Annotated in this window: 50 protein-coding genes and 1 tRNA gene (1 of these 51 cut by a window edge); 30 read left to right on the plus strand and 21 right to left on the minus strand. The window is 57.0% G+C overall.

Features of this window, described 5'->3' with window-relative positions; genetic code table 11:
* Nucleotides 1-387: hypothetical protein (locus KH208_RS04160; protein ID WP_291434086.1), on the plus strand; the 387-nt coding region annotated here is incomplete at its 5' end.
* A gap of 9 nt (nucleotides 388-396) precedes the next feature.
* Here KH208_RS04160 and KH208_RS04165 read toward each other — a convergent pair.
* Together KH208_RS04165 and KH208_RS04170 are read right to left on the minus strand one after the other, a co-directional pair.
* The gene (locus tag KH208_RS04165) at nucleotides 397-1,428 is read right to left on the minus strand and encodes a site-specific integrase (RefSeq protein WP_291434088.1); all 1,032 of its coding nucleotides are present in this window, start codon (nucleotides 1,426-1,428) and stop codon (nucleotides 397-399) included.
* Nucleotides 1,428-1,640, minus strand: coding sequence for a DNA-binding protein (locus KH208_RS04170; RefSeq protein WP_291434090.1), 213 nt, complete (start codon nucleotides 1,638-1,640; stop codon nucleotides 1,428-1,430). Before KH208_RS04170 ends, KH208_RS04165 begins: the two co-directional genes overlap by 1 nt.
* 364 nt (nucleotides 1,641-2,004) lie before the next feature.
* On the opposite strand from KH208_RS04170, the gene KH208_RS04175 reads away from it, so the two are divergent.
* The 5 genes from KH208_RS04175 (at nucleotide 2,005) to KH208_RS04195 (ending at nucleotide 6,258) form a co-directional block, all read left to right on the plus strand.
* Entirely contained in the window at nucleotides 2,005-2,601 is a 597-nt protein-coding gene (locus KH208_RS04175) for a hypothetical protein (RefSeq protein ID WP_291434092.1), read from the plus strand.
* 1,075 nt (nucleotides 2,602-3,676) lie between these two features.
* Nucleotides 3,677-4,270, plus strand: a complete 594-nt coding sequence (locus tag KH208_RS04180) for a tyrosine-type recombinase/integrase (protein WP_291434094.1) — start codon at nucleotides 3,677-3,679, stop codon at nucleotides 4,268-4,270.
* Nucleotides 4,271-4,320: 50 nt separating this feature from the next.
* Nucleotides 4,321-4,421 (plus strand) — tRNA-OTHER (locus tag KH208_RS04185).
* A 113-nt stretch (nucleotides 4,422-4,534) separates the two neighbouring features.
* Nucleotides 4,535-5,569: a DUF262 domain-containing protein gene (locus KH208_RS04190; RefSeq protein ID WP_291434096.1), complete on the plus strand. Its 1,035-nt coding sequence runs from the start codon at nucleotides 4,535-4,537 to the stop codon at nucleotides 5,567-5,569.
* Complete coding sequence (locus KH208_RS04195) at nucleotides 5,566-6,258, plus strand: HEPN domain-containing protein (protein WP_291434097.1); 693 nt, start codon at nucleotides 5,566-5,568, stop codon at nucleotides 6,256-6,258. Before KH208_RS04190 ends, KH208_RS04195 begins: the two co-directional genes overlap by 4 nt.
* On the opposite strand, the gene KH208_RS04200 is transcribed toward KH208_RS04195, so the two are convergent.
* The 4 genes from KH208_RS04200 to KH208_RS04210 all read right to left on the minus strand — a co-directional run bounded on the left by KH208_RS04200 (nucleotide 6,259) and on the right by KH208_RS04210 (nucleotide 7,690).
* Nucleotides 6,259-6,483 (minus strand): hypothetical protein, encoded by a 225-nt coding sequence (locus KH208_RS04200; protein ID WP_291434099.1) that lies wholly within the window; start codon nucleotides 6,481-6,483, stop codon nucleotides 6,259-6,261. It abuts the gene before it with no gap.
* 129 nt (nucleotides 6,484-6,612) lie between these two features.
* On the minus strand, nucleotides 6,613-6,969 hold the full coding sequence (locus tag KH208_RS04205) for a transposase (RefSeq protein ID WP_291434101.1): 357 nt from the start codon (nucleotides 6,967-6,969) through the stop codon (nucleotides 6,613-6,615).
* A 24-nt stretch (nucleotides 6,970-6,993) separates the two neighbouring features.
* Nucleotides 6,994-7,236, minus strand: a complete 243-nt coding sequence (locus KH208_RS15505; RefSeq protein WP_367114937.1) for a transposase — start codon at nucleotides 7,234-7,236, stop codon at nucleotides 6,994-6,996.
* 184 nt (nucleotides 7,237-7,420) lie between these two features.
* Nucleotides 7,421-7,690 carry a helix-turn-helix transcriptional regulator gene (locus KH208_RS04210; RefSeq protein ID WP_291434103.1) on the minus strand — a complete coding sequence of 90 codons (270 nt, stop codon included), beginning with the start codon at nucleotides 7,688-7,690 and terminating at the stop codon, nucleotides 7,421-7,423.
* 140 nt (nucleotides 7,691-7,830) lie between these two features.
* On the opposite strand from KH208_RS04210, the gene KH208_RS04215 reads away from it, so the two are divergent.
* A complete protein-coding gene (locus KH208_RS04215) occupies nucleotides 7,831-8,238 on the plus strand; it encodes a helix-turn-helix domain-containing protein (RefSeq protein WP_291434105.1) in 408 nt (135 codons plus the stop codon).
* Between the two features lie 294 nt (nucleotides 8,239-8,532).
* Here KH208_RS04215 and KH208_RS04220 read toward each other — a convergent pair whose 3' ends face one another.
* Nucleotides 8,533-8,859, minus strand: coding sequence for a helix-turn-helix transcriptional regulator (locus KH208_RS04220; protein WP_291434108.1), 327 nt, complete (start codon nucleotides 8,857-8,859; stop codon nucleotides 8,533-8,535).
* 249 nt (nucleotides 8,860-9,108) lie between these two features.
* Here KH208_RS04220 and KH208_RS04225 point away from each other — a divergent pair, with 249 nt between their 5' ends.
* A complete protein-coding gene (locus tag KH208_RS04225; protein ID WP_291434110.1) occupies nucleotides 9,109-9,501 on the plus strand; it encodes a helix-turn-helix domain-containing protein in 393 nt (130 codons plus the stop codon).
* 136 nt (nucleotides 9,502-9,637) lie between these two features.
* On the opposite strand, the gene KH208_RS04230 is transcribed toward KH208_RS04225, so the two are convergent.
* From KH208_RS04230 to KH208_RS04245, 4 genes are all read right to left on the minus strand, one after another.
* Nucleotides 9,638-9,955, minus strand: a complete 318-nt coding sequence (locus KH208_RS04230; RefSeq protein WP_008683818.1) for a c-type cytochrome — start codon at nucleotides 9,953-9,955, stop codon at nucleotides 9,638-9,640.
* Between the two features lie 43 nt (nucleotides 9,956-9,998).
* Entirely contained in the window at nucleotides 9,999-11,450 is a 1,452-nt protein-coding gene (locus tag KH208_RS04235; RefSeq protein ID WP_062252189.1) for an amino acid permease, read from the minus strand.
* Nucleotides 11,451-11,673: 223 nt separating this feature from the next.
* Complete coding sequence (locus KH208_RS04240) at nucleotides 11,674-12,261, minus strand: pyruvoyl-dependent arginine decarboxylase (protein WP_062252190.1); 588 nt, start codon at nucleotides 12,259-12,261, stop codon at nucleotides 11,674-11,676.
* Between the two features lie 412 nt (nucleotides 12,262-12,673).
* Entirely contained in the window at nucleotides 12,674-13,417 is a 744-nt protein-coding gene (locus KH208_RS04245; protein WP_291434113.1) for a M23 family metallopeptidase, read from the minus strand.
* Nucleotides 13,418-13,640: 223 nt separating this feature from the next.
* Here KH208_RS04245 and KH208_RS04250 point away from each other — a divergent pair, with 223 nt between their 5' ends.
* The 3 genes from KH208_RS04250 (at nucleotide 13,641) to KH208_RS04260 (ending at nucleotide 17,285) form a co-directional block, all read left to right on the plus strand.
* Nucleotides 13,641-15,731: a methyl-accepting chemotaxis protein gene (locus KH208_RS04250; RefSeq protein WP_291434115.1), complete on the plus strand. Its 2,091-nt coding sequence runs from the start codon at nucleotides 13,641-13,643 to the stop codon at nucleotides 15,729-15,731.
* A gap of 292 nt (nucleotides 15,732-16,023) precedes the next feature.
* The gene (locus KH208_RS04255; RefSeq protein WP_291434117.1) at nucleotides 16,024-16,890 is read left to right on the plus strand and encodes a pirin family protein; all 867 of its coding nucleotides are present in this window, start codon (nucleotides 16,024-16,026) and stop codon (nucleotides 16,888-16,890) included.
* Nucleotides 16,891-17,066: 176 nt separating this feature from the next.
* Complete coding sequence (locus KH208_RS04260; RefSeq protein ID WP_291434119.1) at nucleotides 17,067-17,285, plus strand: hypothetical protein; 219 nt, start codon at nucleotides 17,067-17,069, stop codon at nucleotides 17,283-17,285.
* Nucleotides 17,286-17,359: 74 nt separating this feature from the next.
* On the opposite strand, the gene KH208_RS04265 is transcribed toward KH208_RS04260, so the two are convergent.
* From KH208_RS04265 to KH208_RS04280, 4 genes are all read right to left on the minus strand, one after another.
* On the minus strand, nucleotides 17,360-19,099 hold the full coding sequence (locus tag KH208_RS04265; protein WP_291434122.1) for a methyl-accepting chemotaxis protein: 1,740 nt from the start codon (nucleotides 19,097-19,099) through the stop codon (nucleotides 17,360-17,362).
* A 1,231-nt stretch (nucleotides 19,100-20,330) separates the two neighbouring features.
* Nucleotides 20,331-20,954: a molybdenum cofactor guanylyltransferase gene (locus KH208_RS04270; protein WP_291434124.1), complete on the minus strand. Its 624-nt coding sequence runs from the start codon at nucleotides 20,952-20,954 to the stop codon at nucleotides 20,331-20,333.
* On the minus strand, nucleotides 20,951-21,754 hold the full coding sequence (locus KH208_RS04275; protein ID WP_291434126.1) for a formate dehydrogenase accessory sulfurtransferase FdhD: 804 nt from the start codon (nucleotides 21,752-21,754) through the stop codon (nucleotides 20,951-20,953). The genes KH208_RS04270 and KH208_RS04275 overlap by 4 nt, the downstream gene beginning before the upstream one ends.
* Nucleotides 21,754-22,641: a formate dehydrogenase accessory protein FdhE gene (locus tag KH208_RS04280; protein ID WP_291434128.1), complete on the minus strand. Its 888-nt coding sequence runs from the start codon at nucleotides 22,639-22,641 to the stop codon at nucleotides 21,754-21,756. Before KH208_RS04280 ends, KH208_RS04275 begins: the two co-directional genes overlap by 1 nt.
* Before the next feature lie 447 nt (nucleotides 22,642-23,088).
* Between KH208_RS04280 and fdnG the strand changes: the two genes are divergently transcribed.
* Nucleotides 23,089-26,121, plus strand: coding sequence for a formate dehydrogenase-N subunit alpha (gene fdnG, locus KH208_RS04285; RefSeq protein WP_291434129.1), 3,033 nt, complete (start codon nucleotides 23,089-23,091; stop codon nucleotides 26,119-26,121).
* Nucleotides 26,122-26,123: 2 nt separating this feature from the next.
* A complete protein-coding gene (locus tag KH208_RS04290) occupies nucleotides 26,124-26,864 on the plus strand; it encodes a 4Fe-4S dicluster domain-containing protein (RefSeq protein WP_291434131.1) in 741 nt (246 codons plus the stop codon).
* 67 nt (nucleotides 26,865-26,931) lie between these two features.
* Here the strand turns inward: KH208_RS04290 and KH208_RS04295 are convergent, their stop codons facing one another.
* Both KH208_RS04295 and KH208_RS04300 read right to left on the minus strand, forming a co-directional pair.
* Nucleotides 26,932-29,052 (minus strand): methyl-accepting chemotaxis protein, encoded by a 2,121-nt coding sequence (locus KH208_RS04295; RefSeq protein ID WP_291434133.1) that lies wholly within the window; start codon nucleotides 29,050-29,052, stop codon nucleotides 26,932-26,934.
* A 414-nt stretch (nucleotides 29,053-29,466) separates the two neighbouring features.
* Nucleotides 29,467-30,303 (minus strand): aldo/keto reductase, encoded by an 837-nt coding sequence (locus KH208_RS04300; protein WP_291434135.1) that lies wholly within the window; start codon nucleotides 30,301-30,303, stop codon nucleotides 29,467-29,469.
* A gap of 304 nt (nucleotides 30,304-30,607) precedes the next feature.
* Between KH208_RS04300 and KH208_RS04305 the strand changes: the two genes are divergently transcribed.
* The 4 genes from KH208_RS04305 to KH208_RS04320 are packed head-to-tail and all read left to right on the plus strand — an operon-like array spanning nucleotide 30,608 to nucleotide 34,403.
* Nucleotides 30,608-31,600 (plus strand): zinc ABC transporter substrate-binding protein, encoded by a 993-nt coding sequence (locus KH208_RS04305; protein ID WP_291434138.1) that lies wholly within the window; start codon nucleotides 30,608-30,610, stop codon nucleotides 31,598-31,600.
* Nucleotides 31,575-32,531, plus strand: coding sequence for a metal ABC transporter ATP-binding protein (locus tag KH208_RS04310; protein WP_291434140.1), 957 nt, complete (start codon nucleotides 31,575-31,577; stop codon nucleotides 32,529-32,531). Before KH208_RS04305 ends, KH208_RS04310 begins: the two co-directional genes overlap by 26 nt.
* On the plus strand, nucleotides 32,524-33,387 hold the full coding sequence (locus tag KH208_RS04315) for a metal ABC transporter permease (protein ID WP_291434142.1): 864 nt from the start codon (nucleotides 32,524-32,526) through the stop codon (nucleotides 33,385-33,387). Before KH208_RS04310 ends, KH208_RS04315 begins: the two co-directional genes overlap by 8 nt.
* A gap of 14 nt (nucleotides 33,388-33,401) precedes the next feature.
* Nucleotides 33,402-34,403, plus strand: coding sequence for a DUF1848 domain-containing protein (locus KH208_RS04320; protein WP_291434144.1), 1,002 nt, complete (start codon nucleotides 33,402-33,404; stop codon nucleotides 34,401-34,403).
* A 7-nt stretch (nucleotides 34,404-34,410) separates the two neighbouring features.
* On the opposite strand, the gene KH208_RS04325 is transcribed toward KH208_RS04320, so the two are convergent.
* Nucleotides 34,411-35,766, minus strand: coding sequence for an MATE family efflux transporter (locus KH208_RS04325; RefSeq protein ID WP_291434146.1), 1,356 nt, complete (start codon nucleotides 35,764-35,766; stop codon nucleotides 34,411-34,413).
* 312 nt (nucleotides 35,767-36,078) lie between these two features.
* Here KH208_RS04325 and KH208_RS04330 point away from each other — a divergent pair, with 312 nt between their 5' ends.
* From KH208_RS04330 to KH208_RS04355, 6 genes are all read left to right on the plus strand, one after another.
* The gene (locus tag KH208_RS04330) at nucleotides 36,079-41,934 is read left to right on the plus strand and encodes an MG2 domain-containing protein (RefSeq protein ID WP_291434148.1); all 5,856 of its coding nucleotides are present in this window, start codon (nucleotides 36,079-36,081) and stop codon (nucleotides 41,932-41,934) included.
* Nucleotides 41,927-44,269, plus strand: a complete 2,343-nt coding sequence (pbpC, locus tag KH208_RS04335; RefSeq protein WP_291434150.1) for a penicillin-binding protein 1C — start codon at nucleotides 41,927-41,929, stop codon at nucleotides 44,267-44,269. Before KH208_RS04330 ends, pbpC begins: the two co-directional genes overlap by 8 nt.
* A gap of 245 nt (nucleotides 44,270-44,514) precedes the next feature.
* On the plus strand, nucleotides 44,515-45,486 hold the full coding sequence (locus KH208_RS04340; protein ID WP_291434152.1) for a hypothetical protein: 972 nt from the start codon (nucleotides 44,515-44,517) through the stop codon (nucleotides 45,484-45,486).
* Nucleotides 45,487-45,562: 76 nt separating this feature from the next.
* Entirely contained in the window at nucleotides 45,563-46,645 is a 1,083-nt protein-coding gene (locus KH208_RS04345; RefSeq protein ID WP_291434153.1) for a DctP family TRAP transporter solute-binding subunit, read from the plus strand.
* 227 nt (nucleotides 46,646-46,872) lie between these two features.
* Nucleotides 46,873-47,343, plus strand: a complete 471-nt coding sequence (locus tag KH208_RS04350; protein ID WP_009301521.1) for a TRAP transporter small permease — start codon at nucleotides 46,873-46,875, stop codon at nucleotides 47,341-47,343.
* 11 nt (nucleotides 47,344-47,354) lie between these two features.
* Nucleotides 47,355-48,653, plus strand: a complete 1,299-nt coding sequence (locus KH208_RS04355; protein WP_291434157.1) for a TRAP transporter large permease — start codon at nucleotides 47,355-47,357, stop codon at nucleotides 48,651-48,653.
* A gap of 114 nt (nucleotides 48,654-48,767) precedes the next feature.
* Here the strand turns inward: KH208_RS04355 and KH208_RS04360 are convergent, their stop codons facing one another.
* From KH208_RS04360 to KH208_RS04370, 3 genes are read right to left on the minus strand one after another with little or no spacing between them, the layout of a single operon-like run.
* Nucleotides 48,768-49,316, minus strand: coding sequence for an O-acetyl-ADP-ribose deacetylase (locus KH208_RS04360; RefSeq protein ID WP_291434159.1), 549 nt, complete (start codon nucleotides 49,314-49,316; stop codon nucleotides 48,768-48,770).
* A 30-nt stretch (nucleotides 49,317-49,346) separates the two neighbouring features.
* Complete coding sequence (gene cfa, locus KH208_RS04365) at nucleotides 49,347-50,453, minus strand: cyclopropane fatty acyl phospholipid synthase (RefSeq protein WP_291434161.1); 1,107 nt, start codon at nucleotides 50,451-50,453, stop codon at nucleotides 49,347-49,349.
* Nucleotides 50,413-50,559: a hypothetical protein gene (locus KH208_RS04370; protein ID WP_190276387.1), complete on the minus strand. Its 147-nt coding sequence runs from the start codon at nucleotides 50,557-50,559 to the stop codon at nucleotides 50,413-50,415. Before KH208_RS04370 ends, cfa begins: the two co-directional genes overlap by 41 nt.
* Nucleotides 50,560-50,783: 224 nt before the next feature.
* Between KH208_RS04370 and rfbB the strand changes: the two genes are divergently transcribed.
* The 7 genes from rfbB to pseB all read left to right on the plus strand — a co-directional run.
* Nucleotides 50,784-51,863 carry a dTDP-glucose 4,6-dehydratase gene (rfbB, locus tag KH208_RS04375; RefSeq protein ID WP_291434165.1) on the plus strand — a complete coding sequence of 360 codons (1,080 nt, stop codon included), beginning with the start codon at nucleotides 50,784-50,786 and terminating at the stop codon, nucleotides 51,861-51,863.
* A gap of 12 nt (nucleotides 51,864-51,875) precedes the next feature.
* Entirely contained in the window at nucleotides 51,876-52,751 is an 876-nt protein-coding gene (rfbA, locus tag KH208_RS04380) for a glucose-1-phosphate thymidylyltransferase RfbA (RefSeq protein WP_291434167.1), read from the plus strand.
* Nucleotides 52,752-52,761: 10 nt separating this feature from the next.
* Complete coding sequence (gene rfbC, locus KH208_RS04385; protein WP_291434169.1) at nucleotides 52,762-53,307, plus strand: dTDP-4-dehydrorhamnose 3,5-epimerase; 546 nt, start codon at nucleotides 52,762-52,764, stop codon at nucleotides 53,305-53,307.
* Nucleotides 53,308-53,319: 12 nt separating this feature from the next.
* Entirely contained in the window at nucleotides 53,320-54,459 is a 1,140-nt protein-coding gene (locus KH208_RS04390; protein ID WP_291434171.1) for a glycosyltransferase, read from the plus strand.
* 81 nt (nucleotides 54,460-54,540) lie between these two features.
* Complete coding sequence (locus KH208_RS04395) at nucleotides 54,541-55,479, plus strand: glycosyltransferase family A protein (RefSeq protein WP_291434173.1); 939 nt, start codon at nucleotides 54,541-54,543, stop codon at nucleotides 55,477-55,479.
* 15 nt (nucleotides 55,480-55,494) lie between these two features.
* Nucleotides 55,495-57,078, plus strand: a complete 1,584-nt coding sequence (locus KH208_RS04400; RefSeq protein WP_291434174.1) for a hypothetical protein — start codon at nucleotides 55,495-55,497, stop codon at nucleotides 57,076-57,078.
* Nucleotides 57,079-57,239: 161 nt separating this feature from the next.
* Nucleotides 57,240-57,671 carry part of the coding region annotated (gene pseB / locus KH208_RS04405) for a UDP-N-acetylglucosamine 4,6-dehydratase (inverting) (protein ID WP_291434176.1) on the plus strand (this coding region is incomplete at its 3' end). The annotated region continues 295 nt past the right edge of the window, so 432 of the 727 annotated nt are shown.

Here is a 57,671-nt window from a genome sequence, read left to right on the forward strand (position 1 = left end):
ATATTCGATAGATGGCTTTATGATCTTATTGATTGCTACTCTGCAAATGAAAAACCAGAACTTGATAACAACAACTGGCTTGATAGTGAGCTTGAAATTTATTTTAATAATAGAGTTAAAACGAAAAATTTATTTTTAAGCTACTCAAGGTACATGGAATATGCAAAATCTCATGGTATATATTATAGCAGCCCAAAAGTTTCATCACAGACAATGATGACACAAATGCTTACAAATGGAAAAGATGGATCGTATTCATTTGAAAAAGGTAGAGATTCAAAAGGAACATATATTAATTTCCCATCTGTAGAGAATGCCAAAAAAATATTTGAAGACAAGTTTAGTTGCAAAATCGAATGGTCCCATACAGAATTCTTTATTGATTAATTTCCTGCTTTAAACATCATACAGCAAATGTGGTTTGACGCTCAAGGCCCGTTCCTTTTCTCCTTGCAGTTCGTGGTAATAAGTATCCGCCGTCATTCTGGTGGAGCTATGCCCAAGGAGCTTGGAAACGGCCTTGAGGTCGCCACCGTTTGCAAGCATGGTCGAGGCAAAAAGATGCCGGATGTCATACAGCCTTACCGGGTAGTCAATTCCGGCTTTTTCGAGGGCTGTTTTAAAAGATTTCCGGCATTGCTTTATGCCACGGCCATTTTTTTCGATGACATACGGGGACTGGGCAATTTCACGTTTTATGAGGAGCCTTTCCCTGAAATCAGGTGTCATGGGCACTATCCTGTCGGAGCCTGGCGTCTTGGTCCCCCGTATATGGATAGTGCCCCGATTGAAGTCGATGTCTTGCCAGAGCAAGGAAAACAGCTCGGAGTTGCCGGGCCGGGTTCCAAGTTCCCACTCAACCTCGATAATCCATTTCAGATGGTCGGATGCCACGGCGTAAATCCTGGAGAGGTCTTTGACAGTCAGCCGGACATCACGTCGCGGCTCCCGTTTCTTCTTCCAGTGAGCCATTGGATCATTGGCGGTTAATTCATGGCGAATCCCGAACCGAAAAATCGCATGAAGGCTGTCCATATAGCGGTTTTGCGTGGCGGCGGCTTTGTCAGTGAACCGCGCCGCCACTTTCAGGATGTCCTGAATGCCCAACTGGTCAACAGGGACATGACAAAGGCACGGAAGGAAGTGCTCATTTAATAAAAATTTGAGCGTCCCAATCCATTCGGCGGACTTGTCTTTAACTTTGAGGGAGTCAAGGTAACACTGACCCAGTTCATCCAGATAGACCGTCCGTGAGTTGGCAAGGGCCGCTACTGAATACACATAACCCGCCTTGACTTCCTGTTCCCTGCTCATGGCCTGATTCCGCGCTTCTTCAGTTTTACCGAAATACTCTTTCCTTGGGCTGCTTATGCCTGGAATCCTGTACTGAACATACCAATTACCGGATTTTGTTTGATTGACAGCCATTACTCAACCCTCCTGAAGCCGGAACGCATGTTGTCAGAAGCAGCGACAAAAATTTCCGGGTTTTTCATCCAGGCATCAAGGTCAACAATCCTGAGTCTGTTTTTCTTGGGGCCGTATTTGGGGATTTTGTATTGCTCCATAACCCTGCCGAAATATGCCGCATTGTAGCAGCAATATTTTGCGGCCTCTTTTATATTCAGGTATTCACGCATTTTCAGACCTCGAAAATATAAATATGTATAAGTATGTACACAAAAATCATATGAATGTACATAACTATTTATAAAAACTGGAGAATACAAATGTCAAAAATGAATCTCAAAGAGTATTTGGAGAAAAGAAATGACTATTTTGATGAGAATATAAAAATGACAAATGAAGGAAAAAAATATGGAGATTGAATTTTAAAAAAGGCGCTCATGGAAAATGACCCCAATAAAAAATATGTAATTATATCAGCATGTGATTTTATTTGTGCTGTTGAGGCAACACAAAACAAAACATGAATTAATCAGGCAAGGAATATTGTGGAAAGATTTATCAGAGGATTATAATATTAATACAGCGAGCAACAAAATGAATGAAACAGTGAGTTTCGAAGATGTGCTTATTCTTGCAGGGTGTGACATAATGGCAAAAAGCGGCAATATCAAATGCCCTTTTTGCCAAAAAATGTCTTTTAAAATTTATCCAGATCAGAGGGCAAAATGTCATAATAAATCATGCAATTGGTATGGTGATTCAGCTCAATTTTATTCTGACTATAAAGAAATTAGCAGACTGGAAGCAATTAGAGAATTATCCAGCAAGCTTGATTTGAAAAAATCGATTATACAAACTAAAGAGCAGACATATAATGAGGCAAAAAAATCATTATCTGAAGATTATAAATTTCTTTCATGGTGCAGAATATATTTTGCTTTTTATGGTGATAAAGTTGTGAATCAAAAAGTATATGCTGATAAATGCGGACTTTCAAAGTCTGAATTTAGCAGGATTATAAATGGTATAATGGGGAGTGCGACAACATGGAGAAAAGTCCTTAATATTTTAAGGCAGGAAATTAATATTGATAGATTGAAAAGGGATATAAAAAAGGGATCGCAATATTTTATTGATGATATACCGCCTGAATATATAAAAAAATACAGGATTAAAAATAAAAAAAAGTGATTTTGATTTATAAAGATAATTGAGGTTGTTTTTTCATGAATTGGGAGGTGTTGAGCCTCCCTTTTTTATTAGTGATGATAGTTATGACACTTTTTGGGGTGGGAAAAATTAGAGCCATTAAATATCCCTTTTTTATTAGTGATGATAGTTATGACACTTTTTGGGGTGGGAAAAATTAGAGCCATTAAATATATTATAAGAATATTTTGCTATAAAATCTGTCATTCTATCATCATCATAAAATTTCATTTTCATAATTTTGATTGTGCACAAAATATTTTTATAAATTTTAAATCTCGATTTTCCACTTATTTTAAAATCACTACGGGATTTAACTTCAAATTTTGATAGCAAACTATCCAAATTCTCAGTTGCTATTCTTTTCACTAAAATTTTTTTATTACACAACTTTATACATCCACAAAATCCAAAAACAAATTCATTCATTCTCTTGAATCTTATTTATCGGAAACAAGTTTCCATTCTTTTAATTCCCATAAAATAAAAATTTTCTCCAATCTATTCATTTTGGAAACCAGTTTCCAATAAATAATATTCAACAAATGGAATATACTTTTTCTTCTTAATTTCACAAAATACAAATCCATAAAATTATTTTAAATTAAAATACAAACTGAGAATTTGAAAAGCTTGCTTTTCAAATTTGAAGTTAAATCCCGAAGGGATTTTAAAATCAATACAATTCATAATCCAAAATATCCAATTCTCAAATCATATTAATTATAAACTGCCTAAATCTTAATTTTCACTCTCCCATTTTACATTTGCAGCCGGGGAAATTGATTGAACATTCAATCAAATATGAGTGCATTTTCCCCATTTACGCATGGATTTTCCCAACTTCAAGAGTATTTCTCCCAAATTTGTTCCCGGTTCAAAACATCAATTTTAATATAACTCACCAATTTAATTAAATAAGTTCTTAAAACAACTTAACATCCGACAGTTTGCCTTACCATCTCAACAACTTAAACAGATTCATTCCGGGCTGTGTACTTGCCATGTTAAGCAATATATTGATTTTTCTTATTAATTTAACATTTGAGGTGGTCACATGCCAAACCCCAATCACCCAAAGCCCGGTTCCTCAACCCTCGTTCAGCCCATCCGCCAAATGGCGGATATCCAATCCATTAAAAAACTGTTGGCCTCAAAACCACGTGACCTGCTGCTCTTCACATTGGGCATCAACAACGGCATCAGAACCGGAGATTTGCTCAAGCTCAAAATCTTGGATGTCAAATCCGTCAAACCCGGTCAAACCATCCAAATCCGTGAGTCAAAAACCGGAAAGCTCAACTCCATCTATATTAATAGGGAAGTCTACAAGGCTCTCAGAGGGCATCTGGAGGCTTCGGACCATTTAGATGATGATTACCTTTTCCAGTCCACCAAGGGACACCAGAAGCCTTTGACCATTATGACCGTTAATCGGATGATTAAATCCTGGTGTCGGGCCATCAATCTGCCCGGAAATTACGGGGCGCATTCTCTGAGAAAAACCTTCGGGTATATTCAGAGGACACATTTTGGGGTGGGTTTTGAGCTGATTTGCAAGCGTTTCAATCACTCATCACCTAGTGTCACCATGAGGTATCTGGGCATTGAGGATAAGGAAGTGCTGGAAATTTTGACCCATGAGATTTGAGCGGGATATACGGGGTGTATTAAAATGTATAGCGGCGGAACCGGAATATACGGGATGGAGAGCCGGAGTGTTGGCTGGCTTATGTCCGGTTAATTGATGCCCGATTATGGGGTTCAAGGGGTCGAAGGTTCAAATCCTTTCATCCCGACCAGGTATATGCCGCAAGTCCTTTTTCTGTTTAAGCGATTTCTGCCCCACGATAGCCCCACCTCAAATCCGTTGCACAGTTATATGAGCATGTTGAAACCAATTTTAAGGAATTTTATGAAAACCTTGCAGGCACAGTTAGATGGAGAAAGAAGGCTCGTTTCCTTTGATAATTACGACCTCTCAGTTCGCGAACTGATGGCTATGTTTTCTGAGGGAAACTTATATATTCCACCTGAGTACCAGAGGCAGTTTATCTGGGATGATGATAGACAATCCATGCTTGTAGAATCTATATTTCTTGGTATTCCAATTCCAAACATATTTTTTGCAACAAATCCTGATGCAAGTTGGGAAGTTGTTGATGGCGTGCAAAGACTTTGTTCATTGTTCAGGTTTATTGGCGATAAAAAGGTATTAGAAATAATTGATCGTGAATCCCCACTAAAAATTAGAGGATTAGAAAAACTCAATCTGTTAAATGGTAAACAGTTTGATGAAATTGACAAAACTTTACAACTATCTTTTCAAACACGACCAGTAAGAATTACAGTATTGAATGATAAAAGTGATGAAAACGTCAGATTTGACTTATTTGAACGACTAAATACTGGAGGTGTATCACTAACACATCAAGAAATTAGAAATTGCATATTTAGGGGAAAGTTCAACGAAGACTTAAAAAAGCTTTCTGGTGATGCAAACTTCAACAAGATTGTAAAATTAAAAGAAAGCGAACAAAGCAATGGAACAAAAGAAGAATATGTCCTGAGATTTTTTTCATACTACGAGAAATATAGTGAATTTGATCATAGCGTAAAAGATTTTTTAAATGACTATATGAGTGAAAATTCCAAGAAAAATATTTCTCCCAAGTTGAAAAAACTCTTTTCCAAGACTTTTACTTTCCTAAAAGAGGAATTACCGCACGGTGTTTGCCGCGGAGGAAGGAGACTGACGCCTGCAAATCTTTATGAAGCTGTTGCTGTTGGAACTGCATTGGCGCTAGCAGAAGGTAGTAATATAAAGCGGGGGATATTAAATGATTTGCAAAACAGTAATGAACTTAAGAAACTAACAACAGGGGCAACAAATAGTCGAGCAAGAGTTAAAGGACGAATTGAGTTCGTAAAAGATGCTTTATTGTCATGATTGAAGCTACTCAAAGAGATATTTTTGAAAGACTGAACCATTTAAGGTTAGTTCTTTCCTTTATAAAACAAAATGAATCTACTAGCCCGCTTATCGAGGATAGTTTAGAGGTTATTAATCTTAGAGGTTTATTTTATGTAATGATGTATTCATTGGTCGAATATTCTTTCAGCAGATGTTTATATGATTTAATCAATTTTTTTAAAAACAAAAAAATAAAAAAAATACATATAAAGAGCTTGTTTTACTCTATTGTGAGTGATTCTGATTTCAAGAGATTTAAATATTCATCAAACAACAAAAATGAAATAAAGAAGCGAATTGAGTTTTTAGAAAATTTATTTAGCGATGGCGAAATAAATATCGATAGTAATTTTTTCAGTATACATTCTCAAAATGTCACTCCTGAATATATCGAACTTGTTGGTAAATGTTTATGCATAAAAGAATTGAAGCTTAATCATCGAGATGCAACTTATTTAGTAGAAATTACTGAGAAAAGAAATCGCGTTGCACATGGGAGAGATAGTTCGTTTGCTGTTGGCAGGTCAACGCGGTCTCCTGAGTTAAGGCTTAGATTAGAAGCCGTCGAAAGGATTATAAATCATTTAATGAATACTATTGACCTCGAAAGCATAACATTTTCCTGTATTGATGATGGATTCAAAACTATTTATTGTACAGAGTAATTAATTATAAATAACTCTACTTTCCAGCCACGCCACAAAGTTTTCCCTTAAATATCCCACCGTTCGTCCTGCTTTTATTGCTTTAGGCCCCTTGCCTTGGCTATCAAGGTTAGCCAAATAGCCGCTACTGATAAAACCGTCCAAGTACTTCTCAATATTCTTGCGCAATATCAACGGTGGAAGCGCCTTGAGCAATGATGAGAAGTCGGGTTTTTCTGATGCCATGTGAACCTACGGGCTAATAGAAGGCCACCCAGCATGGAAACACCCAGGGGCGTGAGGAAATTAGTTCTGTTTTGGGACATTTTTTAAAAGAAATTGATTTGGCCAGACTAGGAGCTGTTTCTAAATAGTTCATTGCAGCCAAACAAGGCACGCGGCCAGCATGACTGACGCTTTAAAGGTTACGGCAAGCTTATCATATCGAGTTGCAACTCTGCGGAATGATTTAAGCTTGGCAAAGAAACATTCAACAAGATGGCGCTCTTTGTACGCATGGGCATCGTACTCTTGTTGTTCCAATCTGCACGGAGTCGGATGGATAACTACTTCGTGGCTTTGGCGTTCTGCCAACGCGAGCAGTTTATTGGCATCATAAGCTCTATCCGCAAGAAGCTTGTCTGCCAATAAACCTTCAATCAGGTCACACGCGGGGACAATGTCATTTATTGCCTGCAGTGAGATGAATGCGCAAAGGGTTGCCCAGTGCATCAACGACAGCGTGGACTTTGGTGGTTAATCCACCTTTGGTGCGCCCGATCTCCTGATTGAAGTGCCCCCTTTTGCACCGGTACCGTGTTGGTGCAGCTTTATAGAGGTAGCGTCAATAATTATGACTTCAGGGTCTGCGTTTATGGACAACATGCGAAGAATCTCGTCCCAGACCTCAAGCCTGGCCCATTCCAGAAAGCGTTTATGCACTGTATTCCAAGGCCCAAACTCTGGATGCAAGTCCCGCCAAGGCGCGCCAGTTTTCATAATCCACGGATGGCATTAAACATCAGGCGGTCATCCTTACGCTTGCGCCCTCCCGTCTCAGTGCCGGCCTTGCCAATATAGGTTCTGATTATGGCCCACTTTTCGTCTGAAATATCATGTCTACTCAGGGGAAACAGCAAAACAATAGATGGACGAAAAGTCTAGAATTTATTTAGAAACAGCCCTAGCTTCCGGCCTTTGCCTTTTTCTTCGGCTTGGGCATGGCGGCGAACAATTCTTCCGGCTCCACCTCAAGCGCCTTGGCTATCTTCATTATGTTGAGCAAGCTCAAATTTCTGCGCCCTTGCTCAACGCCGCCGAGGTATGTTCTGTGCAAACCGGCCCTTTCCGCCAGTTCTTCCTGAGATATATCGTCCAGCGCCTTACGCCCATTACGAACCACTTCACCAAAAGCCTTCAAGACTTTCAAATCGTTTTTGCTGTATTCCGGCATAAATTTTCACCTCATGTATCTTGCCAGAATCAGGAATGACGACTATAAGTCTACAGACTATAAGTATCATATATTGATAATATCCTTAGTGTGCCAATGGGATGAGCATGTTTTACCCTCAAAAACTGATGAGGTGGACTATGGACAGCAAAGAGAATAGCCGGAAGGTTTTTGAAGGCCAAATGCGGCGGATACAGGAAGTGACGGGAAAGAAGACCCAAGCCGATCTAGCTGACTTTTTAGGAATACGTCAGTCCTCCGTATCCGATGCCAAACGACGGGGAAAAATCCCGGCGGATTGGCTTGTGACTATTATAAGGACGAAAGACGTCCATCCCGAATGGATTCTGGCGGGCCTAGGACCGTGCTATATCCATATTCCCACGCCGGGCGTCTACGAAACTGGAGATGTTGTCCAAGAGCGCTGGAATGAGGAAGATGCTCTGCGGAGCCTATCCACCAAGGCCCTTGCCGACGAGCTTGTCAGACGGATAGCATTAGCTCAAGCTGACAAATTCACCCGGAAAAAACCGGGGTTCTCTTCTTAGCTTGATCCGTAAGACAGGATAGGCGGTGAGCCCACCGCCTATCCTGTCCACTATACCGATACAAAACTTTTCAACTGTTTCAACCTACAAAGGCTTTTGATAAGAATTGAAAATAGCGGCAAAGATCGAAGGATTTGAAATGGATTGAAGGCAAAGGCTTATAGGTGGACGTTTTCGCCATCTTGTTTGATGCCGAAGGAAACCGCGCGGGAGATGACGCCCTCTTTTTTGGGGCAGTCGCGGAGTATATAATGATAAAGGGCTCCGCCTATTGAGATGCGGCACAATACGGAGTCAGCCGTCAGACAGCTCTCGCAGCAACTTGTAGGCCAATTGCAGATTGGGACGCGAAAACCCGACAAGCATTCGACACAATTCGTCACGGATTGCCTCGTCATCCGCATGGTGTTCAAAGTCAAAAAATTCTTTCATTGAGACGCCAAGGGCGAAAGTGAGCTGTTCCATGACCTGAAAACTCGGATTTGATTCTCCCCGCTCCATTTCACTGATATGGCGAGAGCTCACGCCGGACAGCTCGGAAAGTTTTTCCTGCGACAAGCCGTGCTTTACTCGCAATTCCCTGATCCTTTTTCCAAGCAAAACTAAGCTATTATCGTTCATGCCGCCCTCCGGGGAGGAAGGGTAACTTTCTTTTGTAGGGCACAACATGAACCAAGTATCTTTACCAAGTCTAAAATTTGATTTACAAATCAAAACATAGTTTATCTTATTCTCAAGCAGATCATCGATACAAGGAAGGCGCTTTTCAGACCCGCGATAAGGTAAGCCAAGTCAGAAAATAATTTTCGACCGGTAGATGTAAAGGCACAATTGTCAAAATAAATTAATCAGTTATCTGGTAGCGAACTAATGATATACGCAGAAAGCCCATCCCCATTCGCCGAACAGCTTAATCGTATCCATCAGATTACCGGCACGCACAGCCAGACCGGGCTTGCCGCTTATCTGGGCGTGCGCCGTTCTGCCGTAACCAATGCCAAGCGCACGGGCATGATCCCGGCGGAATGGCTGTTGACCTTGCTGCGTGTGGCAAACGTCAATCCGGAATGGATTCTGAGCGGGGCCGGTCCCTGCCGGTTCCGGCGACAGACGGAGAATGCACACGAGGACGGAGAAACGGCATGGGAATGCCAAAAGGATTATGAGGCCCTGCAACGGCTCTCCTCACGCGCTCTGGCGGACGAGCTGGTCCGGCGCATCGCCGTGATGGAAGCGGAACGGTTTCAGTCTCCATCCGCGTAATCGCTGCCGCAATCACGGCGCGGATGTTGTCGGAAGCGCGCAACAGGCACGTCCCGCAGCAAACAAAAGCAGCCCGAAAGACCGGCGCCAATCGCGGTTTTTCGGGCTGCTCCCTATTGATTATATGGCCAAACGGCTATTTCAGGCCGTTCAGATACACGGCGATATCCTTGAGATCCTGATCGGAGAGCGGCTTCAGCGCTTCCTGCATTTGCTCCACCTTCTCATTGGGCGGCGGAGTCAGACTTTTCACCTTGTTCATCTTGGCGACCAGACCGTCCACGGGCTGGCCCATCATCTTGGCGGGTTTTTCCGTATGGCAGATGGCGCAGAGGTCGTCGTACAACTTCTGGCCTTCCGCCGCCCTGTCTTCCTGGGCGGCCTGGGACTGCACGGCCACAAACAGAAAGGCCGCTATGGCGAATCCGCCGATTTGTTTCCATTTTATTGACATATATGGCACTCCTTCTGGGAACGTCTCCGTTCCAGGCAAGAGGTTACAACGTGATGATGCCGCGCGCGAACAGATAGATCGCGACCAGCGCCGCCAGTACCAGCAGCACCAGAATGACCTTTTCATAGTTCTTGAACAGCGGCGTCTGATCCGGATGCTGCTTGCGGCTCCAGATGTATACGGGAATGCCCAGGGCGATCAGCACCATGGCCATCAGCATATAGTGCAGACCGGCGGCGTAGATCAGCCAGAAGCCATACAGCGTGCCCAGCGCGGCGCAGGCCAGGGCCGCGGCGCGTCCGGTGGGGGCCTTCTGGGGGTATTGCCCGTCCTCGCAGGTCTTCCAGAGGAAGAGCATGGAAATCAGGTAGGCGGGCAGCACCATCACGCCGGTGATGCTCAGCATCATGCTCCAGGCATTGTTGGAGAAATAGACCAGCAGAAGCGCCAGCTGCATCAGCAGGCTGGTGACCCACAGGGACACGGACGGCGCCCCGGCCGCGTTTTCCTTGCTGAACTGGCGGGGGAAGGTGCCGTTCTTGGACGCGGCATACGGCATTTCAGCGGTGATCAGGGTCCAGGCCAGCCAACTGGCCAGCACGGCGATGATCAGGCCCACATTCATCAGCCAGCTTCCCCACGGACCCACGGCACGCTCCAGCACGCCGGCGGTGGACGGCGTGGGCACGGCGGAAAGTTCCGCCTGGGTCATGAAGCCGTACGGCAGCACGGACAGCAGAATGTAGACCACCAGGCAGCCCAGAAAGCCCATAACCGTGGCCTTGCCCACGTCATCCGGGGTTCTGGCCTTGTCGGACAGCACTACCGCGCCCTCAATGCCGATAAAGGCCCAAAGGGTCACCAGCATGGTGCTCTTGACCTGCGCTCCCAGGCCGCCGAGGTGGTGGCCGTTGTCCACGGCCAGCTTGCCGAAGAAGTCGAAATCAAACTTGTCGATATTGAACATGAACACCATCACGATAATAAAGATAAACAGCGGGATCAGCTTGCCGATGGTGCCGATGGTGTTGATGATGGCGGCCTGATGCGTGCCGCGCAGCACGACGAAGTTGAACATCCAGATCAGGATGGAACCGCCGATAATGGACTGGATGGTATTGCCGCCCTGGAAATACGGCGGGAAAAAGTAATTCAGGGCGTCCATGGTAATGACGGCGTAGCCCACATTGCCGAAGATCTGGCAAAGCCAGTAGCCCCAGGCGATGAGGAAGCCCACAAAGGGGCCGAAACCCTCGCGCCCGTACATATAAATGCCCGCTTTGAGGTCCGGGCGGATATCCGAAAGAATGCGGAAGGAATTGGCTAGAAAATACATGCCCAGGCCTGTGATCACCCAGGCAATGAGTACCGCGCCCACGGAAGCGGCGGCGGCCATATTCTGCGGCAGGCTGTAAATGCCCCCGCCGACCATGGAGCTGACCACCACGCTGGCCAGCGCCACGACCCCGAGTTTTTTGGTTGTGCTTTGCGCCATTGCTCTATCCTCTATATGTTAAACCTCGCCCTTGTGCCGGCGTGGCTTCATGGAAATAATTTACTTAAAGGCCGACCGGGCGGAACAAAGTCCGGATCGGGTCTGCGTCGGAGCCGTGCCGCCCGGCGGCGGCAAAAGTTCCTAAAACAAACGCCCGGCCCACGCTAACAATCCGTCGCGGGCCGGGCGCACAAAGGCTCACGGACAGGCCGGAGCGGTTTTCCTAGTTTTTCACCACAACGGGATCGGCGAATTCAAAGTTGAGGAAGCCCATGACCGTCAGGCAGTAGCCGTAGGGCTTGGTGATGTTCAGATAGTTGTGCCAGAACTGGAATTCGCTGTGCTTTTCCACGCCGCGCAGGGTCAGTTCATGGTTGAGGGATTTATTCAGCCACATTTCGGCGTGGGATTTGGCGATGTCGTCGTCGATCCAGGTGGGGAAGTATTCCACGTATTCAGCGGCCCAGCCGCCGATGAGCTTGCCGTCCTTTTTGCCCCAGCAGATGCCGAGACCGGTGGCAATGGCGCGGTGATCCTCAATGCGCGCTCCGTTGGCGGCCATGATCACTTCCAGCACGGCACCGTGCTTGAAGTTTTTTTCCACTTTGTCCACGGGCAGGATGTTGCCGTAGAGTTCCTTGGGAAGAACCGAGGTATAGGGGATAACGTTGAAGTTTTCAATTTTTGCCTGCAACAGGGCGGAATCGTAGCAGAAAGTTTCAAAGGGCTGCGGCGGGATGCCGTCATCCGCTTCGCCAACGCCGCCGGAAATGAACGCCAAAGTGGGGTATCTCGTACCAAGAGTGGTCATGTTTGTATCCTTATTGTTTGGTCTATACAGGCGACTGTAAAAATTATTGCCACCTGTATAACAATTATACAGAACAACAGGTTGCGCAAAACGGTCCATATGGCCTGCGTGAAGCGGTCCGCGGCGGCCCACAACGCCATTTTCCAAGAATGTGGGCGCGAACCGCCTTGTCCAACCTGTCCAACAAAAGCCCTTTGTCCGGCATAGCCGGCCAAACGTTAAGCAGATATGCAATGTCCGGGCCAGAAAAAGATTTTATGAATTCGGCGCGGGGCGGAGGACGGTCCGCCGGTGCGCGGGAACCAAACCAGAAACGCCGCCCCGGCGCACGGAAGCGGCGAGGGGCGGCGAAACAGGCGTAAAGAAAGAGGAGACGAAATTTCAGGCAGGCGGCCGGGAACACCGGATGCCGCTACCGCCCTTCGCCCCAGACGGGGATGGGCGGCGGGCTGTAATTCTCCAGGGCCTTAAGGTCGCCCATTCGCGCGGGCCGTCCGTTACGGCCCCGGATTACCGGGCCGCACTGCTGCGGCGTGAGTTCAGCGGGAATCTGCCCGGGCGCGGGGCGCAACAACTGCTCGGCGCTGCGCAGATACGGCAAGGGGTCCACCAGTTCCCCCTTGGCGTTTTGCAGGCCAAAATGCAGATGCGCGCCCGTGGTCCTGCCGGTACAGCCCACCAGGCCCACGGCTTCGCCGCGCCCCACCCGCCGTCCCGCAGAGACCAGGACCTTCTGCAGATGGGCATAGCGCGCGGTCATGCCGTCATCCTGCCGGATTTCCACCACTATGCCGGAAAGGCCGTGCGGCCCGGCATGGCTGACCATGCCGCCGTCAAAAGCCACCACGGGCCAGCCCAGCCGGGCACGGATATCCAGGCCGGAATGCTCGCGCATCACCATGCCGCGCCGGCTCAGCCAGCCGGGCATACGCCGCCGCCCGAAGGGAGAGGTGATCATTTCCGCCAGAGGCGGCAGTTTGCCCGCTTCCCGCGCGGCGGACAAAGGCGGCGCAACCGTTGCCGCGCCGTCGGCAATGGACGGAGACGAGGCCGGGGCTTGCGGCACGCCGCTCTCCTCCGCCGCCAGGCAGGGCAAGGCGACCGACAGGGCAAGGAACAAAGCCGCAGCGGCGGCATGATGCGGTATGGTTGTCAAACTCGGCCTCCTCTGATGGATATGATATGCCTTTTTGTCCGCCTAAGGGCTTGCGCGTCAAGTCCCGCTATGGCAAGGGAACACGAAACACTTTTTTCCCGCAATCTTTAAAAAATCGCCCGGTTGACAAAGGTTTTGCCCTAAAACTTTTCTGATTTCCGGCGATCTATCAGGCAGACACGAACTTTCGTAATAAAATTTACCTCTGTCTCAGGAGCAATGCATGAGCATCAGCAAGGCCTCATCCGCCATAAACGCTGGGATTATTATCCTGACATGCCTTGTGGGTTATTTTGTCTTCCAGCTGTATTACGCCATTCAAAATAATCTGGATCTCGCGCGCAACAAGGAAATAGCCGTTCAACTTGCCGGTGAACTGATGGAATCCTCCAAGCAGCTCACCAGCAATGTTCGCCAGTACGCCGCCACCGGCGACAGCCGGTATGAAAAAATCTATTTCGGCATTGTGGACGAGCGGGCGGGCAAAACGCCCCGCGCGACCAGCCGCGAAGTGGCTCCTGGCCGGAAAATCGCGCTTACCGACCTGATGCGACAGTACGGAGTCACCACCGACGAATTCGCCCTGGTGGAAAAAGGCAACCAGCTTTCCGACGCGCTGATCGCTCTGGAAACCGAGGCCATGAACGCCGTCAAAGGCATCTACAAAGACGCCAAGGGCGACTACACGGTCAAGGGCGAACCCGATATGGAGCGTGCCCGCGAACTGGTCTTTGGTCCGGCCTATAATGCGGAAACCGAAAAAATCATGGCTCCGCTCAATGAATTTTTCGCCGCTTTGGAAAAGCGCACCAGCGCCCAAGTGGCCGCCAGCATCGAGCGCGTCGATCATAACGGCCTCTTCCTCTGTTTTGCTCTGGCCCTGACTCTGCTGCTCAGTCTGATTTCAGCCGTCTACGCCCGCAGGGGCATCTGCCGCCCCTTGGAGCGTCTTTCCGATTTTGCCCAAAAAGTCATGGCCGGCGATTACGCCTCGCGCATTGAAACCCATTCGAACAATGAAATCGGCACCCTGTCCAGAGCCCTCGACGCCATGCTGGACAAGCTGGAAAGCCAGCTCGCTTTCTCGCACGGCGTGCTGGAGACCCTGCCCGTGCCCTGCGCCGTGTTCGACACGGAAGACAAACTGGCTTTCGCCAATGCTCCCATGCTGAGCACTTTTGAGCATCCGGGAAAGATGGAAGACGTCATCGGCATGACGTCCGGCAAATTTTATTACAATGACGAGACACGCGCCACTTCCATCACCCAGTGCCTGGAAAGCGGAGAAGCCGCCAGCATGGACTTCGTTGTCGAGCGGAAAACAGGCAAACCCATGCATGCGGATATTTTTACCAAGCCCATGCTCGACGACAAGGGCCGATTGTCGCACGCCATTCTGATTCTGCTGGACACCACCACAACTTTTGAGCAGCAGGAAGCCATCAAACGCAACAGCGAAACCATGCGCGGGGTGGCCGCCTCGGTGCTGGATCTGCTGCAAGCGGCCAATTCGGCTTGTGAACAACTGGTCAGCGTACTGGCGAAAACCGACACGGCCACCGCCGAAACAACGGAACGCATGCACGACACGCTCACCGCCATGGAACAAATGAATATGGCCGTGCTGGACATTTCCAAAAACGCCAGCGACGCGGCCGCCAGTTCCGACAATATGCGCAATACGGCCACGGACGGCCAGAACATCGTGGGGCAGGTGGTTTCCTCCATTAACCTAGTGCAGAAGAACTCCCTGGCTCTGCGCGCGGACATGGAAAAGCTGAGTGACGAAGCCCAGAGCATCAATCAGATCATGACCGTGATCTCGGATATCGCCGACCAGACCAATCTGCTGGCGCTCAATGCGGCCATTGAAGCCGCACGCGCCGGCGATGCCGGGCGCGGATTTGCCGTGGTGGCCGACGAGGTGCGCAAGCTGGCGGAAAAAACCATGAGCGCCACCACGGAAGTGGGCAGCGCCATTGAAAACATCCAGCAGGGCACCCGCCGCAATATGGAGCATGTGGACCGCGCCGTGGTCAGTATCGAGGAAGTGACCGGCCTTGCCAACACTTCGGGCGACCGGCTCAAGGACATTGTGGAAATCACGGCCCTGTCCGCCGACATGGTGCGGGCCATTGCCACGGCCTCGGAACAGCAGTCCGCTTCGTCGGCGCAGATCAACGAAGCCGTGGAAGCGGTGGACAGCACCCTCAAGGATGTGGCCGTGGTCATTGCAGACGCCAATAACGCCGCCCAGCAACTCAACGGCCAGATGGCCGAAATCCGGCAGTTGATGGACAAGCTCAAGCCCTGAGCGCGACCAGCCCGGACAGTAGCAGCCTCCCCGGTTAGCGCCGGGGAGTTTTTTTGTGCCTGCCGCTCCGCCACTGGACAGTCTGTTTTTCGGAGTTATATGCAATCCGTCAGGATTGCATGGCGGCAGCCGCGCTGCCGCCGCCGGGCAGGCGTTACGTCCGCTCCTCCGGCTCCGAAGCGCAATCCTTTTTTGCCGGGGACGTTGCCCCAGGGCCGCGTGATCCGGTTACATATATATTTCTTTTCCGCCGCCATGCGCCGCATGGAGCGGCCGGGAAAAGGAGCGCACTATGAAGTACCGTACTATTAAAAGCGATGTTACCGGTCATTCCGCCATTGACGGCGCGGGTGTGCATCTGGTCCGCGTTTTGGGTTCCCCCACCGTAAGAAGTTTTGATCCTTTTCTGATGCTGGACGCTTTCGACTCCCGCAATCCCGCTGACTACATCAAAGGCTTTCCCATGCACCCGCATCGGGGCATTGAAACCTTCACCTATCTTATCCAGGGCGAGATCGATCATAAGGACAGCCTGGGCAATTCGGGCAAGATTCTGGACGGCTGCTGCCAATGGATGACCGCGGGCAGCGGCATTCTGCACCAGGAAATGCCGCAGGCCAGCGACAGGATTCTGGGTCTGCAGCTCTGGATCAACCTGCCCCGCAAGGACAAGATGGTGGAGCCCAAATACCGCGACATCACCGTGGACATGGTGCCCAAGGTGGAAGAAGACGCGGGCACCGTGGCTGTGGTGACCGGGCGATATAAGAATGTGGAAGGCGCCACCAAGGGCGATTATGTGGATGTGCGTTTTCTGGATATGACTCTCAAGCCGGGGCACACCTGGACTGTGGAGACCAATCCCTCGCATACCGTCTTTGCCTATCTGGTGGAGGGCACCTGCGCGCTTACGGAAAACAACGCCATGCTGTCGGCCAAGCACGCCTATCTCTTTACGGAAGGCGACGCCGTGGCTTTGACCGGCGGCCCGGAGGGCGCGCGCCTGGTGCTGGTATCCGGCAAGCCCCTGCACGAAGCCGTGGCCTGGGGCGGCCCCATCGTTATGAACAGCGAGGACGAACTGCGCGAAGCCTTCCAGGAACTGGAGGACGGCACCTTCATCAAGCACGCCGAAAAGACTGCGGGAGCCCGCGCGTAATCGTATACGCCGTACCAATACTTCTGAGACCGGGGCCGGTGAAAGGATGGCATGACCTTCTTTCACCGGCCCCTTCCGTCATGCTTTGGCGGCCCTGGATTAATGCGCCCCGCTCGGCCGGAAAGACAAAACGGCAATCCGGGGCACGGTCCCGGCGAAACAGGAGAGATAAAAGCATGACCATCACCGCAGCTCAAGTCAAGGACATCGGGATGGAGCTCGCCAAGCTCAAGGCCGCCAAAGTTACGTTGGACGGGAATCGTGGCATAACCGTGAAAGAAGCGGTCTTCGCGCCAAATATCCGGACGAGTTCAGACGAGGAAAAAAACAGGAAAAAGACACACCCCGCCCCGGTTGAAGCGCGCCCCGATGTGGACAGGGGGCACGCCCGGTAACGGCGCGTGTTGTCCGGAACGCGCCTGTTTACGGCCGGGGGAGGAGAAGAAACCATCCGGCCGTAAGATTGCGCTTATGCTTCTTTCAGTTCCTGAATCAGTTCCGTGAGCCCCTGGGCCTGAGCCGCCAGTTCGGACACGGCCTTGGCCGCCTCGCCCATGGCGTCGGCGGTCTGCTTGGCCATGTCGTTGACCTGGACGATGGACTGGTTGATTTCCTCGCTGGCTGCGGACTGTTCTTCGCTGGCCGTGGCAATGGCGTTGACCTGATCCGCCGTGGCCTCCACCGTGGTCACAATTTCCTGCAAGGCGCGCCCGGATTGATTGGCCAGTTCCGTGGCCTCGCCGATGCGTTCTACGGCATTGTCCACGCCGGTCATGCTCTTGGTCGTGCTTTCCTGAATGGCCTTGATGGCGTTGCCCACATCCTGCGTGGAAGCCATGGTTTTTTCAGCCAGCTTGCGCACTTCGTCAGCCACCACGGCAAAGCCCCGTCCGGCCTCTCCGGCCCGTGCCGCCTCAATGGCCGCATTCAGGGCCAGCAGGTTGGTCTGGTCCGCGATGTCCGAGATCACATTCATGATCCGGGTGATGTCCTGGGCATGTTCGTTGAGCTGGGTCATGTCCGCCTTGAGTTCCAAGGACAGATGGTGAACTTCCTCAATGCTGCGCACGGCCTTTTCCACCACCTGCGCGCCAGCCTCGGCTCTCTGTTTGGTCTCGGCGGAAGCGCTGGAAGCTGAACCGGCATTCTTCGCCACTTCCTGGACCGTGGCGTTCATTTCGTTCATGGCCGTGGCCGCTTCGGACAGGCGCTGGGCGGACTCGGCCGCTCCCCGGTCGGACTGCTCGATCTGGGCCGAAAGTTCGGTGGAGGCCGAGGAAACCACTACACCCACCTGCTCCAGCTTGTCGGCAGCCACCAGCATGGCTTGGGTCTTGGACTGAGCCTCCTTGCTCGCGGCCTCGGCCTGAGTCATGGCCTCTTGAGCCCTAGAGGACTGTTCCCTAGCGTTTTCCGACTCGCGCCGGGCGTTCTCAATATGTTCTTTCAGGGCATTGACCATTTCCACAATGGAACCATAGACGCCCATTTTTTTCCCGCCGTCATCCACATTATAGTCGCCGTCCACCACGCGCTTGGCGATGACGTTCAGTTCACCGGGATCCTTGCCCAACTGGCGCAGGGTATTGCGTACCAACAGCAAGGTCAGAACGATAGCAATCAACACGGCTCCCACCACCAGGCAGATGCCGATCAGGCGCGAAGCGGCATACATAGCGTCGCCCGCGGCATTGGCTTCAGCAACAGCCTTATTGATCACTTGCACCATCTGTTCCAGACTCTCGTCCATAGCGTCATATTGCGCGCGTGAATCGCCGTTCAGCAAAGCCACAGCTTCCTGTGTACGGTTTTCCCGTGAAAGCGTGAGCAAGCGTTGATGCGTGTCCATATATGCCTGTCGAACCGCCAAATACGCCTGAAAAGCCTGTTTAGCTGCAGGACGGAAGAGCAATCCTTCAAGATTTTTGATACCTTGGGCGACGACCCCTGCCCATTTTTCCTGCCGTTCTTCGTACCTCTTCATCGCTGCAGGGTCCGTGGCATAGAGATGCAGCACTTCGTTCAGGCGGTATGCCGTCGCCGCTTTGTCAATATCGCCCGCGTTCGATCGGATCGGCATCATCTGCTCCACGATCATCGAGTAGCTGTCGTTGATTTTAGCCGTCTGCATGATCAGATACCCGCCCATAATCGCCATGAGCACGGCCAAGCACCCCATGCTGGCCGCAATTTTCGTCGAGAGCTTCATTTGCCTTCTCCTTCGTTTTGGACGTGTTGGGGTTGAACATTCCCGTCTGACTATTACAGTTGTCAAATTACTGGTGGCGGAAAAAAAGGCCTCGCCCCGGAAAGGGGCAAGGCCTTTTTGTTTGCAAACGCAAAAAATCGGAAAGCCGCGCGGCGCTCAGATACGGGCGCAATCAGCAGAGAGAGAGAGAGAGAGAGAGAGAGAGAGAGAGAGAGAGAGACTGCCACCGCGTCAACACCCTCTTGTGATTGCTTTTACGCGCAATCGGTCCCCGCGCCAAAGGAAGCTGAGGGAAGGGATAGGCACACATAGAATTTTGGAGAAAAGGGCCAAACATGGGCTTGCCTCCCCTTGCATCACTTCGCAAACTTCCAGCCTGCGGCGACCATTCCGCGCTTCATGGCTCCCCCCGGTCTGGAGGGGAGTCTTTTCTTTCCCGCGCAGCACACGCTGTTAAAAAACACGCTCTATACTTTCTTCTATCGGAACAAAAAACCATATCTTTAGGCAGGGTGGGGAATATAAGATAACATATCGTTCCCTATCAGCGGCTAACGCCCGATAAGATTTTTCGTAATCTTTTATAATCCTAACTATCCGGAAAAAAGGAATGCTCCTGCCGAAACGTCACCGCCAACGCCGCAATCTGCCTCAAATCCTTAATTTTTCCTTTTTTATCAGCCAAAATGGACGGAAGGCGTTCGGCGCGTTTCCCGGTTTCCGGGACGAATGCGTATGGATTATTGTATGACTCTTTGAATAGCTTGTATCAACGCACTGTATGAAACAGGCCGTGTGAGCTGCGCCGCTCCAGAGAAGTGAAGGCCTGTCCCGGCACAGCGGCTGAGAAGAGACCATATGGCCCACCCAAAGCCATAAAAACTGTTGGCATTAAAGCTGACAGGAAAATCTTATAAATATTTTTATAATATATTCCAATAAATTACATTATTAACACAACTCTGTTTTGAAATACTCTAACGTCGAACCCGGTGAGACGCGCCGCGAAGACCGACCCGACGGGCGGCCCGTAGGGCCGTGCCTGTAGCCCAAAGGGCATACAGGCATCGAGAGCAACGCGGCGTGGATTCCGGCAAAACGGCCGAAGGCAGCCCGAAGGGCTGTCCCCGTTGGCGGCAACGGAGCCATGCGGGGAACGCCAACAGCGATAACCGCGTTTTTGCCGAAATGAACCATTATGAAACATGTAGCGTTGTAAAAGTAATCTGCTTTAGAACGCGGCCAGCAGGCGGCGCACCAGTTCCAGGTCAGCGGGATAATTGATGTTGAAAAAAGGCAGGGCTTCACTCTGGCTGTAGGCGATACGCTCCTGCCGTTCCTGGGGAATAATGCGGCTCAGCTTGCGCTCGCCCCGGGCCAGGGCCTTGTCGAACAGAGGCAGCGCCGCCACTTCATAGATGGCCGTGAGCGCCTCGATAAAACCCGTTTCGGTCTGACAGAATGTTGTAAGCAGGCGGTCGGGGGACGCGGCGTCGCGCGCGGCCAGCAGGCGGCGCAAGGTGGCATCGTCCATGAAAGGCAGATCGCAGGACAGAGCCAGCACGGCGGCATAGCCCTGTTGAGCGGCCCCGCGCAGGGCCGCATGCACGCCGCTGAACGGGCCCAGGCCCTCCATCTGGTCAAAAAGGCAGTCATAGCCCGAACGAGGACGTCCCGGACGACAGGCCACCCAGCATTGAGGTAAAAGCGCGGTCAACAGGCTGTGTGTGCGGCACAGCAGATCCGGCTGTTCCCGGCCGTGCACCCGCAAAAGGGCCTTTTCCTGTCCCAGGCGCGAAGAAAGCCCTCCGGCCAGCACCACACCGGCCACGCCGCCCCTGGTGGTTTTGGTCATGCCGTCACCCGTCCGGCACTGTCGCAGAATACGGTCAACCGTTCCTCCGCAGGGCGGCAAAAGCCCACCAGAGTTATGTCCTGCGACATGGCCGCTGTCAGGGCCGCGCTGGTCACCGCGCCCCGGCTGACCAGCAACGCGAAGCCGGCCCGCCGGGCCTTGGCATACAGACTGCCGGTGATCCGGGCAGAGATAAACAGCGCATGCCCGGCGGGTTCAAGGTTCTGTCGGGCACAGAATCCGGCCAGGCGGTCCAGACAGTTGTGGCGTCCGATATCTTCGGCCACCCGTACCAGCCCTTTTTCAGGATGGAACAAACCCGCGCGGTGGAACGAACCCGTGCCGTCCCAGAGACCCGGTTCGGCGAAAAAATCATCCATCCGCGCCAGAAGAGCGGCGGCGCCGAGGCGCGGCGTCGTGGCAGGGACAGCGGGATCAGCCGGAGAAAACTCCAAACGCACCCGCAGGCAATGCCGTCCCTCGGGCGCGTCCAGATGCTCCACCCGCCCCGCTCGCAGGGGGACGGGCCTGTCCCCCAAAGCATCTTCCTGCCTTTCGCCGGAGCAGGACGCCGTCGTTCCGCATGGGGAGCAGTCCAGCAGCACATGCCCCAAGGCCAGATCCTCCAACTCATGCGGCCAGGCCCAGAGGTCAGCGCTTCCGCCGGGATGAAGCACGCGCACGGCCTCCTCGCGGGCGGCCACCTCAGGCAGATCCTCCCAGCGGCCGCGCCGGAAACGCCGGGCCCGCACATCCAGAGGAACCGGGCCGGACGTCCGTCCACGACAGGCGCTGTTCATCAGAAGCCCCAGGCCGACGGCGTCGGGCGACTGTAGCCCTCCTGCCGGGCCAGCATGTCCAGCGGCAGAGAAGCCAGATCACTCAGGGGCGCGGGCAGGGCTTCGGCCTGTTCACGCAGATCGGCCAGCTTTATGTAGTTGTTGCAGGTCTTGCAGACATGCACTTCAAAAAACGGCAGGCTGTCAGTAGTAAACATGCGTAATTTGTCCTCTCCGCGCTCCAGACAGAAGGGACATTGCAGCCTGGCCGTTCTGTAACTTGCGCCGCAGAATGAGCAGGTATGCCGGCGCTGGCCTTCTTTGCCGCGCAGTTCGCCCATGAAGGGCGGACGGCCGCAGTGCGGGCAATGCCCGTGCTCCCAGACGCGACGGTCGTCGCGCGCGGCGGCCAGCGCATCGGTCACGGCGGCCAGTTGTGGAGTCAGAACGGCCTGAGCCAGAAAATGGACCAGAGCCGGGGCCTGCGGCAGACGCTCGGCCCAGGCCGAGAAAAACGCTTCATTGTTTTGCATGAAGGCCGCGAAGGCTTTGTCGGGCAGCATCTCATCCGCCGCGGTTTCCCGGCGCAGGGCCTGCACGGCCTCGGCCGGACTGCCCTGGAGCGAGGCCAGCAGGGCGCAGAGTTCGTCCCAGAGCGGACGGGCCGGAACAGGATCATAGGGAAAGTCAGCGGCGGGCAGCAAGGGCGCGCCTTGAGCCTGGGCTTCGGGCCCGGCTACAGCAAGACGCGCCGCATCCGGCTGGTTCAGGCTGCCGCGGGCCGCCCGTTGCAGACGCAGCGTGCCGCCCACGATTTCCAGCAGGGCTCCGGGCAGCCAGGCCAGGGCGGCAAGACGCTCCAGGCGGCGGCTCAAAGCGGCGTCATCAAGAGAAAAGAGAGTGGCCATATATTTTTTCCATAGGCGCTGAAGGTGCTGAGCAAAAGCAGTGGGGCCACGGAGGATGCAGGGCAATCCCCCGCGCCCGTGCTATACGACAGAAGACGGAACCGCGCAACCGCGCGAAAAATTTTACGCGTCGCCGTGGTCCCCGAGGCCCTTTGCCCCAGCCTGTCTGACAATATGGCGTAATTTATAACACCGGAAGTTGAGAGGCAATCATGAATTTTTTTTCACTATATTGACATGGAAGCAAGGCACATATACCGTTACCATAACGCAGCACGCCCCATGATGACTGTCATCTTCATCACCTACGTAAAGAAATAGATGTGGATATCGCGAATATTCTGGTGGCGTGAATGCGTTGTACACAAATTTTTTATTATGTTTTTTAAAGCATAATAAAAATAAAGAATGCCGGACAGCGCATTCCTCTACCAAGGAGAAGAGCATATGCAATTTTCGCGCAGAGGCTTTCTGAAGCTGGGCGCGGGCGCCACCGCCAGTGTGGCCTTCGGCGGCCTGGGCATCAGCCTGACTCCGGTGGCCGCGGCGGCGCAGGACGCCAAGCTGAAATGGACCAGGCAGACCACCTCGGTCTGCTGTTATTGCGCCGTGGGCTGCGGGCTGCTGGTCAGCACCAGCGCCGAAGGGCATCCCGACGGGCCGGGCAAGGCCATCAACGTGGAAGGCAACCCCGACCACCCCATCAATGAAGGGAGCCTGTGCGCCAAGGGCGCGTCCACCTTCCAGCTGGCGTCCAATAAAGACCGGCCCCAAAAGCCGCTGTACCGCGCGCCAGGCGCCACGGAATGGAAGGAAGTGGAATGGAGCTGGGCCCTGCCGGAGATCGCCAGGCGCGTCAAAGCCACCCGCGACGCCACCTTTACGGAGAAAAACGCTGCCGGTCAGGTGGTCAACCGCACCGAGGCCATTGCCTCCCTGGGTTCCGCCGCCCTGGACAATGAAGAATGCTGGGCCCTGCAGGCCATGCAGCGCGCCCTGGGCCTGGTGTATATCGAGCACCAGGCGCGTCTCTGACACAGCTCCACAGTCAAGGCTCTGGCAGAGTCTTTCGGACGCGGCGCGATGACCAATCACTGGAACGATATCGCCAACAGTGATTGTGTGTTGATCATGGGCAGCAATGCTGCCGAAAACCATCCCATTTCCTTCAAGTGGGTGCTGCGCGCCAAGGATAAGGGCGCCACGCTCATTCATGTGGACCCGCGCTTCACGCGCACCTCGGGACTGTGCCACCATCATGTGGGCCTGCGTCCCGGCTCGGACATCGCCTTTCTGGGCGGAATGATCAAATACATCCTCGACAATAAACTCTATTTCGAGGAGTACGTGCGCGAATACACCAACGCCCCTCTGGTGGTGAACAAGAAGTACGGCTTTAAAAACGGCCTGTTCGCGGGCTTTGACGCCAAGAAAGCCGCGTACGACAAAAAGGCCTGGGCCTTTGAGCTGGACGACAAGGGCGTGCCTGTGCGTGACGCGAGCTTCAAGAACCCGCGTTGCGTGCTCAATCTGCTGCGCGACCATTACAAGCGCTACAGCATCGCCGCCGTGGCCAAGGCCACGGGCACTCCGGCCAAGGATCTGGAAACCGTGTACAAGGCCTTTGCCGCCACCGGCAGGCCGGACAAGGCGGGCACCATTCTGTACGCCATGGGCTGGACCCAGCACACCTACGGCGTGCAGAACATCCGCACCATGTCCATGGTCCAGCTGCTGCTGGGCAACATCGGCGTGGCCGGAGGCGGCGTCAACGCCCTGCGAGGCGAATCCAACGTGCAGGGCTCCACGGACCACGGCCTGCTCTCCTCCAGCTTCCCCGGCTATCTGCCCGGCCCCACCAGCGCCCATGCGACCCTGGCGGATTACAACGCAACCACGCCCAAGTCCGCCGACCCCATGAGCGTGAACTGGTGGCAGCACCGGCCCAAGTACATGGCCAGCCTGATCAAGTCTTTCTTCCCGGCGCTTTCGCCCGAGGAGGGCTATGCCCTGCTGCCGCGCGTGGACGCGGGCAAATCCCTGCTGGACTACTACTGGCAGTCCGTCTTCCACAAGATGGGCCAGGGGGAGATCAAGGGCCTGTTCGCCTGGGGTATGAACCCGGCCTGCTCCGGCCCCAACTCCAACAAGCACCGCCAGGCCATGACCAAGCTGGACTGGCTGGTCAACGTCAATCTTTTTGACAATGAAACCGGCTCGTTCTGGCGCGGTCCAGGCATGGATCCCACCCAGATCAAGACCGAGGTCTTCCTGCTGCCCTGCGCCGTTTCCATTGAAAAAGAAGGCTCGGTGAGCAACTCCGGGCGCTGGATCCAGTGGCGCTATGCCGGGCCCATCCCCTGGGGCGAAACCAAGCCCGACGGCGACATCATGCTGGAGCTGATGGAGGAAATCCGCAAGCTCTACCAGCAGGGCGGCGCTTTCCCGGAGCCGGTGCTGCAACTGGGCATCGACGGCTGGAAGGAAGGCCATGCCTTCAGCCCGGCCAAGGTGGCCAAGATCATGAACGGTTACTTCACCCGCGACGTGAAGATCGGCGACAAGGAATACAAAGCCGGAGAGCAGGTGCCCAACTTTGTGGTGCTTCAGGCTGACGGCTCCACGGCCAGCGGCAACTGGCTGCATTCCGGCGCGTGGACCGAAAAGGGCAATCTGATGGCCCGGCAGGAGCACAGCCAGACAGAGGACCAGGCCCGCATCGGCCTGTTCCCCAACTGGTCCTTCTCCTGGCCCGCCAACCGCCGGATTATCTACAACCGTGCCTCGGTGGACAAGAACGGCAAACCCTGGAATCCGGACAAAGCGGTCATTACCTGGGACGGCAAGGCCTGGGTAGGCGACATCGTGGACGGTGGAGGCGGTCCGGGGGCCAAGCATCCCTTCATTATGCAGAAGGACGGTTTCGGGGCCATTTACGGGCCGGGCTGCGCCGACGGGCCCTTCCCCGAATATTACGAACCCGCCGAATCCCCCTTCGCCAGGCACGACTTCTCGTCCCAGGCGCGCAGTCCGGTCTATTACAAGGCTCCGGGCGAACAACTGGCCGTGAACGACAAAAAATACCCCTATATAGGCACCACCTACCGGGTGACCGAGCACTGGCAGACCGGCCTGATGACCCGTCGCGTGCCCTGGCTCACCGAGGCCGAGCCCCAGAACTTCGCTGAGCTGGACCCTGTGCTGGCCAAGGCCAAGGGCATCAAAAACGGCGACAAGGTCGTGCTGGCCAGCCGTCGCGGCAAGATAGAATGCGTGGCCATGGTCACCCCGCGCCTGAGGCCTTATACCGCCAACGGCAAGACAGTACACGTCATCGGCACGTCCTGGCACTTCGGCTGGCTGGTCCCGGAAGACGGCGGCGACGCCGCCAACCTGCTTACCGCCATGGTGGGCGACCCGAACACGGGCATTCCGGAAAGCAAGGCCTTTATGGTCAACATTGAAAAGAAGGCGGGCTAGTCATGGGCAAGATGTTCTTTGTGGATTTAACGCGCTGTACAGCCTGCCGTGGTTGTCAGATCGCCTGTAAGCAATGGAAAAACCTGCCCGCTGAAAAAACCCGCAACAGCGGCTCGCACCAGAACCCGCCCGACCTCTCGGGGCAGACTGTCAGAGTGGTGCGTTTCAAGGAAGCAGCGGACAAGAACGGCAAGGTCAGCTGGAACTTCTTCCCCGAGCAGTGCCGCCACTGCGTGGATGCCCCCTGCAAAGCCCAGGCGGACATGGAATCGGAAAACGCCTTTTTGCACGATGAAGCCACCGGGGCCGTGGTGCCCACACCGGATTCGTCCAAGGTGGACTTTGAGGGCGTGCGCTCGGCCTGTCCCTATGACATTCCCCGCAAAGACGAGAAAAGCGGCCTGATCGCCAAGTGCGACATGTGCTTCGACCGGATTATGCAGGGCATGGTTCCGGCCTGCGTGGCCTCCTGCCCCACGGGCTGCATGAACTTCGGCGACGAAGAGGAAATGCAGGCCCTGGCAGGAAAGCGCCTGGAGGAAGTCAAAAAGGACTGGCCCGAGGCCAGCCTGGGGGATGCGGACAGCGTGCGCGTCATCTATCTCTTCAAGGAAGCCCCGGCCGCCTACTTTGAGCATGCCGTGGCCGACGCCTCGCGGACCATGCTGGCCAACGCCGAAAAAGCGCGACCCGCCCGGAACATCTCCCGCCGGGATCTGTTCCAGCGCGTGCTGCGCGGCTGAGCATCAGCGAATCATTGCCGAAAACTGAAGGCCGGGAGCGTTGGCAGTCAACGCTCCCGGCCTCTCCTCATCCCCGCTTCAGTTCCACGATCAGTTGCCGCAGCACTTCTTCCTGCGCCGCAAGGCTTTCCAAAGCCCGCGCAGCCTCGCGCATGGCTTCGGCCACATCGCCGGAAATACCGTTCACCCGGCCCACAGCCCTGGTGATCTCTTCCGAAGCCGAAGACTGCTCTTCAGCGGCCGTAGCTATGGTGCGCACCTTGTCCGAAGCCTCAACGGCCATGGAGACGATCTCTTCCAGAGCCGCTCCGGAGCTGCCCGCCAGGGTCGAGGTGCTGACGATCATTGCGACGGTCTGCTCCACATGCCGGATATTGTTGTCCGTGGCCTTCTGAATGTCGCCGATGGCGCTGCCCACTTCCGTGGTGGCGCTCATGGTTTTTTCCGCCAGCTTGCGCACTTCGTCGGCCACCACGGCAAACCCGCGTCCCGCGTCCCCGGCCCGCGCCGCCTCAATGGCGGCGTTCAAAGCCAAAAGATTGGTCTGGTCGGCAATGTCCGAGATGGTAGTCATAATCCGGCCGATGCCCTCGGCCTGTTCGCCGAGCGCTTCCATGGCCTCTTTGAGCACCGAGGCCTGGTCACGGGCTTTTTCGATGCCGTTCACGGCGTCACGCACCACGCCCGCGCCTTCACGGGCACGGCTGCGCATCCTGTCGCTGAACGAAGCGGTTTCAGAAGCGTTGCGCGCCACCTCTGAAACCGTGGCGTTCATCTCATCCATGGCGGTGGAGGTTTCGCCCATACCCGCCGCGGCTTCTTCCGCTCCGGCCCCGGCTCCGGCAATGCGGCTGCTCAGAATCTCCGAGGCCTCGGACACGGCGCGCACAATATCCTCCATCCGCGCGGCCGCGGACTGGATGCCCTCTCTGCGGGCGCTGTCGGCAGCCTTGCGCGCGGCATGGGCTTCCTCCAAGGCCAGCCGGGCTTCCTCGCCCTTGCGGCGCGCCTGTTCCGACTGTTCGGTCACTTCCGCCAGACGCTGCCGCAGGCTGCCCACCATGCTGCGCAAGGCATCAGCCAGACGGCCGGTTTCATCCCGTGCGTGCAGAGCCAGTTCCTGGTCCAGATTACCGGCCGCCACTCCCTGAGCGAAATCCACGGTCACACGCAGGGGCTTGGTGATCATACGCGTAATGCCCACAGCCAGCGCGGCGCCCAAAAGCAATACCGCCGCCAGAATAATCAGGCTGTTGCGTACGGTGGATTTCAGATCGTCATAGTTGCTGTCGGCGATGCCTTCGGCAATGCGCAAACCCGTTACCCCGATGTCGTGCGTCAGACGGCTTGTGGCCGCGGCATAGTCGGCCAGCCGTGCCGAAATTTCGGCCTCTTTGCCTTTGGCCGCGAACATTTCGCGCGCGCCGCTCATGTATTCGTTCATGCTTTTTTCCGCCCGCGCAAAAGCTTCCTGGCATGCGGGTTTGACAAGCCTTCCCTTTACTGTCGCGGCAAGGGCGTTCATACGCGTGAAAATTTCTTCCGCCGCGGCAAAGGCCGCCGCATCATTGTTGTATATAACGCCTTTCATCAACAGGCGAATTTCCTGGGTCATGGCGTAAAGACGCGCAGCGTCACGCTGATTGTCGGCATATTGCAGGCTCATGGCCGTATTGCCGGCCTCGACAAACTCGCGGGTGGTCTCCCGGACCAGATCTTCCAAAGCCGTCAGGGATTCCAGGGCCGCCGCGCCGAGGCCCTCCATACGCGCTATGACGGCGCGCGTGTGTTCCCCGGTTTCGATAGATTCCCGGGTGAATGCCGCCAGAGCTTCAAACGGCGCCGGGAAATCGCGCACGAATTCCGCCAGGGGCACATGTGAGGGATATTTTATGGAATGCTCACGCATTTTTTCAAAGTCGGCACGCACTTTTTCCAGAACCTGTAACGCCTCCTGTCCGGCCTGCTTGCTTCCGGGGGCCTCATTGATGCGCGTCAACGCGTCGTTGAGGCTCCAGCCCAGGTTGAGGGCAAATTTGACCTTGGGTATATATTCGGCGGCCACGCGCCGGGAATCATCGGCCGCCCGCCGCATTTCCGCCGAAGAAAGATAGCCCGCCAGACAGGCGAGCAGAAGAAGCAGCGCGAAACCGCTGCCGATTTTTTTGCCTATACTGCTCGTAAACATAGAAAGCCTCGTTATGTGGAGAAACCCGCTTCATTGCGGTATATAGACGCACAGCCGCGACGTCCGCGACTGTGCGTTGAAGTCCTTCGCAACGGGCCGACCCGAAACGCGGGCTCACGGATGTCTCCGGCCCGGAACAGGCAAGCGCCTTGTTTTCATCTGATCATACTTATTAAAAAAAATATATATGGGAGATTGCTGGCCGACCCCGCTTATTTTGTCTGTCGGCGACCGTTCCCGGCGGAACTTCATAAGACTCATCCCCGGCAATGGATGCGAGGCACCGAAACGAGCGCGGGCCGCCCCATGGGGCGGCCCGGATACCGGGGAAAGATATTGTATGAGAAAGACCGGGAGAAAAGGCGAGCGGACAAGCGGCCGGACAATGGACCAGCGGGGGACAGCGGAGGCAGATCAACGGGGATAGGTCAGCGGGTCCGGTCCCATACGACCCTGCCCGTCCGGCATTTCCAGCGTATCCAGCGCCGCCATCTGCTCCGGCGTCAGCCGGAAATCAAAAACCTCGCTGTTTTCCCTGATCCGCTCACGATGGACGGATTTGGGAATGGGCAAAAGACCCTTTTCCAGATGCCAGCGCAGCAGTATCTGAGCCGGCGTTTTGTTGAGCGTAGCGGCCAGTTCCCGCACCACGGGCTGCTCCATGTCCCGTCCCCGGCCCAACGGGCTCCAGGAAATGACCTGGATGCCGCATTGGGCGCAGAAACGGCAGAGCGCCGCCTGGCTGAACAAAGGATGGACTTCAATCTGGTTGAGCGCGGGCCAGAAACCGAAAGTGTCGCGCATTTCGCTGAGATGCTCGGCCAGAAAATTGGAAACGCCCAGGACGCGGATCTTGCCCAGCTCTTTCTGGCGCAGCAACTGCTCAAAAGCGCGCAGCCGCCGGGCGTCGTCCAGGCCCGGCCAGTGCAGCAGACAGCCGTCCAGATAATCCAGGCCCAGCAGCTTGAGGCTCTGATCCAGAGCACGTACCGGCTCGGCAAAGTCCGTAGGCCAGATTTTGGAAAGCACAAACAGCGTTTCGCGCGGTTGGCCGCTCTGCCGCAGGGCTTCGCCCACCGTGTCTTCATTGTGGTAATACGCGGCCGTATCAATATAACGGTAGCCGCAGGCCACAGCCTCCCGCACGGCCAAGGCCAGTTCAGGTCCTGAAGCCTTATAACAGCCGAAACCGAAACCGGGCATCTCCATGCCGTCATTAAGACGCAACAAAGCGGAAATATTTTCAATCATATAAAACTCCCGCCGCACCGGATTATTCCGGCACGACCTGTTGTCATTTGAGTATGTAATACTTGAAATGCTCGCTTACGGCGAGCAAAGCCCGCCTACTCTAGAACATGTTACGTTTGAAATGTTACATCGTTCAGACTCTACGCCGCCCGCGTGCCGTGCATGCACATTCTTTCAAAATACTGCGGGCGAGGCCGCCCGGCAAGTCCCGGCAATGTCACAGGCCCGGCAGCCGCCTTGACAGTGCCCATTTCGGGTCTTATGAAAGGTAGTCTTGTTACTATCTTAACCGTGGAATACCGCCATGTCCGCACATTCCGCCGCGCCGGACCGTCCGCCTGTCCGCCTGGCCCATATTCTGCTTGTCCTGGCTGTTCTGGCCGGGCTTTTTTTCAGCATACGGCCCCAGCCCGTGCAGGCCGCTCCGCCCCAACCCTCCGGCCAACCCGCTGAGCTGCGCGTGCTGGCGACCACGTTTCCGGTGTATCTGTTCACCCGTAATGTGGCCCACAGCCGCCCCTATGTACGGGTGGAACTGCTGATTCCGGCTCAGGCCGGTTGCCCCCATGACTACGCCCCCACTCCCCGGGATCTGCAAAAATTGGCCCAGGCCCAAGTGGTGGTGATGAACGGCCTGGGGCTGGAAGAATTCCTGGCCGCACCTCTGAAAAAAATCAACGCCAAGGTCGCGGTTATTGACAGCAGCAAAGGCATTGATCCTCTGCCTCTGCCGCGCGGCATGTCGCCTTCTCCGCATGCCGGACACGACCACGGTAATGTCAATCCGCACATTTTTGCCGGACCGCAGCAAGCCGCCGCCATGGTCTACAATATCGCCAAAGGCCTGGCCAGCATTGACCCGCAAGGGGCGGCGGCCTATCGCGCCGCCGCCGAGGACTATGCCGCGCGCCTGCTTTCCGTGGGCCGCCGTCTTGCCGAGGTAGGCGCCTGCGCCCCGCGCAAGGGCATTGTGCTGCAACACGACGCGCTGGCCTATCTGGTTCATGACGCGGGCCTGGAGGTTATGGACGTGATTCAGGAAAGTGAGGACGTTCAACCCTCAGCGGCCCGGCTCATGGAACTGGTACGGCGCATCCGCGAAGAAAAACCCGTGCTCATTGCCGGCGAACCGCAGTATTCGGACAAGCCCGCCCAGACCCTGGCGCGCGAAACCGGCGTGCCCGCGGCGCAGCTTGATCCTGTGGCCTCGGGCCCCGCTGATGCGCCCCTGGGCTACTACGAAGCCGTCATGGCCGCCAATTGCAAAATCCTTGAGCATTATTTTGACCCGCGCTGAAGACTGCGCCCCGGCCATCGTCTTTGAGCATCTGAGCGTACGCCGGGGAAACAATCAGATTCTTGAGGACATCTGCGCCGACGTGCCGCGCGGCGGCAATACCGTGCTGGTGGGCCCCAACGGCGCGGGCAAGACCACCCTGCTGCTCTGTCTCATCGGCGAAGTGCCCTATACCGGGCGCATCCTTCCCGACGGCAGGCGCGGCGCGGCCTGGCCTCGCCTGGCTTATGTGCCGCAGCAATTGCAGATGGACGGCGGCCTGCCGCTGCTGGTCAGCGAATTTCTGTCTCTGGAGCGCCAGCGCAGGCCGCTCTGGCTGGGGCTGAAAGCCGGGGCGCGCGCACGGGCTCGCCGCCTGCTGGCCCTGGTACGGGCCGAACATCTGGAAAACCGCCGTCTGGGCGACCTCTCCGGCGGCGAACTGCGCCGGGTGCTGCTGGCCGCGGCTCTGGGCCATGAGCCGGAGCTGCTGGTGCTGGACGAGCCGGAAGCGGGCGTGGACTTTCAGGGCGAACGCCTGTTCTGGGAAGTGCTGGACACGGCCCGGCGCGAATACGGCTTTACCCAGCTCATGGTCAGCCACAATCTGCCCTTGGCGGCCCACTACGCCACCCATGTGATCTGCCTGAACAAATGTGTGCGTGCCGAGGGGCCGCCGCGCACCACCCTGACCGCCGCCACCTTGCTGAATCTCTTCGGTGTGCCCATTCATCTCTATCCGGACCAGTGCGACGGCGCGGATCCGGCCTGCCCCCAATGCGGAGCGCTGTACGGGCCGGATCATCTGCCGTCCGATCCGGGACAGCGGCTGAACGTTCTGCCCCCCCTGCCCTGCCGGGGCTGCGCTCTGCACGTTCCCACGGCGGCCACGGCAGCGCCGGACGATCCGGCCGAAGCGGACGATACCGCCGGGGGAAATCCTCATGCCTGATTTTTCGCCGCTTTACACGCTGATCGGCCTGTTGCCCCTGGACTGCCTGCAGGCCCGCTTCATGCAACAGGCCCTGCTGGGCTTGTTGCTGCTCACGCCCATGGCCGCCGTGCTGGGCGTGGAGGTCATCAATTTCCGCATGGCCTTCTTTTCCGACGCCATCGGGCACTCGGCCTTCGCCGGAGTGGCCCTGGGCCTGATTCTGGCTGTGAACCCCCGGCTGTCCATGCCGCTTTTCGGCGTGCTGGTGGGGCTGGCGGTCATGGCCGTGCGCCGCAAAAGCAATCTCTCCGCCGATACGGCCATCGGCATCGTGTTTTCAGCGGTGGTGGCCTTCGGCCTGGCCGTGGTCAGCCGGGCCAGCGGCGTGGCCCGCGACATGCAGCAATTTCTCTACGGCGACATCCTGACCATCAGCGAAGGCGAAATCGCCTTTCTGGGCCTGCTCTTCCTGGGCATGCTGCTCTTTCAGGCCGTGGGCTACAACCGCCTCCTGGCTATAGCCCTCAATCCGGTCATGGCCCGGGTGCACGGCATACGCGTGGCGCTCTGGCAATATCTTTTCGCGGGCCTGCTGGCCCTGGTGGTCATGTTTTCGGTCTGGGCCGTGGGCGTGCTGCTGGTCACGGCCATGCTCATCGTACCGGCGGCCACGGCCCGCAATCTGGCCCGCACCGCGGGCGGCATGTTCTGGTGGGCTCTGCTGGCGGGCATCAGTTCCGGCTTTGCCGGGCTGACGCTGTCCGCCCAGGATTGGCTGGCCACGTCCAGTGGAGCCACCATAATTCTGGTTTCCTGCTGCTGGTTCGCGGCAAGCTGCGTCTGGGCCGCTCTGCGCGGCCACCGGCGGGCCTGAACCCGCGCGCTGACATGTCCGCCTGGCCCACTGTTCAGATCACCACAGCCCAAGGCCCGAGCCGGGCCGTGGCCCCGTATGTCATTTCAGCCAGCCGGGCCACGGACATTCCGGCTTTTCACGTCCGCTGGCTGCTGGAACGCCTGCGCGCCGGATATTGCCTCTGGCGCAATCCCTTTAACGCCGGACAAGAACAATACGTCTCCTTCAAGCGTTGCAGGCTGCTGATCTTCTGGAGCAAAAACCCTCTCCCCCTGCTGCCGCATCTGGCGGAAATCGAGGATTACGGCTTCAAATACTATTTTCAGTTCACGCTCAACAATTATGAAGCCGAGGGTCTGGAGCCGGGCCTGCCCCCGCTGGAGCAGCGCCTGGAGACCTTCTGCCGCCTGTCGGAACGGCTCGGCAGACAGCGGGTGATCTGGCGCTGGGATCCGCTGCTGCTGGCCGCGCGTCTGCCTCCGGAGGCCCTGTTGGAACGCCTGGACGCACTGGGCCGCGGGATCAGCCCGTATACGGACAAGCTGGTAGTCAGCTTTCTGGATCTGTACGTAAAGATCAGAAGCCGTCTGGCCGCCCATGCCGCAGCGCCGCGCGCGCCTTCGGAAGCGGAAATGCTGGTCCTGGCTCAGGGCCTGGCCCGCCGCAACGCCGCCTGGCCGCATCCCCTGGTTCTGAGTACCTGCGCCGAAGCTCTGGATCTTTCCGCCCTGGGCATCACGCCCAATGCCTGCGTGGATCCGGCGTTGGCCGGCCGCCTCTGCCCGGACGACGCGGAGATCCAGCGGCTCTGCGGTCTGGACCCGGCACGCGCGACCTTACTGCCCGCGAACAGGTCCGGCAAGGCCGCCAAAGATCCCAGCCGCCGCAAGCACTGCCAGTGCCTGCCCGCCAAGGATATCGGCGCATACAGCACCTGCGCCCACGCCTGCGTCTATTGCTATGCCAATCAATCCCAGGCCGTGGTCCGGGCCCGGCTGTCGTCGCGGCGGCCCGGCGCGGAGAGCCTGATTTGAGGCCTTGTCAGGCCGCATCGGACGGCGGCAGGCCCTCGCGTACCAGACGGCGCATACTCGCGTAATAGGCGATGCCCAAAGGCAACGCGGCCCCCAGCCAGGCCAGAGGATTGGCCAGGCAAACCCCGTTGAATCCCCACCAGGCGGCCAGCACCACAGCGGCCAGCGCGCGCATGAGCAGCTCCATGACCCCGGCCAGCGTGGGGATCAGACTTTGCCCGAGACCCTGCAGGGTATTACGGTAAATAAAGAGCAGTGCCAGCACCCAGTACATGCAACCGCTGATCTCCAGATAAGTCTGCCCCATCCGGATGACCCGCTCCTGACCGTCACCCACGAAAAGCGCGATAAGATGGTGCCCGCCCGTGATATTGACCACGGCGATTGCGATGCTGAAGCCCACGGACATGAAACAGCACTGGCGCACGCCCTGCCGGATGCGCTCCAGGTTGCGCGCGCCGTAGTTCTGTCCCGTGTAGGTGGCCATGGCCAGACCAAAGGACATCATGGGCAGCACGGCCACCATGTCGATTTTCTGAGCGGCGGTGTAGGCGGCCACAGCCAGGGGGCCCAGGCTGTTCAGGGCCGCCTGCAGAATAATCGCGCCCACGGCGATGACCGACATCTGGAAGCCCATGGGCAGGCCGATGCGCACGGGTTTCCAGATATCCTTGAAGCCGAGTTTCCAGTCCTTGGCGTGCGGCCGCAGCAGGGGCTGCTTGTTGAGGATGTAGCCCACGCAGAGCAGACCCGACGCCACCTGGGCCAGCACCGTGGCCCAGGCCGCGCCCGCCACGCCCATCCTGAAGTAAAGGATGAAGACAAAATCCAGAACAATATTCAGCAGGCAGGCGATAATCAGGAAAAACAGCGGGGTCTTGCTGTCGCCCAGGGCCATGATCATGTTGGAGAGCAGATTGAAGAGCACGGCCGCGCCGATGCCCCAGGAAATGACGATAATATAGCTGTGGGCGTCCTCCATGATCTCGGGCGGCGTGAGCATGAGTGTCAGCGCCGTGCGTGAGAGCAGCACGCCGGAGACCGTCAGAACGACCGCTACCGCTGCGCTGAGCAGAATGCCGGCGCAAAAACTGCGCCGCACGCCCACCTTGTTGCAGGCGCCGAAAAACTGGGCCGTGACAATGGAAAAACCCGAAGTCATGCCCATGACAAAGCCCAGGACCAGAAACAGCAGGCTGCCGGTGCTGCCCACGCCCGCCAGAGCCGTGACCCCGATGGTCCGCCCTACGATCAGGGTATCGGCCATATTGTAGATCTGCTGGAAAAGATTGCCGATAAAGAGCGGCAGCGCGAAGAAAAAAATCAGCTTCGCCGGTCTGCCCTGGGTCAGATTTTTAGCCATATCCCCGTCACAATAAATATGTCCGATGCATCCGACCGGACGAATGCGGCATTTCAAATTACCACCTGAACCATGCCGCCCGCAAGCATTGCGGCACCACGGCCCAGGGCAGACGCACGTAGCATCTAACTATTTGAAATTATTTGCTACGAATAACCAATATATCTTATTATATATCAATAATTTCAAATAGTTAACGAATTAGATGCGTCTGCCCTGCACTACGGCCGCCCCGTACTTGACAACAGTGCGGCTTTAGGCAAGCTCAAAATAAAAACAGTTTTATCCCACCTCCACCTCCGGGGAGTCCGCATGTCCACATCCGTGTTCTGTTCCGGCACTGTGCGCAACAGGCTTGTATTCGCCCTTTTTCTGCTGCTTCTGTCTTTTGGAAACGCCTGGGCCACGCCGGAATACAAGGTTCCGATCTCCCGCAAGGTCAACGGCCTGATCAGTTACTGGCATTTTGAAGGCCCGGTGGAACAACCCGGCGGCCGGGAAAGGCTGGAACTGCGTTTCAGCATGGACAAACAAAAATGCCGGGATGCCTACGGCGAGGACGGCGAATCGGTCTGTCGGCGCAATTTCGGCAGACGACCCGCGCCCGAAGTAACGATCACGCCACCCATGCCTGGCCGCTGGGAATGGAGCGGAGACCGCTTGCTCTTTTTCCCGGAAAAAGGCTGGCCCGTGGACACGGCCTACCAAGTGGATATCAGCCGGGCCCTGCCGCCGCGCGTAGCCGTGTCCGGCGCGGTGGCCTTCCGCAGCGCGCCCCTGCGCGCAAAAATCACGGGCAGCTTCAAATTTGATCCTGAAAATCTCAAAACCATGGCCGTCAGCGGCGAAATACGTTTCAATACGCCTGTGGACAAAACCGGCGTGGAGAGCCGCTTCAGCGCCGTTCCCCAGGGCGAAGGCCTGTTGCTGGGCGAACCCGTGCTGCATTTCAACGGTGATGATCGTCTGAACTACAGCCTGCCGGTCCTGCGCCTGGCGGCAAACGACGCGGGCCTGCGCGTCTCCCTGGCGCCGGGCTTCACGGCGGTGCACGGTGGCCCCCCTTCCAGGGGCGAGGACTTTTTCGTGCGCCTGCCCACCATCGACAACCTGTTCACCCTGAATACCGCTGAATTCAGCGTCGCCACCCGGCCCGACCTGCGGGCGCAGATGGTGCTTGCGCTGCATTTTTCTCTGCCGGTCAAGCCTTCCGAGGTTCTGGACAAACTGGACGTGCGCCTCTTGCCGCCAAGCCTGGAAAGTGAGGAACAAAGACAGCCCGACAACGAAGACGAAGATGGCGATGAAAACAAAAAATCGCAACAAGCTTCGGCCTGGACCATGGAACAGCTCACCCCGGAAATAATCGCCCAGGCTCCCCGGCTCGCATTGCAAGCCGGCGATGAAGAGGACAAGCCGTCCACGGATATTTTCTTCGCCATTGCCGACAGCCTGGAGGCCGACCGCAGCCTGTTGCTGTGCCTGCCGCAGGGCCTGACCAGCGCCGCAGGGCTGCATTCCGGCGCGGAAAGCCGGAAGCTGCTGCGAACGCCCGCCTTTCCCGAAGCCCTGCGTATTATGCAGAAGGGCGGCGTGCTGGCTCTGACCGGCGACGCCGTGGTTTCCATCTACAGCCGTAATCTGGATGCCGTGGACTATGAAGTAGCCCAGATCCGGCCCGAATTTCTCAATACCTTTCTGCTGGCCAACCTGGATCAACTGGACTACGACAATTACGATTATGACCAAGCCTATACCGGCAGCCGCCCGGATCTGGACAATCTGAGCGTCATCAGCCGGGGCAGTCTGCCGCTGCAGCGGCGCGACGCCATGTCGGCCCAGTTCAGCGCGCTCAATCTGCGGCCCCTGCTCCGCGACGGTCAGAAGGGCCTGTTCTATCTCAGCCTCACAGGCCGGCGCGACGCCGACAGCGTGGGTAAAGAAAACCGCTTTGTGCTGATGACGGACCTGGGCCTGATCCATAAGACCTCCGCCCAGGGCGGAAGTGTGGTCTATGCCGTCAGCCTGGCCGACGGCAAACCGCGCGGCAATGTGAATGTCCGGGTGATCGGAGCCAATGGCCTGCCTGTGTTCAGCGCCAGAACCGATGCGCGCGGCAAGGCCGTGCTGCCCTCTCTCGCGGGCTTCACGCGCGAAAAGAGGCCGCTGGCCCTGGCGGCGGCTCAAGGAAGCGATCTGGCCTTCCTGCCTCTGGAGCAATATGCGCGCAAGCTCAATTATTCGCGCTTCGACGTGGGCGGCAACCGGCTTTCCGACCAGGGGATCAACGCCTACCTGTTCAGCCAGCGCGGCATGTACCGTCCCGGCGAGAGCCTGCATTTCGGCTATCTGGTCAAACAGGGGCAATGGGGCTCCACGGAGCTTACGGGCCTGCCGTTGCGGGCCACGCTGTACAATCCGCGCGGCAACAAGGCGGCCAGTAAAAAAATCACGCTGACGGCCGAAGGTTTCGGCGAGCTTTCTTTCCCCCTGGAGGAAACAGCCCCCACCGGCCCTTGGGAATTGCGCCTGAGCACCGCCGACGACGGACAGCGCGGCGAAGTTTTGCGCGTGTCCAGGGTCATGGTGGAGGAATTCCAGCCCGAAACCCTTCGCCTGCAACTACGGCTCACGCCCGGCGCGGGCAAGGGCTGGCTGCGGCCCCAGGATCTGGAACAAGGACCGGAAAAGGATCAGGAAAACGGTCTGTCCGCGCGGGTAAATCTGGTCAACCTTTTCGGCGCACCCGCTGTGGGCCACGACGTCAAACTGCAAGTACACTTCGCGCCTGCGGCGTTTCACTTCCGCGAATATGCCGACTACAATTTTTACAATGCGGCCCGGAGTCTGAACGACCACTCAACGGAAATGCCGGTCCGGCAGACCGACGACCAGGGGGACGCCGTGTTCGCCCTGGGTCTGGCGGGCTACGAGAAGTCCACCTTCCGATTGAGCGCCCTGGCCGAAGGCATGGACGCCGGCGGCGGGCGCAGCGTCATGGCCGACGCCTCCCTGCTGTTTTCGCCTCTGGAATCAGTCGTGGGCTGGCGCAGCGACGCCGACCTGAACTATCTGCCTCAGCACGGCAAAGCCCGGCTGGACCTGCTGGCCGTGGACCATAAACTCGCCACCGTGGACCTGGGAGAGCTGGAGCTGAGCTTTGTGGGCATCAGTTATACGCGCAGTCTGACCCGCGACGGCCAGGGACAGTACCGCTATCAGAATCTGCCCCGGCGCAAGCCGTTGGGCACGCAAAAACTTCGCATGGACAAAAAGGCGGTTGTGGACCTGCGCCTGGACGAACCGGGCCCGCATCTGCTGGAAGCCCGCGACAAGACCGGCAATCTGGTCCTGCGGGTGCCCTACGAAGTAGCCGGTACGGCCCAGGCGCGCCTGGGCGAGGAACACGAGGCCAGGCTTACCGCAAAACTCAGCAAACAGGACTATGCCCCGGGCGAGACCGTGGAAATAGCCCTGAACACGCCTTACAAAGGCGCGGGTCTGATTACGGTGGAGCGGGAAGACGTGCTGGCTGAAACCTGGTTCACAGCCCAGGCCGGACAGAGCGTGCAGCGCCTGACCCTGCCCAGGGGGACTGAAGGCCGGGTATATTGCAATATCACCTATTTCCGGTCTGTGGACGACGCGGATATCTTTACCCAACCCATGGCCGGCGTGGTGCTGCCGTTCAGCATCAATATGCGGGGACGCGATCTGAGCCTGAGCGTGCGCACCGAAGCGGACGCAGCGCGCGCGGCAAGCCAGGTGGTCAGACCGGGGCAGACCCTTCCCGTGCGGGTGCGCGCCGAACAACCGTCCAAAGCCATTGTCTTCGCCGTGGACGAAGGCATTTTGCAGCTCACCTCCTACGCCACGCCCGACCCCCTGCGGGCACTGCTGGGCGACCGGGCCCTGGAGGTGGACACCTATCAGTATTTCGACCTGCTGATGCCGGAATACCGCCACCTGCGCGGCATGATTTCGGCCTTCGGCGGCGGCGAGGGAGCCAAACCCGCACCGCTGGAGCAACAAGCCGCTCTGGGACAGAACCCGTTCCACAGGCCCGGCGAAGCGCCCATGGTCTTCTGGTCCGGCGTGCTTGACGTGGGGCCCGAGGAAAGCCTGGTCCAGATCCCGGTGCCCCCGCAATTCAACGGCAAACTGCGGATCATGGCCGTGGGCTGCGCGCCCGGAGCCGTGGGCGCGGCCCGGACCGAGGCCGTGTCCAGGGCCGAAGTCGTCATCCAACCCATGCTGCCGCTTTTCGTGACGCCGGGCGATGTCTTTGAGGCCTCCGTCAGCCTGACGGACATGCTGGAGCGTCCGGAGGGTCAGGAGGACACAGCGCGCCGGGTGGCCCTTGGCGTGCGGAGCGACGGCGGCTGCACGCTGCTGGACGCCCTGCCCGAGCCCCTGGACCTTAAACCGGCGCGGCAACAGACCGTGCGCCTGCGCTTCCGGGCCGAAGACCTGCCGGGAGGGCATATGCTGAGCTTTATTGCCACGCCCCTGCCCGGCCAGCCCGGCGAAACGGTGGCGCGGCCCATGGGCCTTTCCATCCGGCCCGCGCTGCCGCGCTCCACCGACGTGCTTCTGGGCCGGGTCGGACAGGCCCCGTACACGGCCGAGGCCAAGTCGTCCCGCCGGCTCTATCCGCAGTTCGCGGAACTGCGCGCCTCCATCTCCGCCCTGCCGTTGCCGCTGGCCCACGGCCTGATGCGCTGGCTGGCCGCGTATCCTTACGGCTGCACGGAGCAACGCCTCAGCGCGGCTTTTCCCGACCTGGCGCTTCTGGCCCGGCCCGAATTGACGCCGCCTGACGCCCGCTACACGCCACAAAAAATCCGTGCCTGGATGCTGGAAACCATGCAGATGCTTCAGGCCCGACAGCTGGATGAAGGGCGTTTCGCGACCTGGCCCGGCGGAGGCAGAGGCGATCTCTTCCTTTCCGCCTATGCGGCGGACTTCCTGACCACCGCCAGAGCGGCGGGCCTCTCTCTGGCCGGTGGTCTGGACAAAGGATTCCTGGCCGCTCTGGAACAGGAGGCCATGCAAAGCCCCGACAGTCTGGAAGACGCCCGCGTCAAGGCGTATGCGACATGGGTGCTGACCCGCAACGGCGTACTGACCAGCAACATCCTGGCCACACTCTCGGCCTGGCTGGAGCGCTATGGGCCGGAGCAGTGGCGCAATGACCTGACCACCGTGTTCATGGCCGGCAGCTGGAAACTGATGAAGGAAGACAAACTGGCCGGAGAGTTGATCAGGGGATACCGTCCCGAGGCCGCGAAATCCTTCCGGGCGGATTATCCTTTCGACGGCCTGAGCTCCCGCGCCCTGTTTCTTACGGTGCTGGCAGGACAATTCCCGGAGGAACTCCGGGGGCAGAAGGCCCAGGACATGCTCGACGACATCTTCGACCTGGCGGCGCAACAGCGCTATACGACCATCTCGGCGGCGCAGGCGGCCAGGGCCTTGATGGCGTACAGCCGGAGCCTGGACGCCGGGCTGGCGCAGGCCTCGGTCAGCGGGCTGGATCAGACAGGCCGGACGCTTGCTCTGCCGCCGCTTCAGGGAAAGGGCGTGCGCGCCCTGGCCCTTGACAGCGAAAGCGGCGCGCCCTCCCGCGCGCTGCTGGAGCAACTGGCCGGGCTGAGCTTCACGGCGGACGCGCCCTTTTTCTGGCAACTGGAAAACGTGGGCTTCGGGCGGGATCTGCCCACGCAGGCCGTCAGCAAAGGGCTCAGCATACGGCGCGAACTGCGCACGCCCGAAGGCGATCCCGTCACAGCCCCCCGGCAGGGCGACGAGGTGGTGGTAGCTGTCATTGCCCGCGCCTTTGACAGAGAGCGGGAGAATATCGCCCTTGTGGACATGCTGCCCGGCTGCTTTGAATTTGTGGTCAGCCAGAGCGGAGAAAGCGCGGAACTGGCCACAAATCAGGGAAGCGTCCACGAGGACCGGGACATGGAGCCCGATTATGCCGAACGCCGGGAAGACCGGATGCTGATTTTCACGGATCTGGCGACGAGCGAGCGGGTTTTCCGCTACCGGGTCAAGATCACGGGCCGGGGCGAATTTACCTGGCCGCCCGTGCAGGCCGAAGCCATGTACGACCCGGAAGCCCGGGCCCTGAGCCTGCCGGAGAAGATCGTCATTGATGAGTAAACGGCGTCCGGGCGGGAGGCTGGTCCTTGTCGGCCTCCCGCTTTCGCTCTGCTGCGCGGCGCTGGCATTTGTGCTGGCGCTGTATGCCGCGCCCAGGCCAGACCTTTACGGCAAGACGGGCTTCTCGCGCGTTTTTCTGGACCGCCGGGACCGCGTGCTGCGCATTACCCTGGCCCCGGACGGCGCATACCGTATTTTCACGCCTCTGACGGCCATGCCCCCGGAACTCATGGAAGCCACCCTGCTCTATGAGGACCGTTCCTTTTATCGCCACTCCGGCGTCAATCCGCTGGCCCTGCTGCGTTCCGTGGCCCAGATGGCTCTCGGGGGCCGCCGCATGGGCGGCTCCACCATCAGCATGCAGGTGGTGCGCCTGACCCGAAAGTTCTCCACGGCCAGCATCCCCGGCAAACTGCGCCAGATATGGCAGGCTCTGGTGTTGGAACGGCATTACGGCAAGGATGAAATTCTCGAAGCCTACCTCAATCTTGCGCCCTACGGCGCCAATGTGGAAGGCGTGGGCGCGGCGGCGCGCATCTGGTTCCACAAGGAGGCCGCCGAACTCAGCCTGCCCGAAATTCTGGCCCTCGTACCGGTGCCCCAGCACCCGGCGGCGCGCAATCCCCTGGCAAGCCGGGGCCGCGCTTTGTCCCTGGCCCGTGCGCGCCTGGACAAAATCCGGCGCGAGGCTCATCCGCAAGACGCCGACCAGGGACTGCCCAATGTGCCTTTGCGGGTGCATGCGCTTTCAGAGCTGCCCTTTGCCGCGCCGCACGCCGTGGACAGCCTGCTGGCCGAAAGCGACCTGCCCCAAGGCCGTATCTCCACCACTCTGGATCTCGGCCTGCAACGCCTGCTGGAAGGCCAGTTACGCCGTGCCGTGGAGGCCGGACGGCTGTGGGGCATGGACAATGCCGCCGCCCTGCTGCTGGATTGGCGCAGTTGTGAGATCCTCGCCCTGGCCGGATCAGCCGATTATTTCAACGCCGCCATCCAGGGGCAGGTGGACGGCACGGCGGCGCGGCGCTCGCCCGGCTCCACGTTGAAACCCTTTATTTACGCCCTGGCCCTGCAGGAGGGACTGATCCATCCGGAAACCCTGCTTTCCGACACGCCACGCGCGTTCAAAGGCTATGAGCCGGAAAATGCCGACGGCGGCTTTCGCGGTCCCATCAGCGCGCGCAGGGCCCTGCTGGGCAGTCGCAACATCCCCGCCATCGCCCTGGCCAGCCGGTTGCCCGCGCCGGGCCTGTACGGTTTTTTGGACAAAGCCGGGGTGCATTTCGAGCACGGACCGGAGCATTACGGCCTGGCCCTGGTTCTGGGCGGCGGGGAAGTGAGCATGCGCGAGCTGGCCGGACTGTATGCTCTGCTGCCCAACCGGGGCATCTGGCGCTCGCCCGTGCTCCGGCGAGACGAACCCGCGACCGGGCCACTCCCCCTGCTCAAGCCCGAAGCGGCCTTTGTGGCTCTGCAAATGTTGCGCGCCCCGTCGCCCCAAGGCTTTGACCGCACCCCGACCTACTGGAAAACCGGCACTTCCAACGGCCTGCGCGATGCCTGGACCGCCGGGATTTTCGGACCTTATGTCCTGGTGGTCTGGGTGGGCCGTTTTGACGGCGCGGCCAATCACGGCTTCAACGGCCTGCACGCGGCGGCCCCCATTTTTTTCAGCATCCGGCGCTCCCTTGAGGCCCTGAACCCGGCCGGCGCTTTGCCGGATCCGGCCGCCGACGCCGAGGGGTTGAACATCCGCCGCATCGCCGTCTGCGCGGCCACGGGCGATACGGATCTCAGCCTCTGCCCGGAACCATCGCGCCAGACCGGCACCTGGTTCATCCCCGGCGTCTCGCCCATCCGCGATTCGGGCATTCTGCGGCGCATCCTGGTAGACGACGCCACGGGCTTTCGTCAGTGCCGGGCCATAGCGGGCCGCACCCGCGAAGTGGTCTGGGAATTCTGGCCTGCCGACCTGCGCCGTCTTTTCAGTCAGGCCGGCGTACGCAAGCTCCCGGCCCCGCCTCTGGCTCCGGAGTGCCGCGAGACGGATATCCCCTGGCAGGTTCCCGGCCGCGCCCCGCTGATTTCTTCGCCCAAACCGGGCCTGGTCTATGCGACGAGCCTCAAACATCCGCAAAAAATCCCTCTGCTGGCTGACGCGGACGCCGACGCGGGCTGCGTCTACTGGTTCGCGGGTACGCGCTATCTAGGCCGCAGCGAGCCGGACGAACCGCTGCTCTGGCAGGCCGCGCCGGGCGTCACCCGGCTCACGGCCGTTGACGACCTGGGCCGGGCGAGCAGCGTGCGGGTGGTGGCGGAGAGTCTCCCTGAGTGAGTTCCCACCATGAGCGTACGTCGTCCGTCTGTTTGCTTTGACAAGGATTGGCCGAGACCATATTCTGTTTCCCCTTTTGTTCCAGAACCCTTTGGGGAAACTTCCGCACCAGGGCAACTACTCATTCCAAATGCGGATTGCCCTGGCGGCCGCGTGAGCGGACCCCGCGGCACACGGGCGGCGTAGAGTTTGAAATGTTACACATTTCAAACGCAAAATGTTGTAATGGCCGGAGCCGGTTTTTCATGGACAGGTTGCTGCTCACTCTCGGGATCATTTTCGTCAGCCTGGCGGCGGGCTATGCCTTCCGGCACGCCGTCACGGCCGGGCGCGTCCGTCTTTCCGAGGAAACCATGACCGTTGCGCGCCAGCGCCTGCAGACAGCGGCGGTCTTTGTGCTGATTCCCATCTCGGCCATGCTCTCCCTCTGGGGCCTGCCCTCGCCGGACACGCGCCTGCTGGCCCTGCCCCTACTGGGCCTTGTCGCCTGGATCTGGGGCGGCGCGCTCTCGCTGCTTTTCGCCCATTGGCTCAGGCTGGACCGGGCTCAGACCGGCAGCCTCTACTGCTGCGGCACCTTCACCAATATCGGCGCCGTGGGCTCGCTGGTCTGCGTGCTCTTTCTCGGCGAAAGCGCCATCGCTCTGGTGGCCTTGTACCGGCTCTGCGAGGAACTGTTTTATTTCAGTGTTTCCTTTCCCATCGCCCGCTGGTACAGCCGGGAGAACGACGGCCGGCGGCTTTCCTTCCGCAACCTGCGCTTTGATCCCATTTTAAAAGTGGTGCTCAGCGCCCTTCTGCTCGGCATCGCGCTTAATCTGCTGCATGTGCCCCGTCCGGAATTCTGCGGTCATCTGGCCTCCGGCTTCATGATTCTGGCTACCGTGCTTTTTCTGTTTGCCATCGGTCTGAGCCTGCGGCTGTCGCGCCTGGCCCGCTATACCCGCCAGAGCCTTGCCGTGTGCGCCATAAAATTCATCGGCGTGCCGCTGTTGATCACCGGCATTGCCAAGGCCGTCGGTTACGGGACCATCGACAACGGCCTGCCCCTGAAAGTGGTGGCCGTGCTCTCGTCCATGCCCGTGGCCATGACCGCGCTGGTGCCGCCGTCCCTGTTCCGTCTGGATCTGGATCTGGCCAATGCCTGCTGGATTTTCAGCACCCTGGCTCTGGTGGCGGTGCTGCCCGCTTTGCTTCTGGTCCTGCCGCGGCTCTGACGCCCGGTGCGCCGCAGTCGATCCCGCGATAAAATGTTTGATTTTACCGCGTATATCTTCAGAGGAGGTTTTACTGATGAAACGCTGTTTGCTCCGGAGCGCCCTGGCGCTCTGCGCCTGTCTGCTGGCCGCGCCGTTCCCGGCCCCGGCGGCCCCCTACAAAGCCGAATACAAACTGAGCGTGGTGCCCGGCGCCACGTCCGGCTGGGGCATGACCGCCGCGTATTTCGCCGCCCTTGTGCGCGACCGCTCCCAAGGGCGCATCAACATCAAGGTCTATCCTTCCAGTCAACTGCTGGCGGGCAAACAGACCTCGGAATTCCTGATGCTGCGCAACGGGGCCATTGACTTCGCCCTGGCTTCGACCATCAACTGGTCCCCCCAGATCAAAGAACTGAACCTCACGGCCCTGCCCTTCTTCCTGGCCGTGCAGCCGGACCGCTACAAGGCCATGGACGCCGTCATGGCGGGCAAATCCGGCAAGATGATGGTTGACGCCATTGAGAAAAAGGGCGTGAAGATCATCGGCTGGGCCGAGAACGGTTTTCGCGAAATGACCACCAGCAAGGGCCCCATCAGCAAGCCCGAGGACATGAGCGGACTCAAGATCCGGGTGGTGGGCAGCCCCATCTTCATTGAGACCTTCCGTGCTCTGGGCGCCAATCCCGTGAACATGAACTGGAGCGAAGCCACCACCGGCTTCCAGCAGGGCGTGGTGGACGGACAGGAAAATCCCACCAACGGCATCAATATCCCTCTGAAAATCTGGGATTATCACAAGTACCACTGCGACTGGCACTACATCATCGACCCGCTGCTCATGGGCGTGAACCCCACGGTCTGGAAGAGCTTCAGCCCCGAGGACCAGAAACTGCTTCTGGAATGCGCTGCGGAAACCGAAAAATACGGCAAGGCGCTTTCCCGTCTGGGCATGGACGACGGCTCTTCCCTGGCCTACCTGAAGAGCATCGGCAAACTGCCGGAAGTGACCGAGCCCTACGCCTTCATGGAACAACAGGGCATGGTCGTCACCCGGTTGAGCCCGGAACAGATCGCCAAGTTCCACGAGGCCACCCAAAAGGTGCGCGCGGACTGGACCGCCAAGATCGGCCCGGATCTGGTCAAAGCCGCTGAAGAGGACATGGCCGCCGCCAAGTAACTAGAGCAGATTAACTTTGAAATTTTACAAATTTCAAAGTCGGCATTCTGGCGAAAAACGTGGTTTTCACCAGAATCCACGCCGCTTCGCGGCGCGCCGCACCGTGTGCGGCGTTAGAGCAGTTTCAAAGTGAAAATGCTCTAAAGAGTCGGGCGGATGCCGAAGCTCAGCGCCTGTTCGCGAACGGGCCTTTGCTCCGGCATCCGCGCCGGAATGCGGAGAGCATGATGTTGCGTTTTCTGGATACGCGCTTTGAGGAACTTCTCGGCTCGCTGTTGCTGGCGGTCATGGTGAGCATCGCGTTCATCAATGTGATCGTGCGCTACTGCACGTCTTTTTCCTTTGCCTGGACCGAGGAACTGACCGTCAATTTTTTTGTCTGGGTGGTACTGCTGGGCACGGCGCGCTCTTTCCGGGAAGGGAGCCATCTGGGCATGAACCTGCTCTATGACGCACTGCCGCGCAACGCGCGCCGGATCTGCTACTGGCTCGGCATGCTGCTCTGCATCGCCTTTTTCGGGGCACTGTGCTGGACCGGCACGCTGGAAGTGCTGGACGAGTACGATCTGGAATCCATTTCCGAATCCCTGGGCATTCCGGTCTGGTGGTACACCATTGCCACGCCGCTCTTTTCCCTGCTGATTATTTTCCGCATGCTGCAACGGTCCTGCGCCGATCTGCGCTCGGGCAACTACTAGAGAGGGCCGTTATGGAAACTACCCTGTTTCAGGACCCTGCATTCTGGCTGCTCACGCTCTTTCTGATCCCCCTGCTGCTCAGGGTGCCCATCGCCCTTTCCCTGGGTTTTGCGGCCCTTGTGGTCGTCTGGAAGTGGGATATGGGCTTCAGCATGCTCTCCTACAACTTTTTCGCGGGCATCGCCAAATTTCCTCTCCTGGCCATCCCCTTCTTCATCCTGGCGGGCTATATCATGGAGCGCGCGGGCATCGCTGCGCGCATTGTGGCCCTGATGGAAGCCCTGACCGGCTCCATGACCGGCGGCCTGGCCGTGGCCACCGTGGCCGTGGCTACCTTCTGGGGCGCGGTAAGCGGCTCCGGCCCGGCCACGGTGGCCGCGCTGGGCCTGATTCTGATCCCCGGCATGGCCATGGCGGGCTATGACAAAGCCTTTGCCGCGGCCACGGTTTCCGTGACCTCGGGTCTGGCCATCGTCATTCCGCCGAGCATCGCCTTCATCGTCTACGGCGGCGTGGCCAATGTCTCGGTACCGGCGCTGTTCGCGGCGGGCTTTATCCCCGGCGTCATTGTGGCCTTGTTCATCATGGGCGCGGTGCTGATCATTTCGCGCAAAAAGGGCTACCGGGGCGAAAAGCGCGGCCAGCTGGTGAGCAAGGCCTTGCGCGAGGCCTTCTGGGGCATAATGACGCCTGTGGTCATTCTCGGCGGCATTTACGGCGGCGTGTTCACGCCCACCGAGGCCGCGGCTGTGGCCGTGTTCTATGGCCTGTTCGTGGGCGTGTTCATTTACCGCACCATCAACAGCCTGAACATGCTGTTCGAAATTTTTTCCGCCAGCATGCGGGCCACAGCCGTGGTCATGATTGTGGTGACCTGCGCGGGCCTTTATTCCTGGGTGGCCTCCACCGTGGGCCTGGTGGAAAAAGGTTCGGCCGTGCTGCTCTCCCTGTCGGACAACCAGTGGGTTGTGCTGCTGATGATCAACATCATCCTGCTGCTGGCAGGCATGCTGCTGGACGCCATCTCCATTTATTACGTTTTTCTGCCCTTCATGCTCCCCATCATGGCCCACTTTCACTGGGATCCCATCTGGTTCGGCATCATGATGACGGTCAACCTGGCCGTGGGACAAGTCACGCCGCCCGTAGCGGTCAATCTGTATGTGGGGGCCAACATCAGCGGCCTGAGCATGGAGCAGATCAGCAAACCGGCCCTGCCGCTGATTTTCGCGGCATTGCTGGCCCTGGTCGTCATCGTGCTCTTCCCTCGGCTTTCCACATTCCTGCCGCAACTGCTCGGCCTGTCGTAGCCGGAATCCTCCGCAGCATTTAACAGGTGGCATGCCCAGGCACGGCAAAGCCGCCGTCCGGAATCCGGACGGCGGCTTTGCCGTGGGAATATCCTCATGCGCGGCGTCAGCGTTTTACAAAGGCGAATCGCTACATATACCGAGGCATTCCCGTAACGCTTCTTCATGGGCCATGCGGGAAGCCGGGGAAAAACAAACCAGCCGCACCTCGTCCAGTTCCGGATGATCGCTCAGGAAATCCAGCACCGTGCCCACGGAGATATGAGCCGCCTCCCGTGCAGGATAGCCGTAAAGCCCGGTGGAAATAGCCGGAAAGGCCACAACCCGCGCCTTGACGCCCACGGCCTCTTCCAGAGAGCGCCGGTACGCCGAGGCCAGCAAACGCGCTTCGCCGTGCCTGCCGCCCCGCCAAACCGGCCCCACAGTGTGGATGACATAGCGCGCGGGAAGGCGAAAGCCGGGCGTAACTTTGGCCTCGCCCGTGGGACAACCGCCCAGAGGACGGCAGGCGGCCAGGAGTTCCGGCCCGGCGGCACGATGAATGGCTCCGTCCACGCCGCCTCCGCCCAGCAGGCCTTCATTGGCGGCATTGACAACGGCATCCACGGCCTGGCGGGTAATGTCGCCTTCCATAATACGCAAACGTTGCGCGGCCTTTTCCATATAATTTCCTTTCGACATGGTATTGCGGCTTCAGGGCCGACGATATCCTCCCACGGCTCCATGCGGGCTGAGTACGATCTGCCACAATTGCAGATCACGCGCGCGGAATGCCCCGGCGCAACTCAGCAAATAGTAGCGGAACATGCGGAACACGCTTTCCGAGCAGGAGAATTTTCCCACTTCCCGTCCTCGCTTGAAGTTCTCAGCCCAAGCCATCAGAGTCTTGTCGTAATCGGCTCCGAAATTATGCCAGTCTTCCATGACAAAGCGTCCGGCAATGGCATTGCCGATCTCGGCAATACTGGGCAGGATGCCGTTGCGGAAGATATATTTTTCAATCCACGGGTCCACGGAAAGACGTTTCTGATTGGCGCCGATGGTGTGCAGCAGGAAAAGGCCGTCCTCACGGAGCAGATGACGGGCCGAATCCATGAACACGGCATAGTTTTTGTGTCCCACATGCTCGAACATGCCTACGGAAACAATGCGCTCATACTTGCCGATCAGGGAGCGGTAGTCTTTCAGCAGCCACTCCACGTCTAGGCCCTGGCTGTGGCTTTCGGCATATTGGGCCTGAGCCCAGGAAACCGTGACGCCCGTCACATGCACACCATAGTGCTGTGCCATATAGCGACCCAGGCCGCCCCAGCCGCAGCCGATGTCCAGGACGCGCATACCCGGCTTTAACTGTAATTTTCGGCAGATCAGCTCCATTTTATCCTGCTGGGCCCGCTCCAGGCTGTCGGCATGTTCCCAATAACCGCAACTATACTGCATGAATGGATCGAGCATGGCTTCAAACATATCGTTGTCAAAGTCATAATGCCCTCTGGCCACCATGCGGGCTCGGGCCATGCTTTGCAAATTGCGCAAGGCATAGGCGGCAATGCCCAGCAAGACCGGCAGGGTCAGCCGGAAATGCTTTTCCAGGTCGCCGCGCATAATCCGGCAAAAGAGCTGGTCCAGAGCTTGGCAGTCCCACCAGCCTTCCATATAGGCTTCGCCGAGGCCCAGGCTGCCCTGACGGATGACCCGGCCCCAAAGGTGATGGTTATGTATTTGAATATCCCAAGGTCGGGATCCGTTTATCTGTACGTCAATCTTGGCCAGCATCTCCTTGATGACCGACTCTGTCATGGTTATGGCTCCAAATGCTTTTTCCGCCGCTCTGTATTGTCAAAAAGCCGCCGCCGAAAAAGAACAGCGGAAACAAAAAGAAGGTCAGGGGCAACAGCTTTTTCATATATTACCTTATACTTCTTTTGAAGTATCCCCATCCGCGCCTGTTGACAAGAGGCGCATGTTCTAAAAATACCTTATTATTTATTATAGTTAAATAAAAAATTTACGGCCTTGCACTTGTGCATAACAAAAGGCTACGGGGTACGCGGCGAACTTTGCCTTGCGGAACGGATTTTGCTATTACTTCGGACATATCACTACGCTTCTGTCCCACAGGATGAATTGATGGCACATACTCTTCTGGTTACGGGCGGCGCGGGCTTCATCGGCTCGGCTGTAGTCCGCGAGATGCTTTCGGCCAGCGCTTGGCGCGTGGTCAATGTGGACAAACTCACCTACTCCGGCAATCCGGCCTCCCTAGCCGATGTGGCGGACAATCCGCGTTATAATTTCATCCAGGCCGACATCGCGGATGCTGCGGCCATGCGCGCGGCCTTTGAAATTTTTGAGCCGGACGCGGTCATGCATCTGGCGGCGGAAAGCCATGTGGACCGCTCCATTGACAGCCCGGCGGCCTTTCTGGAAACCAACGTGCACGGCACCTTTGTCCTGCTGGAAGAGGCCCGCCGTTACTGGAAAACCCTGACCGCCTCGGATTCTCCCAAGGCTCGGGATTTTCGTTTCCATCATATTTCCACGGATGAGGTTTTCGGCGACCTGAGCGGCGGCGAGAGTTTTTTTACAGAAAAGACGCCCTATGCCCCCAGTTCGCCCTACTCGGCCAGCAAGGCGGCCTCGGACCATCTGGTGCGGGCCTGGCAGCGGACTTACGGCCTGCCCACTCTGGTGACCAATTGCTCCAATAATTACGGGCCGCGTCAATTCCCGGAGAAATTGATTCCTCTGACCATTCTCAATGCCCTGGCCGGGCGGGAACTGCCTGTATACGGCGACGGCGGCCAGATCCGCGACTGGCTCCATGTGGAGGATCACGTGCGCGCTCTGCTCTTGGTGCTGGCGCGCGGGCGTGTGGGCGAAACGTATGCCGTGGGCGGGCACTGCGAAAAAAAGAATATCGACGTGGTGCGCGCCATTTGCGAACTTCTGGAAGAAATGGCGCCTCAAAAACCGACGGGAGTCAGCCGCTATGCGGATCTGATCCGCTTTGTGCGCGACCGGCCCGGCCATGACAGTCGCTATGCCATTGACGCCTCCAAGATCGCTACGGAACTGGGCTGGCGGCCGCGCGAAAGTTTTGCCACCGGCCTGCGCAAAACCGTGCGCTGGTACCTCGACAATGAAACCTGGTGGCGGGCCGTGCTGGACGGCAGTTACCGTTGCGAACGCCTGGGCACCCGGGTCTGAGGAGAGGGAGGCATGGACTACAAAGGCATTGTTCTGGCCGGCGGCACGGGCACGCGCCTGCACCCCATTACCTTGGGCGTGTCCAAACAGCTTTTGCCCATTTACGACAAACCCATGATCTATTATCCCCTGTCAGTGCTTATGCTGGCGGGCATCAGGGAAATACTGGTCATTTCCACGCCCCTGGACCTGCCCCAGTACCAGCGCCTGCTGGGGGACGGTTCCCGTTTCGGACTGCGTCTGAGTTATGCCGTGCAGCCCGAGCCCGCAGGCATTGCCCAGGCCTTTCTCCTCGGCGAGCGCTTTCTTGAGTCGTCGCCGGTTTGCCTGATTCTGGGCGACAATATCTTTCACGGCCAGCATTTCACCGAAAAACTGCTGCGCGCCGCCTCCCGGCGACAGGGAGCCACCATTTTCGGCTATATGGTCAAAGACCCCGAACGCTTCGGCGTGGTGAGCTTTGACGATGCGGGCAAGGCCACGGCCATTGTGGAAAAACCGGCCAAACCGCTGTCGCCTTTTGCCGTCACAGGACTATATTTTTACGACCACGCCGTCGTGGACATCGCCAAGAAGATCCTTCCCTCGGCGCGCGGCGAACTGGAAATCACCAGCGTCAACCAAGCCTATCTTGAATGCGGCCAACTGCGCGTGGAAAAACTGGGACGCGGCTTCGCCTGGCTGGATACGGGCACGCACACCAGCCTTCTGGAAGCCTCGGCCTATGTCCAGACCATTGAGGAACGCCAAGGGCTCAAGGTCGCCTGCCTGGAAGAAATCGCCTGGCGGCAGGGCTGGATAGACGACGCGGCCATGGAACAGGCCGGGCATTTTTTTGCCAAAACCGGTTACGGGCAATACCTGCTGCGCCTGCTGCGGACACGCTGAAGGAAAAAACATGGAATTCAAAATGCTGGCTCCCGGCGGGCCCGTGCTGATGGTTCCCGCTGTCCACGGCGACGAACGCGGTTTTTTTATGGAAACCTTTCGTCAGAATGAGTTTGAGGCCCAATGCGGCTCACATGCTTTTGTTCAGGACAATCACAGCAAGTCCCGGCAAGGCGTCCTGCGCGGCATGCACTATCAACTCCGGCAGCCGCAGGGCAAACTGGTGCGGGTGATTCAAGGGCAAGTTTACGATGTAGTCGTTGATCTGCGCGTTTCCTCGCCCACGTTCGGCCAAAGCTTCGCCGCCCTGCTGGATGATGCGAATCGCCATATGCTCTGGGTGCCGCCCGGCTTTGCGCACGGCTTTCTGGTGCTGAGCTCAGAGGCCGAATTCGTATACAAGTGCACAACGTATTACGCGCCTGATGACGAATACTGTCTGCGTTGGGATGATCCAGTTCCCGGCATTACGTGGCCCTTGCTCGCCGAAGCCCTTGTCGTCTCCGCCAAAGACCGGGAAGGGCTTGCCTTCGGGGATTGTCCTAAATATCGCTGACAGGAAATGAATATGACAAGCACGCCGTGCCTCATTTCAGTCATTATCCCCTGCTACAATTACGGCCGTTTCTTGCCCGACGCCGTCAACAGCGTGTTAGGTCAGAAAAAAGACGGGCTGGCAGTAGAAATCATTGTCGTGGACGACGGTTCCACGGACGACACTGCTGCCGTGGCTCAAGGTCTGGGGTCGGCTATTCGCTATATTCATCAGGAAAATCAGGGGCTTTCAGCGGCGCGCAATACAGGAATCCGGGCCGCTAAAGGTGATTATCTTGTTTTTTTGGATGCTGACGACCTACTGACCGCCGGAACGCTGGCAAGCCATCTGGACAATTTTGCAGCCCATCCGGAATTGGACGTCAGCGTCTGCCTGAGCCTTCAAACCTTTGAAAATAAGGACGGTTCTGAGGCAAATTATTTGTGGCCTCTCAAATGCGCACATCTGGATATGCACCTCTGCCACAGCAACATTTCTCCAGTGCATACCTTTATGCTGCGCGCCAACGCCGCACAGGAAATCGGTTTTTTTGATCCTGACCTCAAGGCCTGTGAAGATCAGGACTATTGGCTGCGTTGCGCCGCTCTGGGCAAACGTTTTGGAGTCAATCCCGAAGGCTTGGTCATTTACCGGCAGCACGGCCAAAGCATGACCAGCCAGATGCCACGACAGTTGGCCCATGATGCCGCTATTCGTTTTAAAATCAGCATGCTGCTGGAAACCAGACCGGATTTTCCCCGGGCCGGAAAATTTTACGGCTGGCTGGCGCACGCCGCCGGAACCATCTGCAGCGCCTGCGGACTCTACTCAAGCGCGCCTCAGTTCGCTCTAAAACTGCTGGACGAATCGTCCAAAGCCATACTGAGGACCGCTGCGCTTGCAGCGCAGACGAAGATAGAAGATGCCCATCTGATTCTGGCGGAACGCTACTTCGTTGGCGAATATTTCTTGCGGGCCGGTGGCTTTGCCGCTCATTTCTGCCGTACTCTTGAAAAAGCGGCAGGTTTTCTTGCAACTCGCCACGCGAAGCTGGCCAGCCTGAGCAAGCGCGAGTTGGGTACCAGACAGAAGCAGCTCTTCCCCCGGCTGTGTTGCGACTATGAGCGAATGCAGACAACGGTCAAAAGAAGCAGTATCATCTGCGAACGCTAATCAGCGCTCCCCGTTTGCACTCTCCACTAAAAAAGGCTGCTTCTTTCAAGTTATATACATTTGTGAATACAAGAGAAGCATATGAAACTACTCCCTGAAGTATCCGTAATTATGTCCGTGTATAATGGAGAAGAACATTTGGATGAATGCTTGAAAAGCATCTGTGAACAGACATTTTCTGATTTTGAATTCATTATTGTAGATGATGCATCCACAGACAATACTGCTGAAATTTTAGAGCGCTGGCGACGTACGGATTCGCGCATCCGGCTTTTACGCAACCCTGAAAACAAGGAACGCTCCATTTCCCGTAACCGGGCCATTATGGCGGCCCGTGCCCCTCTTATCGCTGTAATGGATGCCGATGATCATGCACTGCCGGTAAGACTGGCGTTGCAAACTGCCTTTCTGCAAGCGCACCCCGAAGTTCAAATATTGGGCGGCGACATGCTTATATACAATAGTGGAAAATGCTTACAGCACCCACAAAACAACGATGCTATTCGCGCAGCCCTATTTTTTGACTGCAGTATATTTCATCCAACCACCATGCTGCGCAAATCTATTCTTACTAATGAAAACAAATGGTATAACCCTTCTCTCCCTCCTACAGAGGATTATGGACTCTGGGCTGACCTCCTAACAGTTTCCACAGCTGTGTTTGCAAATATTCCAGAACCATTAGTGCGTTATCGTTTTAGCGTTGAGCCCCGCCCGCTGTATGTAGACAAACAATTCCGTAATGCAAACGTGGTGCGCGCCAGGATTTTGGAACAACTGGGATTGCCACCCAGTACAGAGAACATGAGATGCCATCTCGCTCTTTTATTCTGCAATGCGCAAGCGCTGGGCGTCACGCCTGCCCAATGCGCTCTATATGGCAATAAGTTATTGGAAGCCAATGCCCGCCGCCCCTTGACATCTCACTCCGCACTGGAGGCCGAAGTATCTCGTCGCGTTGCACAGCTTTTCCAAGTCGACATGCTGCAACGGCGAAGCCATGTTCCGGGAAACCATTAAAACAGGAGCAGCCGCTTGAACATTCTCTGTTTTGCCCCTTTTTCCGCAGCGTGGGATCTACATGGATATATTGAAATGTGCATCTTACAGTCTTTGAGAGAAAAAGGCTGCAATATTATATATGTATTTTGCGATATTTCCAGTGATTATTGCTACCTGTATCTTCATGGAAAGGCTAATTGCGCCTATTGCCAACAAATATCCGCCGCTTTTGCTGCAGAAAAAAACATGCCTTACATCTGGTTGAGCCGTTTTGCCCATGCGGATGACCACGCTACAGCAAAAGCCTTTGTGGAGAGCCTTTCTCCCGAGGAATATCCACACGCCAGCTATGCGGGCAAAGACTTAGGACGCTGGGTCTTCTCAACATTCATCAGCTTTTTGCGGGAAAACACCTTCGACTGGCATAATGAAACGCACGTTCGTGTGTACGGGAGCCTGCTTGTTTCTGCTCTGGAAACGACTTTGGCCCTGGAACGTCTGCTGCTGCAAGGACGGTACGACCGCGTGCTCATGTTCAACGGGCGTTTTCTGCCTGGCTGTATACTGCTGGATATGGCGGAGTCCAAGGGGATTACCTGTTACCTGCACGAGAGGGGCAGCCGACCCGATTTCATGCGTGTGGTCCGCCACGATCCGTCTTCACAACTGCACCCCATGGATATACGCCCTCCAGAAAAATTGCTGATGTTGCCCCTGACCCCGGAACAATTGGAAAAAACCCAATCCATCATGCTGCAAGCGGAAAAAGGGAGCGCCGGTCTCAATTGGGACAGATTTTCACCACAAATAGAACATGCTGACTTGCGTACCAGTTTGGGCATTGAGCCGGGCAAGCGTGTCTGGGCCTTTTTCGTCTCTTCCGACGATGAAATGGCCGCATTCAAGGGCTATGAATATCCAGACTTCCCAACTCAGTTGGATGGTCTCATAACTATCATCCAAATAGTGACTAAATTTTCCGACGTGCACCTGGTTATACGCATGCACCCCAATAGTGGCGCAAAGGGAACCAAACGGGTGCCCTTAGTTGACAAGCTCACATCTTTTTTACGCCACCGCAACCATGTAAACGTCACCACCATCGCAGCGGATGATGCGATAAACACCTACCAGCTCATGAAACTTGCCGAGGTCGGCTTGGTGGCTTGTAGCACCTGCGCAGCTGAGATGCTCCACAGAGGCAAACCAAGCATGGCCTTCCACAAATACATAACAAAAAATCAAGGAATATTTGTGGCTGACAGCAAGACAGCCATGAAAAATATCCTCCATCGTTTTCATGAAAAAGATATCTCGCGGGAAGAATTGAAAGAGTGCTTTCGCCGCAGCCTGCGCTATCGATACGTTAAGTTGTTCCGCAGTAATATTCCATTTGAAATGATTAAACAAACCTCGCCGCATACGGTACGCGCTCTTTTTCGGCGGGTAGAAGATATCAAAAATGCGCGCTGTCCCGTTTTGAACAAACTTTCGGACCAGATTCTTCAAGATGAGGAAATTGCCTTTGACTATGTTGATAAAAGCATGCAACTTCCCGATCAAGATGCGGAAAATGTATGGATCGACGCCTATATGGATCAATATTTTATATCCTGAGGCTTCTTTGTTCACTATCTCACTCCAGCGAGTACGTGTCACTGCGTCTACATGAATATTTATCCATAGATATCACCTCCGCACCAAATATATAACTGTATTGCGCGGCAGCAGAAAAGAAATACAACCCGGTGACATGGCCGGATTGGAAGTAGAAAGATATGTTCAACGGTAAATCCATTCTTATTACCGGCGGTACCGGCTCTTTCGGCAAGAAATGTACGGAAATTTTGCTGCGGTCATATGCACCGAAGAGGTTGATCATCTTTTCCCGCGACGAACTCAAGCAGTTTGAAATGGCGCAACTATTTCCCCCAGAGCGATACTCATGTATGCGCTACTTTATCGGTGATGTGCGCGACAAAGAACGCCTATACCGGGCTTTTCGCGGTGTAGATTACGTTATTCACGCTGCAGCGCTCAAACAGGTTCCCGCCGCCGAGTACAATCCTACGGAGTGTATCCACACCAATGTGGGCGGCGCGGAAAATATCGTCAATGCGGCGGCGGACTGCGGGGTAAAAAAGGTGGTAGCTCTTTCCACCGACAAGGCCGTGGCCCCGGTCAATCTTTACGGAGCCACAAAACTCTGT

The organism is Desulfovibrio sp. (assembly GCF_018379785.1).
Lineage (GTDB): Bacteria > Desulfobacterota > Desulfovibrionia > Desulfovibrionales > Desulfovibrionaceae > Desulfovibrio.

Bases quoted from the DNA above. Each gene is read 5' to 3' on its own strand.
- KH208_RS04340 (WP_291434152.1), top strand. From the start codon at position 44,515: ATGGACAGGTTGCTGCTCACTCTCGGGATCATTTTCGTCAGCCTGGCG.
- KH208_RS04390 (WP_291434171.1), top strand. From the start codon at position 53,320: ATGACAAGCACGCCGTGCCTCATTTCAGTCATTATCCCCTGCTACAAT.
- KH208_RS04250 (WP_291434115.1), top strand. From the start codon at position 13,641: ATGAGCATCAGCAAGGCCTCATCCGCCATAAACGCTGGGATTATTATC.
- KH208_RS04290 (WP_291434131.1), top strand. From the start codon at position 26,124: ATGGGCAAGATGTTCTTTGTGGATTTAACGCGCTGTACAGCCTGCCGT.
- KH208_RS04230 (WP_008683818.1), bottom strand. From the start codon at position 9,955: ATGTCAATAAAATGGAAACAAATCGGCGGATTCGCCATAGCGGCCTTT.
- KH208_RS04325 (WP_291434146.1), bottom strand. From the start codon at position 35,766: ATGGCTAAAAATCTGACCCAGGGCAGACCGGCGAAGCTGATTTTTTTC.
- KH208_RS04255 (WP_291434117.1), top strand. From the start codon at position 16,024: ATGAAGTACCGTACTATTAAAAGCGATGTTACCGGTCATTCCGCCATT.
- KH208_RS04220 (WP_291434108.1), bottom strand. From the start codon at position 8,859: ATGAACGATAATAGCTTAGTTTTGCTTGGAAAAAGGATCAGGGAATTG.
- KH208_RS04360 (WP_291434159.1), bottom strand. From the start codon at position 49,316: ATGGAAAAGGCCGCGCAACGTTTGCGTATTATGGAAGGCGACATTACC.
- KH208_RS04320 (WP_291434144.1), top strand. From the start codon at position 33,402: ATGTCCGCCTGGCCCACTGTTCAGATCACCACAGCCCAAGGCCCGAGC.
- KH208_RS04210 (WP_291434103.1), bottom strand. From the start codon at position 7,690: ATGCCGGAATACAGCAAAAACGATTTGAAAGTCTTGAAGGCTTTTGGT.
- KH208_RS04350 (WP_009301521.1), top strand. From the start codon at position 46,873: ATGTTGCGTTTTCTGGATACGCGCTTTGAGGAACTTCTCGGCTCGCTG.
- KH208_RS04190 (WP_291434096.1), top strand. From the start codon at position 4,535: ATGAAAACCTTGCAGGCACAGTTAGATGGAGAAAGAAGGCTCGTTTCC.
- rfbC (WP_291434169.1), top strand. From the start codon at position 52,762: ATGGAATTCAAAATGCTGGCTCCCGGCGGGCCCGTGCTGATGGTTCCC.
- KH208_RS04355 (WP_291434157.1), top strand. From the start codon at position 47,355: ATGGAAACTACCCTGTTTCAGGACCCTGCATTCTGGCTGCTCACGCTC.
- KH208_RS04200 (WP_291434099.1), bottom strand. From the start codon at position 6,483: ATGGCATCAGAAAAACCCGACTTCTCATCATTGCTCAAGGCGCTTCCA.
- KH208_RS04300 (WP_291434135.1), bottom strand. From the start codon at position 30,303: ATGATTGAAAATATTTCCGCTTTGTTGCGTCTTAATGACGGCATGGAG.
- KH208_RS04170 (WP_291434090.1), bottom strand. From the start codon at position 1,640: ATGCGTGAATACCTGAATATAAAAGAGGCCGCAAAATATTGCTGCTAC.
- KH208_RS04165 (WP_291434088.1), bottom strand. From the start codon at position 1,428: ATGGCTGTCAATCAAACAAAATCCGGTAATTGGTATGTTCAGTACAGG.
- KH208_RS04270 (WP_291434124.1), bottom strand. From the start codon at position 20,954: ATGACCAAAACCACCAGGGGCGGCGTGGCCGGTGTGGTGCTGGCCGGA.
- KH208_RS04370 (WP_190276387.1), bottom strand. From the start codon at position 50,559: ATGAAAAAGCTGTTGCCCCTGACCTTCTTTTTGTTTCCGCTGTTCTTT.
- KH208_RS04305 (WP_291434138.1), top strand. From the start codon at position 30,608: ATGTCCGCACATTCCGCCGCGCCGGACCGTCCGCCTGTCCGCCTGGCC.
- KH208_RS04260 (WP_291434119.1), top strand. From the start codon at position 17,067: ATGACCATCACCGCAGCTCAAGTCAAGGACATCGGGATGGAGCTCGCC.
- KH208_RS04235 (WP_062252189.1), bottom strand. From the start codon at position 11,450: ATGGCGCAAAGCACAACCAAAAAACTCGGGGTCGTGGCGCTGGCCAGC.
- KH208_RS04180 (WP_291434094.1), top strand. From the start codon at position 3,677: ATGCCAAACCCCAATCACCCAAAGCCCGGTTCCTCAACCCTCGTTCAG.
- KH208_RS04345 (WP_291434153.1), top strand. From the start codon at position 45,563: ATGAAACGCTGTTTGCTCCGGAGCGCCCTGGCGCTCTGCGCCTGTCTG.
- pbpC (WP_291434150.1), top strand. From the start codon at position 41,927: ATGAGTAAACGGCGTCCGGGCGGGAGGCTGGTCCTTGTCGGCCTCCCG.
- KH208_RS15505 (WP_367114937.1), bottom strand. From the start codon at position 7,236: ATGAAAACTGGCGCGCCTTGGCGGGACTTGCATCCAGAGTTTGGGCCT.
- KH208_RS04330 (WP_291434148.1), top strand. From the start codon at position 36,079: ATGTCCACATCCGTGTTCTGTTCCGGCACTGTGCGCAACAGGCTTGTA.
- KH208_RS04195 (WP_291434097.1), top strand. From the start codon at position 5,566: ATGATTGAAGCTACTCAAAGAGATATTTTTGAAAGACTGAACCATTTA.
- KH208_RS04275 (WP_291434126.1), bottom strand. From the start codon at position 21,754: ATGAACAGCGCCTGTCGTGGACGGACGTCCGGCCCGGTTCCTCTGGAT.
- cfa (WP_291434161.1), bottom strand. From the start codon at position 50,453: ATGACAGAGTCGGTCATCAAGGAGATGCTGGCCAAGATTGACGTACAG.
- KH208_RS04280 (WP_291434128.1), bottom strand. From the start codon at position 22,641: ATGGCCACTCTCTTTTCTCTTGATGACGCCGCTTTGAGCCGCCGCCTG.
- KH208_RS04225 (WP_291434110.1), top strand. From the start codon at position 9,109: ATGATATACGCAGAAAGCCCATCCCCATTCGCCGAACAGCTTAATCGT.
- KH208_RS04395 (WP_291434173.1), top strand. From the start codon at position 54,541: ATGAAACTACTCCCTGAAGTATCCGTAATTATGTCCGTGTATAATGGA.
- KH208_RS04240 (WP_062252190.1), bottom strand. From the start codon at position 12,261: ATGACCACTCTTGGTACGAGATACCCCACTTTGGCGTTCATTTCCGGC.
- rfbB (WP_291434165.1), top strand. From the start codon at position 50,784: ATGGCACATACTCTTCTGGTTACGGGCGGCGCGGGCTTCATCGGCTCG.
- KH208_RS04295 (WP_291434133.1), bottom strand. From the start codon at position 29,052: ATGTTTACGAGCAGTATAGGCAAAAAAATCGGCAGCGGTTTCGCGCTG.
- KH208_RS04205 (WP_291434101.1), bottom strand. From the start codon at position 6,969: ATGCACTGGGCAACCCTTTGCGCATTCATCTCACTGCAGGCAATAAAT.
- KH208_RS04315 (WP_291434142.1), top strand. From the start codon at position 32,524: ATGCCTGATTTTTCGCCGCTTTACACGCTGATCGGCCTGTTGCCCCTG.
- KH208_RS04265 (WP_291434122.1), bottom strand. From the start codon at position 19,099: ATGAAGCTCTCGACGAAAATTGCGGCCAGCATGGGGTGCTTGGCCGTG.
- KH208_RS04215 (WP_291434105.1), top strand. From the start codon at position 7,831: ATGGACAGCAAAGAGAATAGCCGGAAGGTTTTTGAAGGCCAAATGCGG.
- KH208_RS04175 (WP_291434092.1), top strand. From the start codon at position 2,005: ATGAATGAAACAGTGAGTTTCGAAGATGTGCTTATTCTTGCAGGGTGT.
- rfbA (WP_291434167.1), top strand. From the start codon at position 51,876: ATGGACTACAAAGGCATTGTTCTGGCCGGCGGCACGGGCACGCGCCTG.